Here is a 56,296-nt window from a genome sequence, read left to right on the forward strand (position 1 = left end):
ATGACGAGTGGGACTGTGCAGGCAGCGGGTTGGGATCTACAGGTTTGGATGAATGAGAAGGTTTTGGTTTGTTTGAGTTGCGTTGCACCGTTCGGAATTGCGGGTTGGCTTTGTCGCCGGTGGAGGGTGGGCTGCGCTGTGAGAAGCGACACCACTTCGATCGGGCTCGCGAGGGGTATTACAGCTTGTCCCAGCCGCAGGATCGCAAGTCCAAACAACCGGGAGACGCGGATGCAGCGGTGCTGGCACGCCATCGTTGGCTCCAGCGTGGCCATGCCAGTGGATTGATCGAGGCCTTGCGACCTTGGGTGGCGGCTCGGAGCGACTGCAGCAACTCCAGGGCGATCGACTTAGGGTGCGGCGAAGGCACCTTTGGGCCGGCTTTGTTTGGCGATTCGCCGGGCAGTTACTGCGGGATCGATTTGTCAAAGAAAGCGATCAAGCTGGCCGCTCGCGGGTGGCCGGAAGCGACTTGGGTTTGGGCCAACGCGGACCGATCGCTGCCGGTGGCAGATGGCAGCGTGTCCTGTGTGCTGTCATTGTTCGGCCGTCGTCCCGTTACCGAGATTGCTCGGGTGCTGACGGAAGATGGAATGCTGATTGTTGCCGTTCCCGGCGAAGAGGACTTGATCGAGCTTCGCGAGCACGTGCAGCAATCGGGTCAGCGTCGGAGTCGTTGGGAGAAGGTCGTCGACGAGATGGCGGTTGCCGGATTGAAGCTGGTTGAACATCGCGTGTGGCAAGAACAGGTTGACTTGGACAGCGAAGCGATCGCCGATGCGATGGCGATGACCTATCGCGGCGTGCGGTTCTCGCAGAACGCTCGCGTGCAGACCGCCACGGCGATGCCGGTGACGCTGGCTGCGGATCTGATGATGTTCCGGCGGTGAGGTGTAGCCGGCGAGAAAACCGATGCCTCCATCCTGCCACGGCATGAAAGTCATAACCCGCCGCGTCAGCAAGGCCGTCATCTCTTAACCCGCAGCGTAAGCAAGGAACGAACAGCTAGCAGACGAGACGCCAGACTTGCTCACGCAGCGGGTTGTGGCAGAGGACGCAGGACGAATGCATGGCCTTGCTAACGCCGCGGGTTGTGACTGATGGCACAGCCTGACGCAACGAGGCGGTCAAATTCCAGCGATTGAGCTCGTCATCTTCCATCGAGGTCCCGGTCTTTGCGGCCTTGGGCTACCTGCACGTAGATCACCACTCGCTCCAAGGCTTCTTCGTCCCAGACATAACGCTGACTTCCGCGATCAGCCCACCATCGCTTGCGTTCTCGGCGAGAGCCTTCGTTCAAACGCCGTGTGCACCATGCTTTCAAGTCGGCTCGAACTCGTTTGGGATCAACACCCGGTGCAGAGAGAACAACATGCAGATGATTGGACTGGCAGGAGCTAGCATGCAGTTCCCACCTGCGGACTCGACACGTCTCCGCAACTTGCCGCTCGACCAAGTCTCGCTCAGCAACCGACAAGAGACACGCGTCTTCGTTCATCCTAGCAGCCGCTTCGATTTGCCTTGAGGGATCCGGCATCTTCCAGCCATGTTGATGCAAGACCCAGCCACGGCGATCACCTGGGAGCCATGTCCCGTAGGTGGGCCATGTGAGGAAGAATGCAACTGGGTCGTCGGGCACGATCGGCCTCCTGCGATAGGTGGGCGATGGCAGAGAAGTTTGCGTCGTGGAACCGCCTCGTCGAAGATTTCATTGTGGATATTGCGTGTGGCCTTGCTAACGCGGCGGGTTGTGACGGAAACCTTGTTCCATCCACCATCACACAATCATAACCCGCCGCGTGAGCAAGGATCGACATACAACCGCATCTGTGCCGCAGCCTTGCTTACGCGGCGGGTTATGACTTTGAGCACCTCCTTGCTGACGCGGCGGGTTGCGATGAGCCGACCTACGCCGTCTACGTCAAAATCTCTTCGACGACTCGGCTTTGCTTGACTCCGGTGAGGCGTTGGTTGAGGCCTTTGAAGGGGTAGACCATCGTCTCGTGGTTGAAGCCGAGCAGGTGCAGCAGGGTGGCGTGGAAGTCTCGCAGGTGCACGGACTCGGTCGCGGCCGTGTAGCCGACCGCATCGGTCTCGCCATAGGTGAACCCAGGTTTGACGCCGCCGCCAGCCATCCACATTGTGAACGCCTCGGGGCTGTGGTCGCGGCCGTGGAATGCCATCGTTGCTCCACCTCGGTTTTCTCGCATCGGTGTGCGTCCGAACTCGCCGCCCCACACGACCAGCGTGTCTTCCAACATCCCACGCTGTTTCAAATCAGCCAGCAACGCCGCGATGGGCTTGTCCGTTTGCTTGCACTTGTCCGGCAGTCCGTGCTCGAGCGATTCGCCGCGGTTGGATCCGTGCGTGTCCCAGCCCCAATCGAACAACTGCACAAAGCGGACGCCTTCTTCGACCAAACGCCGCGCGAGCAAGCAGTTGTTGGCAAAGGATTCTTTGCCAGGCTCGGCGCCGTAGTTCTCAAGTGTTTCCGCTGTTTCTTGCGACAGATCCATTGCTTCGGGAGCAGCCACCTGCATCCGATAAGCCATCTCATACTGAGCGATCCGGGTGACCGTTTCAGGATCGCCGTATTGCTGCAACGACTCTTGATTGAGTGCCGCCAAAGCATCCAAAACCTGACGTCGTTCTTGTCGAGAAACGCCTTCGGGGTTGGCGACATTCAAAACCGGATCGCCTTTGGATCGGCACTGCACTCCTTGGTAGACCGACGGCAAAAAGCCTGATCCCCATAGAGCCTTGCCGACACGAGGCAATCGACCGCCGGACAACAAAACGATGAAGCCAGGCAGGTCTTCGTTCTCGCTGCCCAGACCATACGTGACCCAGGAACCGATCGACGGCGATCCCATCGGAGCGGCTCCGGTATGCACCATCAACTGAGCCGGCCCGTGGTTGAACTGGTCTGTCTTGACCGTTTTCAGGAAGCACAGATCGTCGACTTGCTTGGCCAAGTTGGGCATCAACTCGGACACCCATGCACCGGATTCGCCGTGTTGCTGAAAGTCATACTGTGGCCCCAGCATGCGAGGCGTGCCGTTGATGAACGCAAAACGCTTGCCTTCCAAGAACGACTGCGGGCACTCCTTGCCGTCGAGCTTTTTGAGATCCGGCTTGTAGTCGAACAGCTCCAGTTGGCTGGGTGCACCGACCATGTGCAGGTAGATCACTCGCTTGACCTTGGCCGGTTGAGGCGGCGTCAGTGGGCTGAGCGGATTGGTGGCGTCGTGTTGGGGATCAAAACCATGTTGCAGCGATGCATTCGCATGGGCACGGTTCCCGCCCGCTTGCTGAGTCGCCAAGTAAATGGCTCCGAGACCAGCGGCGGATTCGGTCAGGAATTGCCGGCGACTGGTTTGCAACAACGACTGACGAAAAAGTTCTTGAGAGATCGATTCGCGATTCATCTTATTTGCTCATAATTTCGTCGAGGTTCAACAACGCAGACGCGACGGCTTCGTAGGCGTCTTGCTCTTGTTCGGACTGTTGCTTGGCTTGCTCGTACAGAGCCACCAGGATCTTCTGTTCAGCGGAGGTTGGCGACCGCGAAGTTACCAACTGGAATCCTTTCTTCAAACGTTCTTCCAACGCCCCGTCCATTGATTCGATCTTCTCGGCCAGTGCTTGCATGCACTCCACAAACGTGACGTCGTTGAGTGTCGTCAGGGCTTGCAGTGGCGTGTTGGATCGTAGCCGCCGTGGCGTGCAGAACTCACGCGAAGGAGCGTCGAACGCGGCGAACATGGGGTACGGGATACTGCGTTTGGTGTAGGTGTAAATCGAACGGCGGTAGCGGTCTGGGTTGCCGACATCGGGCGTGCTCCACTTGTCGCCGCCTTGAAACGGTTTCCAAACGCCATCGGGAATCGGGGGATGAACCGGGGCACCGTGGACTTCCGGCGAAAGCAATCCGGACACGAACAAGGCTTGATCACGAACCATTTCGGCGGGCATGCGGAAACGAGGCCCGCGAGCCAACCATCGGTTCTGTGGATCGACCAAGTCCGAATCGGGATCGATAACAGCGTCTTGCCGGTAGGTGCTCGACAACACGATTGACCGAATCAGTTGCTTCCAACTCCAGTCGTATTCGTTCTGAAACTTGAGAGCCAAGTGATCGAGCAACTCAGGATGCGTCGGCCGCTCACCACTGGACCCAAAGTCCTCCTCGGTCGGCACCAAACCGATCCCGAACAAACGAGCCCAGATTCGGTTGACTGTCACACGAGCTGTCAGCGGGTTACTCGGATCCACCAACCACTTGGCCAGATCCATTCTGTTGAACGGGCCTTCACCATCAATCGGCGGCATCGAATTCGGCACGTCCGGTTGGACTTGTTGGTCCTTCGTCAGGAACAAACCGCGAATGAACACATGGCTGGGGCGAGCCAAATGCTCAGGGCGTTCCATCATGATTGGGATGCGGACCGAAGGGATCTTGCGTCGCTGAGCCGAAAGCTCCGACAGCTCATCACGCTGTGCCTTGAGATCCTCATCTGTCCAAGCGAGCAATGCTTTTTCGTCCGAGCAGACATCGACGCTGCCACGTCGAACGACCAAAGGGAATGCACCCAAGGCTTGTTGGCGACAACTCATGTCGAGCTTGAGCTTGGCACCTTCGGGGACTTCGACCGGTTCCTTTAGCAAGAAGACTGCCACGCGAGCGTGATGAATACGAGTGAAGGCAGCGAAACCGTCGCTGTTCTTCGAGTCCATGCTCGACCGAGCATGCTTCAGCGGTTCGGGCTCATCCGCGACGACGTGCGAGAACTCGATTTGCGTTTCTTCGTCTTCGCCACCAACCAGAACCGCATTCAAATGCGACAGCACAAATCCCCATTCAGAATCAGCCAGTGCGGTTTCAGGATTGCGAGGCAGCAGCGTCAAACGAATCGCGGTGAGCTTGTCGGCCGACGCGGGCATCTCGCATTCCAGCGAGACCGTCGTGCCGTTGGATAGCGTGTCGATTGTGTAGAACTCCGTCCGCCCGTTGCGTTTCTCGACGTCGACTTTGGTTTGCTTGGTAGCCGAGGCGGTCATGGAATCGATGTGTTTCCAATCCAACTCGTCATCGCTGACCGCTTCAAACTCTTGATGCCAAATTGATTCCTTGAGCGAACGAATTCGCCGGTCGAGCTGCGACGCACGCTCTTCGTCTTCATTGTCCAGCGGCACGGACAACAATGGTTCTTCGCCGCTTAAGTCGCAGTCGACCGAGTTGTTGAAGAACGCCATGAACTCATAGAATTCTTCGTGTTCGATGGGGTCGTACGGGTGACTGTGACATTGAACGCACCCGAACGTGATGCCTTGCCAGGTTTGCCAAACCGTGCTGACTCGGTCCATCACCGCGTTGATGCGAAACTCTTCGTCGTCCGTTCCGCCTTCTTCGTTGGTCTGCGTCAACCGACTGGCGGTGGTGGCCAAGCGATCATTGATCGAAGGATCCGGCAGCAAGTCACCGGCAATTTGTTTGATCGTGAACTCATCAAAAGGCATGTCGTTGTTGAGCGAATCGATCACCCAGTCGCGATACTTCCAGGCGTTGCGACGACCGTCGAGTCCCAGACCGCGACTATCGGCATAACGAATCTGATCCAGCCAAACCGACGCCCAGCGTTCGCCATAACCGGATGACTGCAGCAACTCATCCACCTTTTCTGCGTACGCCGCATCGCCACGTTCTTTTGCCGCCGCACTGAAGCTTTCGACTTCGGCCAACGTCGGCGGTACGCCGGTCAGATCCAACGTGACCCTTCGGAGCCATTGGTGCGGCGGGGCATCCGGGGCGGGATCGATCCCTTTCTCTTCCAGTGAGTGACGAACGAAATGATCGATGGATTGGCGGCAGGCGTCCGAGTTGGTCGCCTTCGGCACCTCGGGCGCAACAGGCGGTTCATAGCCCCAAGATTGTTTCCACTCGGCACCTTCTTCGATCCAAGTCTTCAGCAGATCGATCTTTTCTTCGGTCAGTGGAGCGCCGTGTTCCGGTGGCGGCATGACCTCGTATTCGTCATCGGACAGAATCCGATCGATCATGTAAGAATCTTCGACACTGCCAGGTTCGATCACAGCCAGAGCGCTGTCGCGATGAATGAACGACAAATCGCCGGCTTGTTTGACACCGCCGTGGCAGGCCACGCAGTGTTCGTTCAAGATCGGCTGGATGTCGTTGGCAAAATCGACGGCAAACGCGGACGAACAAGTCCCGAAACCGGTTCCAAGCCAAGCGGCAACAAAACAGAAGAGATAAAATCGTTGTGTCATGAGCAGACAAACAAAGGAAAGGCAACTTCGCTGTTAGTTAGCAAAGTCTTGCAGCAAGTCAATGAAAGATCGCATCGGTGTTTCGCGTTCGAAGTTGTCGACCGCCGATAGGCGGTACATCAGGGTTTCATTTTCCCAATGGGATCGTCGAACGCCATGACACCGGCGAAGGGTGCGGTCCCGACCACAATAAGCGGAACATTGCAACTCGGCAAATGACAATTTTGCACGGTTGAAAGGCAGCAAATTGGCGAAACATGAGAAACGCCCGACATATCAGACGATACGCCGGGCGTTGTTGTTTCAAAGAAAACGCAAAGTCGCGCCAGGACTAAGACCAAGAGTCAGAACTCTTCGTCAATCACCTCGCGTGCGGCACGAGTTCCCAAGGATCCCCACAATCCGTAGGGGCTGGCCGACCCCGGTGGGTTGCTGCTTTCCTGCGAGGCATTGCGATGCCAGACCGTTTCCGCCCGGCTGTTACCGGCCTCGATTGAGTCGGTGATGAACTTCACAGCGCCATCGGCCATCAGCACATGCACCCCGCCTTGGTGTCGACTGCTGGCGGTTGTGATGCCTTCCGTACCGTGGTTCCCCCCCAAGCAGACCTCGCTGTTCGGTGGAAGAATACAGAGGAACTGCGAATACAGAGGACGAAAGTCGGCCCATCGTCCGCCGCGTGTCGTCGCACCACCGCTGACCGTCGTGCTGCCCAACCAAAAATTCGGACGGGCGGGATCGATCAAGGCATTGTCTTCGCATGTTTTGGGATTGCCCATGATGCCGTTACCCCACTGACCACCTTGGCCACCATTGTTGAGCGAAGCGGCGGAGCGAATGTCTCGGTCGCCCAAGTCCGTCACGATCTCGCCACAAAGGATCGTGTTCGACGTCCCATCCAGGATGTCTCGGAAACGAGTGTTCCCTCGAGGAACAAAGGCACCACGAAGGTTGGCCCGGCATTGCCGGACCAACCAGTTTTCATCTTGGTAACGCCAACGGCCTTGGGCACCGTTGAAACGCGAGCCGCCGATTTGAGTTCGGCTGGTCGCGTCGCCGGTGCAAGCCGCGTAGTTCGTTCGCCCGACGGTTGGCAGCCCACGGCCCGGGTCGCTGGGGCATCGATAGGTCGGAACATCGGTTCGCCAAGGCAAGTAGCGAACCGCATAGGGTGCCGGCCCCATTGCAGGCCAAGTCCGATTGGCTTCGTCGGTCAGCGGATTCGCGATGTGCTCCCACATACCTTGCTGCTCAATGAACGGCAAAATACCCACCAGATAGCTGAGCATGTGGCGACTGAATCCAACGGGCGGAGCCGGAGCGGTACCGTGATCGTCGGCCAAGGACCACGAATCATTCGTTTCGTTCGTCGCTCCCGTGCCATGCATCGGAAACTGGTTGTAGGCCGAATGATAGTTGTGAACGCCCAAGCCAATTTGCTTGAAGTTGTTGCTGCAACTCATTCGCCGAGCGGCTTCGCGAGCTGCCTGCACGGCCGGCAGCAACAGACCGACCAAGACGCCAATGATGGCGATCACGACCAGCAACTCCACCAGCGTGAACCCGCTGTACGAGACGCTTTGTTTGCCTTTCTGATGTGGCGGAAACAGTTGCCCGCGTTTGTGAATCAACATTTCACCGAATCCAAAGAAGAGAAGAGAGAACGAAAGTCGCTGATGATGACGGAGATCAGCGATCGTTTTCGGCCAGAAATCTCGAGCCGAAAGAAGTCAGCGTGGATCAGCCCAGGACGGACGGGCTCGGCAGTCAGGGGGCCACCTCGTCGGCGTTCTCGGCAGCCTCCGCTTCCGCTCCCGCCATTGCGGCGTCGTAGGCGGCAAATTCGTCTTCATTTTCGGGGATCACCGTTGGCTCAGCTTCACAACCCGCCCAAACGCCGACCATCAGGAGTGCCAAAAGAGACTTACCCAACCAAGAAGCCAGTTTCATCGTCCCTACCAATCGAAACAGAGAGAAAAGAGACGCCCGCTGCCGACAGGCCTGAACCACCAACGGTCCTCCTGCCTTCGCTACAGATGCCCAAGGCGCCTTTCCACGACATCGAGACTGATGGTGGAGGATCGCAGGGGAGAAGTCAAACTCGAATTGGGGGGTTGCCGAGCGTCGTCAAAAAGTGGCGCAGTATTCGCTTGGGACGAAGAAAACGCGCAAATTGCCCGATGACGCTTTATCTTAGCCCTCATTCCGTGAAGATCGGTGGAAGACGGAAGATGCGCGGGCGTGAGATTCAGCCAAAGAAAAGTCACACAAAAAATTTTTCTTTTTTCGAGTTTGACCGAAACTTCGTCGTACGCGGCCAAATTGCCGATGATTGGGCATCCTTCGCCTCAACGGAGAGTGGCGGCCGGCGCATCAAAAACGCCAACGCGGCAAGGATGACTTGCTGCATTGGCGTGATGTGATTTCGATATTTCAGCCGATGCTGGCTCGATCAAAGATCAGGAGCCGACTTTGGCTTTGGTGCGAGCTTCCCGCAGACCGCGGCTGAGGATGTCTCGCAACATCGGCGAGTAGTCTTCGTACTTGCTCTCGTCCGGTGCACCGCTGCTGAACTGATAGATCGCATCGCGTGGTTTGACGCCCAACGCGATCAGCGTGCTGCTGACGGTCGCGTAGTCACCGTTGCGAATGACCATGCTTGGTCGACCTTGGCCGACCGGCGAACGTGCGAACACTTTGCTGGCGACCGCCAGGAACTTGACCGGCGAGTCCAGCGTCTGAAGGGTTAACAGGCGGCGAGCCAACTGAACGCGTCCGTCGTCTGGGTCGTTCAAGTTGCGAGCGCCGATGATATTCAGGCCTTCTTGCAACTCGACGACTTCTTGACGTTCATCGGCGTGAATTGCAAAACCAGCTTTGGCGTCGGCCAAGATGATATTGCAACCTTCGTAGCGATTTTTAGCGAACTCAGCGTGGGCTTTTTCGAGTGCACGACGTGAAGAGGTGCAACGCAATAAATCCATCGCCAGTTGGCCACGAGACCGTTGTCCGAACAAAGGCGTCGCGGTGGCACGATTGGTTAAACCAACAAACAAACCGTTTTGGTTTACCCCCAACCACGTTCCACCGGCCTTTTGGTCGATTCCACACAACACGCGTGGTTTACCGGATTGAATGGACGGCGTTTGGCTCGGGCGGTCCACATACTCTTCGCGGTTGGCCGCAACGAGGATAGGACTTTCGGGAACCAAACGGTACTGAACAGCAAGCAAGCACATCTGGGAGACATCCAACTTTCAAAGATCGGTGATTTCCAGTCTCACGCACGTGATCTCTCGCCAATTGATCGGGGACCCCCCGGCGAGCCTGGTGCGATACACGTGGGAACAATGTAGCCACGCGAAATCCGGCACCACACCCCCGCATGGGTGGTTTCGTAGATATTTCTCTGATCTGGCGCGGAAGGCGGCCGGTCAGGGGAGATCGACCGAAACCGGTGTTGTTTGCCGTTTAGGCAGTCTATTTCGGGCCCTCCGCGAATCGGGAAGGCCCGAAAATTAGCTGATTTCAGATCAGGCGTTCCGTGCGGCCAATTCCGCTTTCATGAACTCGAGGCCCTCTTTGGCGAGTGTCAGCTCGTCGGAGAACATCTTCCGCCAAATCTTGGTTGCGGCGGCGATTTCCGGCAGAGCCAGCCCGAACGCTTCGATGGTCAGGTAACCGTCGTAGCCCGATTGCACGATCGCGTCGAAGTTCTCTTTCCAGTTCACGCCGCCTTTGCCCGGTGTGCTACGGTCGTTCTCGCTGATGTGAATGTGGAACAGCTTGTCACCGCCGGCCTGGATCGCTTCGGTGATCGATTTCTCTTCGATGTTGCTGTGGAAGGTGTCGTACATGATGCCACAAGATGGATGATCCACCTCGCGAGCAAAGCGGGCCGAGTCGCCGTGGCAGTTCAGCAGGTAGCACTCAAAACGGTTCAGAGCTTCGACGCCCAATTTCACGCCAACGGTCTCGGCGTACTCGGCGGTTGCTCGCATGGATTCAACGCCCCACTTCCACTCATCTTCGGTGGGTCCAGCACCGCTGAACAATCCGATCGCCGAGTGATAAGGGCCGACCAAGATCTCAACGCCGGCGGCGGCACAGCAATCCAACGTCTTCTTGTTCAGCTCGACGCCCTTGGCTCGCACCGCTTGATCGCAAGAGATGGGGTTGTCTTCTTCGCCGCGAATCGTGACGGCGGTTCGTCCCAATCCGATCTCATCAAGACGCTTGCCGATCTTGGCGTAGTCCAGATCGAGATTGAACATTGGCAATTCGACGCTGTCGTATCCGATTCCTTTGAGCTGCTCGCAAACGGGCAACATTTCCTCGGTGACTTCGCCGGACCACAACAGCAGGTTCATGCCGTACTTCATAATGTTCTTCTCTACAGAGTTCTCGAAAGGGGAATTTCAACGGGTGTTCGTGTCTGCGGGCTTGCCTGAGGAAGCCCGAGTCAGCTCAGGATAGGCCATCGGACGACCTCCGGGGGCGAGCAGACGTGCGTGCTGAAGTCGCACCTCTTGGCGTGCTTTTGGCAACCAATCGCGAACGGCATTGGGTAACGCCACCAACCCGACTCGGGCCATGACCTGGTTCAGCCGCATCAGCAGTGTGTCGTCGGCCAAGTAATCGTACAAGAACCGGGTGGAAGCGAACCGCTGCAGCGTCGCGGGGATCTTGTCCGTCGATTTGCCGGTGATTCGCTGAACCGACGCCGCAATTTCGTCCTGAGGCACCTCATCAAACATTGCGTAGTACCGCTCGCCGATCTCGGGCTGGTCCTCGATCAAATTCGAATCCAGCAACATCTCAATCAAAATGTGCCCCACAAAACTTGGCCGAAACCCCGCGTCTCCCGGCAGCAGATCACGCAGCTGAACGGCGAACTCCAGGTTCATCCGCGCAAACGTCTCGCCCCCATGAAACCACTGGTCATCGTCGACGTGGGCCAACACGCCGCGAGCGACTTGCCGAAGCACCGGATCGGCATCCTCGATGAATGGAGCCGCCAATCGTCCGCGAGCTCGGATCTTGCGATCGATCACGGACAAGAAGTCAGGGATGCCTGTCGAGACCGCCATCACCGGATCATCCAAGTATGGAATGGCGTGGCAGAGAAAGTTCATGGGCGGATCTTGGTGATCGGCTGGGGAATTCAATCGAGGCCCGGAATCAGACCGCGATTGCAGAAGAGTCAGAGATGGTCAGCGGGTGGTGCTGTCCGCATCATCTGATGGCAACGACGCTGAGTGCCATTGTCCCAACCATTGCATCATCGACCACCGTAGGTCGGATTGATGTTTCGCGATCGCGTCGTTCAAACGATCGGCCAATCGAGTGTTCTCTTTCTTGAGCCACAACCGAATCAACGTGTCCTCCGCCAAGTTGCCCAGCTCTTCCGCCGCGTCACCGCCCAGCTTGCTGATTCGTTCGACGTTGAATCGATCCATCCGCATGTTGGCTTGCTCGACGTTCACATCCAACTGAATCGCGGGAGGCACTTCGCTGTAGTCGGCGGACATGCCCATCACAAACTGGCAGTCTAGGTTCACGTCCATCGTGCCATCGACGCTGATGCTAAAAGCCTGCACACCCAGGTTCCAACGTTCCAGCCGAATGTGAAATTTCGCGGGCGTTCGCACAACGGCATCAACGAGCCAACCTGGATTGCCAGCCGGCGTTGTTGAGGGAACAACGGAACGAATCGTAAGCGGAGATTGGGCCAGCGTCCCCGACGCGCCGAGGGGCAGGGTGGATGGCCATGCCAATGCGGAAAACCGTCCAGGGTTGGCGGGCGCGCGGAGGTCATGCTCGGCCCTCCCCTCGCTTTGCTCGACCCTCCCAGAGGGAGGGTGAAGTGTTGATTCGGCTGTTGAGATGGGGCGTTGGAGCTCGGTGAGCTCCGGCAACGTGACGTCATAGCGGACCCAACGTCCATGCCGAACCTCTTTGCGGCGTCGGTTGGTTTTCAGTTTCCAACCTTCGCGGCGGACCTTCACGCCCGCCCACAACGATTTTGTGTTGCCCCAATCATCGTCGCCGTCAAAGCCATCGGGGACATGTTTGAGAAGTTGATCCGCCAACCACTGAACTGATTGGCGAGCTTGATCGGGCGTCATTTCGACGCTGGTCGCCGGCGTGATCTGCGGCGCGGTCAGCGGTATTTGCCCACTGCACCGCGCCAGACATCCTATCGAACCCGATGGCACAACCGCCGACTCAGCCAGAGCGACGGCCATCACCATCACGGGAATCAGCGATACACGACGCAGAAGTAGACGCCATCGCGACCGCGGGCCATCGCTGCGCCTGCCACTCGCATGTTGGGGTCGCTGGTGTAACAAGCCGAAACTCCGGCGGGCGTGTGGGAACTGCTCCATCCGACGCCCTCATAGCGTCCGGGGGCAAACGATCCTGACGGATGAGTTTTCAAACCCGTCGACGCCATCAATTGAGCACGCCGTTCCGCGACCGCTTGCAATTGCGGATCATACGCAAGACCACGTAGTCCTTGTCGAGACCGTTGTGCGTTCAAAGTCGTCAAGACATTCGAAACCGCTCCGCCACCGCGATGCGAGCTTGCAACCGAATGCGAGACCGGCGCCACTGAAGGCTTGCTCGCTTGGTGAACGACTCGGCCTGAGTGAACGACTCGGCCTGAGTGAACGACTCGGCCTGAGTGAACGACTCCGCCCGAGTGGACGACTTGCCCCGAGTGAGCAAATTGGCCGCTGTGAATCACTTGGCCTTCGTGAAACACCGGGGTGCTGTGGACGACAGGCCCCTCATGAATCACCCGGCCGTGCTGCACCGGATTTCCCATTGAAACCGTTTGGCTGGCAACCGGCGAACGAGTCACCATGTTGCGGTTCTGACCGCAATTGGTGCAACCAGATCCCGTCGGGATCGTTGTCACCTGAACGCCTCTGCCATTGGCCGCGTGCGATTCGTTTGGCGTGACCAACATCGAGCCAAAGGTGATTCCACCGATCGCGATCAATGCGGGCAAGTGAGGCACAAACAGTCGAGGCACAAAGCCTTGCACGAGTTCGGCCAACAAATTCAGTTCCGGCAGACGGGACGCTTCAATCAATCGAGACATTCAACACTCCTGGAGAAAAGGAGCCGGCGGAGCCAATCCATGGTCCAAGTACGAGTCACATCCTGCGGGGCACCGGCGAAATTCCGTTGCCGCGAACCATTGCGATAACCCGCATCGCGAAAAGGCCTTTTTTCCGGGAAGGCACGCGATTCGGCAGCTTGCGCCGATGGCCAATGACGGAAGTACCCATCCGTTCACCACTTAGAAATGAAGCCGTCGACCGAAAAAGTTTCCAAGGTCTTTCGGGTGATGAGAAACCACCTGTCAAACTGGGCAAAGCTGCTGCACTGAAAGCGGGCCGGACCAAGGCTTCTAGCTTCTAGCTTCTAGCTCGTGCCCGTGCTCGTGCGATTCCGTTTCGGATCCAGGCTGGCAGCCTGGACCACGAAGTGGTCACAGACGGTAGCCGGTGGTCGAGCGAAGCGAAAACCACCGGACAACTTCGCCTCTCAAAACACGAATCCAGCCACGATCGCTTCAACACGTCTCCCAGAGCAGCCCCGAACTCAGGCCACCTTTTTGCCGCCGGGGGCTCGCAAGTCGAACAGCCCAAAGATCTCGTCCCGTGATAGGCCACCGGCTTGGGACAATGGCCCCGACTTCGCCGGTCCGTCGCCGGCCGCGTTCTTTGATGCATCGCGTTGATCAGCAAACAGCATGTCAAACATTTCACGTTTTTGATCCAGCACCGCCGCGATGCGTTGCTCGATCGTGTTGACCGCCATCATTCGCGAAACGGTCACGCTGCCGGCCGCGCCGATTCGGTGAGCTCGGTTGATTGCTTGATCCTCGATCGCGGGATTCCACCATCGATCGAACAAGAACACGTACCGACAAAACTGCAAATTCAATCCGACGCTGCCGGCACCATAGCTCATCAAGATGATGTGACTGTTGGGATCGTTCTTGAACTGTTCGATCACGCCTTCGCGTTTCTTGTGCGGGATCTTGCCGTGGTATTCCAACGGACCAAACCGTTCCAGCGTCGGTCGCATCTTGTCGATCGTCTTCGTCCACTGGCTGAACAGGATCGCCTTCTGACCGCTGGCCGCGACCTCTTCCATGTCGGCTTCGAGTCGCTGCAGTTTGGCGCTCGAATTGGTCACTGGATCGAAATTGCAAATCTGTTTGAGTCGCAACACCAATTCAAACACGTGCTGGACCGTCAACGATTCCTCCAGCTCCTCCAGGTGAATCACGCCTTCCTTCTCAGCGGTTTCGTAGCGAGCCCATTGCTCGGGCGTCAGATCCACATCCGCATCGCGATACAGCTTGGGCGGCATGTCATCGAGCACCATGTCCTTGGTGCGTCGCAAGATGTAGTCCCCCGCCATGCCAGCCATCTGTGACATGGGCATCCCGGTTTGCAGGTAACCGGGCGAGAGAAAATCGAAGATACCGACCAAATCGTCCGGCGAGTTTTCAACCGGCGTTCCGGTCAGAGCCCACGATCTGGTTCGTGGAATCGCGCGAATGATCTCGCTGGTCGTGTTGTTGCTGTTCTTGATCCGCTGGGCTTCGTCGAGTGCCACCAAGTCAAAGTGCAGGCCGCCCTCGAGCACGATGTCTTTGTCACGCATCAACAATTCATAGTTGGCGATCTTCACCGGCACGTTGGGTTCACGCCACTGGAACTCTCGTTTGGCCGCGTTGCCTTCAATCGCCACAACGGGAATCTCTGGTGCCCAAACACTGAATTCGCGAAGCCAGTTGCTCACCAACGGCTTGGGGCAGACTAGTAGAACGCTGCGAAGTTCACCGCTGCACAACAGCATCCGCATCGTGCTGATCGCTTGCATGGTTTTGCCCAGCCCCATCTCATCGGCCAGCACACATGCATAGCGAGGAAACAGGAATGCGATCCCATCGAGCTGATACGGAAACGGTTCAAACGGGAAGTTCAATTGCCCACTGCCGACCAATAAATCCAGCGGCGGTTGCAACAGGTAGTACAACCGGTCTTGCAACTTCACGATGTCGTTTGGCGGCTTGATTCGCGAACGTTTGCCGATCGACTTGCGACGCTTCTTGGTTCCTTGTTTGGACTCGGCTTCGTCTGATCCTTCGGGACCAATTGAACCGGCAACCGCGTCGGTGGGTTTCTCGGTTGGCTTGGGAATCCAAGACGCTGATTCAGGGAACAGGAATCCCGTCGTCTTCGCGACAAGCGGCGGCAGCTTGATCGGCACCCGCATCGGTTGCAGCGCCGGCAATTTCCACTCGCTCGTTTCCAATTCGAAAGCGGTCGCCGCGTCCCAACTGTTGATCTCATCGACCTCGCACATCATCGCGGGTCGTTGTGATGAAGCCGCCGGTTGTGGTTGCGTCGGCAACACCATGTTCGACTGCGCCACATCGTCCGAGAGATGACTGGGAGTCGCGGACGAAGACGTTGAACTCGATGGCGAGAGTGGATCAGCAGAAACCGGTGACGATTTTCGGAACCACACTACGCCGCCCTCGCGATTTGGGATTGAGCCTCTCGGATCGCCTCACGAATTCGTTCGAACGGTTCAATCACATCGGGGAAGTCACCCATCTGCTCAGCGACTTGTTCGGCCGCTTCCATTTGCTCCATCGCGACCAACACCGATGCGCCGCAAACCTTCAACGAACAGTGCCCATCGGGTTCACGAGCAACGTAGGCTTTCCCATCGTTTTCTGGCGTGGCAACAAAACCAATCGTGCAACTGGCGTCCGTCATTCGCAGCGACTCCGTTTGCTCGCACATCAACATCGAGATCGGCGTGCGACACTTTTTTAGCAGCGTGGGTCCGATGACGTCGCAAATCAGATGCTGACGCAGCGTGTTGCCGAACAAGATTTCGTGAGCCTTCGATGGACGCAGCGGCAACGTGCATTGGAATTCCAAGGGACGTCCGCCTCCGTTGAGAACGAGTAGTCCTCCGGTCCATCCGGTGCGTTCTTGTTGAACGATCGTGAAATAACCAAGCGTCGCAGGTGCCAATTTCGACTCCATCGTGGATTCGGTCAGATGAATGGTTGAATCAGTCGGAAAGGTTTCGCGGGCGAACGGACGCAATTGACATGCGGGTGTCAACTGCGTCCGCCCACTCGGCGAATGGACGATCGATCACGTCCCGGCTGGGTCGACGAACGAGCCCGATGCATCTGCGGGAGATGCATCCGACTCGTTCGTCCCAGGACGAATCGATCGGTGAATCTGAAAACCTATGAGTGACTTGGGTGACGAAGGCACATTTTCGTGGGTTTGAAAACGTCGACGATTGCCAGAGAACTCCTTGGCGAGTGCCGTGGTTCCCATAGGCAACTAGAACCGACAACCAAACGGCGTCGTCGTGTTGCCAATCGTTCCTTCTCACCTACTAGCGTCGCGTCAGTTGGTTTCCTTGAGAAGCTAATTGAAGATGGCCATATAGAGTCTGATCCTTCCGAACGAGGTAGAACTTGGCCTTGGAACCGCGTCGAATGTTGGGTTGGTCGAGGATCTCGGCCAAGTCTTCCAGTCCAGCGGTTTGCCAAACGTGGATGCCCAGCAGAACATCGCCAGCCGTGATGCCTTGTTCGCTGGCAGCGGAACCGGCTCGAACATCGGTGACAATCAAACCACCGCGATAGTTAGTTCGCAGTCGCGAATTCATGCGACGAACAAACGACTCGCCCGCCGGTCGAACCGACACTCCCACGACTTGCCAGGCGAGTGCCGCAGCTGGGTCGCCGAACTCTTGCGATGACACCGCGGTCGCCAATTGCGTTTGGAAGAACTCGCCGTCGCGTTCAAATTCCACTTGCATTGGATCGCCTGGGCCGAGTTCCAACACGGACAATTCGTAGTTCAGTGGATCGGCAATGTTTTGTTGATTGATTCGCACCAAGCGATCGCCCGCCTGCAAACCGGCTTGATGAGCCGAACCGCCTTCGGACAACCGGGTGACTTGCACGCCACCACGCGATACCGCGGCTCCGTCCATTCCAATCACCATGCGGCGATTGTTGTGGCGGTTGATCATCTCGGTGACGGTTTCGAGAACTTGATCGATTGGAATCGCAAACGCGATCTGTTGGGCACCAACACGAACGGCAACGTTGACGCCGATCATTTCGCCGTCGATGTTCAACAACGGACCGCCGGAGTTTCCGGGATTGATACCGGCACTGGTTTGAATCAGATCGCGATACTGTTGAGTCTCATTGACCGGCACATCACGGTGCAGAGCACTGACGATGCCTTCGGTGCTGGTGTGGACATAACCAAACGCGTTGCCGATGGCGATGACCGTTTCACCGATCATCAAATCGTCACTGTGTCCACGAGGAATAGTCGGGAACGGGCCTTGGCCACGCAATTTCACCAACGCCAAATCGCTCTGTGGATCCGATGCGATCAAGTCCGCTCGGGTGGCTTCGCCGTTGTGCAACGTCACGTTCAGTTCGTTGACGTCTTCGACCACGTGATAGTTCGTGATCACATAACCGCGTGGATCAATGACGACCCCCGTTCCCATGCCGTTGACTTGACGGAACGAATCCGGTGCTCCACCGGCCATGCTGGCCGCGGTGGTTCGGATGGTCTTTTGACCGTGCAAGTTCACCACCGATGGTGACGCACGACGAATCGCGGTCACCGTGGGCGTTTCACGCAACGAACGCGATGACCGACCGGTCGATCGAGTGTCACGCATACTGGCTTCGCTGCTGCGGAAGCTGGTCGCCGTTACGCTTTGCAAATCATCGGCTCGCACCGATTCATCGCCGCCGGTACCAACGGTCAATCCCGCCAGCAACCCCATCGACAGCAACACACCCATGGATGGGGAACGATGCGCCGACACGCCGTGACGTGTAGGCGAATGTTTTAGAAACCAACGCATGCAATCCCCGCACTCACGCAATCAAGCGGAAGTCATTGAAACAACCGGAACAACACGCCGTCAAAAACAGAGCGTCGCCCCTATGATGCCACTCACCTGATCCGACAAAACGGAAGCAAGCGGAGTGACCGGTACGAGGGTTACCATCGGACATCGCCGCAAGGTCGCTTGATCAGTGAGAGACCGCGCCGCAAGGTTTGCCAAACTTCACATTCGGCCGAAAATCGAAGATTTGGTTGAAGACAAATTCTCAAAAAACACACGCCAATGCGGCCAGAAAACCTCATCAACGCTGCATGACCGGTTGCCACGCGAGAGAGTTCAGCGCCGGCCAATCGAATCACCGGATCGTGTTCGTCAACGAATCACTTGGTCGCGAGCGGATTCACTCGACCGCGACAGAGATTCGCGACGGAGAAGCGGACAGACTTGAGCCAACGTCGCTCAATTGTCCAAAAAACTCAGCGGTCCATCGGGAGGCATCACACCGAGTCGGCGTTGCCGGTCGGTCAGCTCCTGAGGCGACGCTTTTGTGATCGGAAGTTCGACCTCGGGAAGCTCCTTCAGCGTCATGCCCGGGTTCGCATCCAACCACGCATTCTCGAACATCTTCAACTGACGCCGAAGCGGAGGAGAGTTCGGAGTCAACTCGACCGCCTTTCGCTGAGTCACAATCGCGGCAGGCAGATTCCCCACCGCGTAATAGCAACGACCGCAGGTATCCAACAACGCGTCGCTGCCGGGACTCATCTCCAACGACTCGATACTGCGTTTGAGAGCTTTATCGAAGTCGCCTTCGGTGTTGCTCACCAACCAAGCGTATTGGTTGTAGAAATTCGCCAACAGCATTTCGCGAATCGCGGTTTGGCGTCCCGGACGACCGTTGCCGGTTTCACGAAACGTTTGTCGCGTCTCTTCGATGTCTTCGTCGATTTCAGCCAACACCGATTCAATCTGGCCAACCACATCGGCTTTCCATTCCTCATTCCAATCCAAGCGATACATCGCGATCAAAATATCGATGTTCTCTGGGTTCATTGAGAATGCGTTTTGCATTCGTTCGCTGGCGGCGGCTTGATCATCTTTGTTCGCCAAATCCAGTCCGGCCTGAAAATCCAAGTGACTGCGAAGCGATTGATACTGAAAATCGTGAGCCGTCAACTTGTGGCGGAAGTCGTCATCTTTCTCCATCCGATCCACGAGCGGTTGCAACAAAGCAACCACCTCAGCGGGCTGCTGCAACTCCGCGAGGTGCTCAGCCAACTCCCGACGAGCTATCGCGGACTCCACGTTGTGCAAAGGCAATTCATCGATCAGTTTGCGGTACTCAGCCTCAGCCCAATCTGACAAACCACGATCAATCAAATCCGCCGCGATGCGCAAATGAGCCTCGGCGTGACTTTCGAGCAAGACGGGATGCAACTGTGGTTCTTCCGGGTCTTCTGAATTGACCACCGGATTCAACGCCAACGCCTGTTCGGTTCGTTCGGCAGCCAATTCCGGTTGCCCCGATTCCAGCAAAGCCTCGGCGGATGCGTACATCAACGAGGGTGACTTCTCAAACAACGATTGATGCTTTGCATGAGCCGCTGTGATGACATCGAACAATCGGTGATCGATCGCCCACAACGCCGCATCGGTCAACTCTCGCGTGCGTGGCGGAATGACATCGATGTGCCGCGTGAAAAATCGTGAGGCGTCGTCAGTCTGCCCCAGCACGCGAGCTCTTTCCGCATTCAACCAAGTCAGTCGAAACATCTCGTCGCCACTGATGGTCGCTCCGGGGGCAATCCCACCTCGAGCGACGTCTTGTTCCGACGCACCGTCATCGATGTCCCAACTGGATTCCATCGCTTCGATCAGTTCGGTCCAGCCTTCGGGTTCAAAGCGTCCTGATTCCAACTCGCTTGCGTACTGGAGCATCCACTGCCCACTGAACTCAGTGTCTTTGGCAAAGACTTGTTGCAAGTGCATCACCATCAACGATCGATCGTGGGTACTCAGCCCCAACCAATCGTCGCGTGAGCCAGAAGCGCCGGCGTCTGCATCCGCGGTGCTCCATTCGGAACGCAACTCTTTCGTTGCCCGAACGGGTTGTGCCAACAAAGCCATCGCAGCAAAACGACTGAGCGCGGGTTCGGCTTCATAACGAGTCAAACGCACTAGCGCCGGGAAAGCCTCCATCGTTGGAAGCGCCGCCAATCGTCCGATGCGTTGTCGGCGGGCCAAGACGGAACGGGAACCATATTCGTTGAGAATCTCTTGAACGATTGGCGAGTCCGTACTCACCGCCCAAGGCACCTCGACACCGCTGGTCAACTTGCGAGCCACAATCGCAATTTCGTTGTCAGGATGGTCGCGGGCCTCTCGCAACGCGTCAAAAGCGGCCAAACCGATTCTCGACAATCGTTGACGGCAACGCACACGAGTCGCGTAACTTTGCGATCCCAATCCCTCGATCAGTTCAGCGATTTCGTCCTCATCAACAACAGGGACCGTGCGAAGCCATTCGCTATCGGCCATCGCCGTGTTGCTAACCAACGATCCCCCGCCGGGCCCAACAACACCCGCCAGCGGGACGACCAGCACGCTCCCCACCAGGGAGCAAAACAACATTCTCAAAGGTCGACAGGTGGGATTTTGGATTCGCATCGTTAGGACTTCGTGTGAACGAGAGAACCGGTCCAAAAAAATTCGCATTCCGAATTGTAGCAACCTGGGACGACCGCACGGGGCTCTTACCCGTGACAATTGGCGGCGACATCTCCACTTTGAGTCAGACGCGCCAACGTTTTGTTTGATTCCCCCGGGCCAGACAATTAAGCTGCAACGGACTGTTGTTGATCTATCCGCCTTTCGTACAGGGTCCCCGTCGCGATGAAGATTCGCTTTGCCTCGCCACTTCTCCTTTTCGCTTTGGCGATTGGCTTTTTGACCGCCACTCAGACCAATACCGCCACCGCTCAATCTGCTGTTCTGGCAGAAATCTACGGTCGCGGTGTTCACGCCTACAACGCTGGAAACTACAGCCAGGCTTACGAATTGCTTTCGATGGCGATCGATAACAACATCCGTGACCCGCGGGCGTATTACTTCCGTGGTCTGGCCGCCAACGCCAGCGGAATGGGTTACGCCGAAGGCGACTGGCAAACCGGTGCCGAGCTGGAAGCCCGCGGTGGAGATTCACGATCGATCGGTCGCGCACTCTCTCGCATCCAAGGCTCGCAGCGTCTGAAACTCGAACTCATTCGCGAAAAGGCTCGTTTGCAAGCACTTGCGACCGGCGCCGCCCGCTCACAAATCCGTTCGAATGAGCTTTCCGCCCAAGGCCAGCCCGCCGCTCAGGGCCAACCTTCCGCTCCTTCGCGAGCTCCGGCAATGCAACGTGGAGCCACTCCTCCACCCGCTCCCGCTTCGGATGACAACCCATTCGCGGACGATTTGGCCGCTGAAGACGCTGTGGTCGAATCCAACGATGCTTTCGAAGGTGCAATGGACAATCCGTTGGCCACCGAAGCTGCCCCCGCCGACGCGTCCGCTGCTCCCGCCGATGGTGGTGCCAGCCCGTTTGACGCTGGCGACACACCAGCTGACCCATTCGCGCCCGCTGGAGACTCCGACCCGTTTGCTCCTGCGGGCGATGACGATCCATTCAGCGGATTCTGATTCGGGACAATTTCTGAATTGAGAGGCACGTCGGTTCCAAACGCGTGCCCTCTCAAGCCCGGATTCGTTGTTCCCACAATGATTCGTCGTCCGTAAAGTGTGTTCCCCCGAGCACCTTTCCTCCAAACGGTCGCGAATCCTGTGTCTCCCACCATCGAATCCATTTGCCAATCTCTTTCCGCCATCGCTCCGTTGAAGCTGGCGGAAGAATGGGACAACGTTGGTCTGCTGTTGGGGGACCGCTCGGCGGAAGCCCACCGGATCCTGACCTGTTTGACAATCACTCCGGCAGTTGTCGAAGAAGCGACCGAGTTGGCTGCGAATTTGATCGTCGCCCATCACCCGTTGCCCTTCAAACCGATGGCTCGGATCACGACCGATTCGGCCGCCTCCGCGATGGTTTGGAATCTGTGTCGAGCCGGAATCGCGGTTTACAGTGCCCACACCGCCTACGATTCAGCTCGTTTGGGCATCAATGAACAGTGGGCAAACCGTCTTGATCTGACCTCGATCAAGCCCCTGACTCCGTCGCTGGAGGACTCAACGGTCGGTTCGGGCCGCTACGGCGAGCTTCCTGAGCCGATGACGGCGCGAGAGTTTTTGAGCTTTGCTGCAAAATCATGCGGCTCCACGCGGCCCCGCTTGGTGGGCGATTTTGACCGCTCAATCCGGCGAGTTGCCATCGGCTGCGGCAGTGGAGGCTCGTTCGTTGGTGCCGCCCGCCGAAAGGGATGTGACGTTCTGTTGACCGGCGAAGCCACGCTGCACACATGTTTGGAAGCGGAAAACACGGGATTAACGATGGCTTTGGTCGGACACCACGCCAGCGAACGCTTCGCCATGGAAACGCTGGCCGAACAGCTGCTCCGAGAGATCCAGCCTTTGCACGAAAACTTTGCCGGCGACCAGGATTCTTCGCCACCGGACCCGTCGGGCAATTGGGTCCGTAGTAGCCAACGCGAACGAGATCCGATCGCAGTTGACCCAATTTCCCTGAACCCGTAACGTTGGAAGTTGGCATGGTTTACGCAAGCCGCACGCTTTCACACCCCCAATCGCACTGATTTGATCTTTTATGTCCATCCTGGAACGTCTTTGGGACCTCCTTGGCCTCGTCTTCGGTAGCACGTTCGAACGTGTTGGCAGCCTGGCCACCAGCGTGTTTGGCTCCGCCAATGCCCGACAAGTTGCGAAACTGCAGGAATCCGCCGACCGAATCACGGCGATGGAACCGAAGTTCGCGGCGATGTCCGACGAAGAACTTCGCGATCAAACTGTTTTGTTCCGCAAGCGACTTCGTGAAGGCGAAACGCTTGACGACATCATGGAAGAGGCATTCGCCGTCTGTCGCGAAGGCGGCAAGCGATTTCTTGGAATGCGGCACTACGACGTTCAGTTGATCGGGGGCATGGTACTGCACTCGGGCGCCATCGGCGAAATGGTCACCGGGGAAGGTAAAACCCTGGTCGCGACCTTGCCCGCCTACCTGAACGCTCTGGAAGCAAAAGGCGTTCACGTCATCACGGTCAACGATTACTTGGCCCGTCGTGACATGGAATGGATGGCGCCGCTGTACATGAACCTCGGCCTGACCGTCGACGCGATCCAGTCCGGCATGTCGACCAGCGAGAAACAAGCCGCTTACCAGTGCGACATCACTTACGGAACCAACAACGAATTCGGTTTCGATTACCTGCGCGACAACATGCGTCCCGCGGCCAAGGGCGACGACCGCTTCCCCAGCGAAGTGCAACAATGCCAGGGCCCGCTGAACTACGCCATCATTGACGAAGTTGACAATATTCTGATCGATGAAGCTCGGACACCTCTGATCATCAGCGGCCCCGCCGACTTGGATTTGGGACGCTACGGCGAAGCCGACCGTGTCGCTCGACAACTGAAGAAGGAAGAGCACTTCACCGTCGACGAAAAACAACACAACGTCACGTTGACTGATGAAGGCGTCCGTGCTGCGGAAGAATTGGCCGGTGTCGAAAGCTTCTACACCGCGGGCAACATGGAATGGCCGCACCTGATCGACAACGCGTTGAAGGCTCACTACCTGTACAAGTTGGACGTCAACTACGTCGTCAAAGACAAACAGGTTGTCATCGTCGATGAGTTCACCGGTCGTCTGATGGACGGACGCCAGTGGAGCGATGGTTTGCACCAAGCCGTCGAAGCCAAAGAAGGCGTGCCGATCAAGCAAGAAACGCAAACGTTCGCCACCGCTTCGCTGCAGAACATCTTCAAGATGTACAAGAAGCTGTCCGGGATGACCGGTACGGCAATGACCGAAGCCGACGAATTCTGGAAGATCTACAAACTCGACGTGGTCGCCATTCCAACGCACCGCGGATTGCAACGGATTGAGCATCCCGATTTGATTTACTTGACCGAAAAGGACAAGTTCAAAGCGATCGCCGACGACGTCGAACGAACCCACAAATGGGACGTGCTGGTTCTGAAAGATGGCACGGAGATTTGGGGTAACATCAAATCCGAAACCGATTCAGTCGTTGAACTGCTTCCCAAAGGCGAGAAGCAAACCGAATCCTTCTCTCGCGAAAAGATCGTTGCGATTGAGCGTGCTGGTCGTCCGGTTCTGGTCGGTACGGTCAGCATCGAAAAGAGCGAACGCCTCTCGGCACTGCTGGAACGCCGTGGCATCAAGCACGACGTTTTGAACGCGAAGCAACACGGCCGAGAAGCGGACATCGTTTCGCAAGCCGGTCGCATCGGCGCGGTCACAATCGCAACGAACATGGCCGGTCGTGGTACCGACATTATCTTGGGCGGTAACCCCGAAACACTCGCCTGGGCACAACTGCAACACAAATACCCAACGCGTTTGGAAGTGCCGGACGCCGAGTGGAAAGCTCTCGTCGACGAAATCGACGAACGCGAAAACATGAGTGCCGAAGGCAAGATCGTTCGCGAAATCGGCGGTCTGTATGTGCTCGGCACCGAGCGACACGAATCACGCCGAATTGACTTGCAGCTTCGCGGTCGTTGCGGTCGTCAAGGCGACCCCGGTGGCAGCCGATTCTTCTTGTCACTCGAAGACGACTTGATGCGGATCTTTGCTGGCGACTTTGTCAAAAGCATGATGGAACGCATGGGCATGAAAGAAGGCGAAGCCATCGAATCATCCCTCGTCACTCGCCGAATCGCCGCGGCTCAGAAGAAAGTCGAAGAACGCAACTTCGAAATTCGAAAGAGCCTGCTCGAGTACGACGAAGTGATGGACGAACAACGCAAACGCGTTTACCGCTATCGCCAAAACCTGCTCGACGGACACAGCTCTCGCGAGATGCTGCTGACGTTGATCCACAACGAAATTCAATCGCAAGTCGAAACGTTCCTCGAACCGAACTATGGCGTCGACACGTTCTCAACCTTCGCCGGCGGAAAACTGGGCTGCCAATTGGACGCACGCGATTTCCAGAACATGGATTTCGAAATGGCGGACACGTATGCCAAGGACCAAGCCGAACGTGCCTCCGAAGTCACCGTCGCAGAAGCGGTCGAAGAGAACCTTCCCGAAACGATGGAAGACGAGTGGAACTGGAAGGCCATGGCGACTTGGGCCAACACTCACTTGGGCACGAACTACCAAGACCACCAGCTGAAGAACAAAGATCGCGAAGAGATGATCGACGAGTTGATCGCTCACGCGCACAAGCAAATCGAAGAGACGGATCTAAGCGAAGGCGAACCATTGCTGGAGGCCGACTATGGTCTTCGAGTTCTTTGCGCCTGGATGCGTCACAAATTCGGAATCGAGACCACTCCGGAAGAATTCCGCGATGTCGAAGATCGTCGCAAGGTCACCGAAGAACTCAACCGACGCGCCGAAGCGGCTTACACCGAGAAAGAAGCCGAGTACCCGGTCCTGACCGGCATCTCGCGATTCACCGACAAGCAAGGTGCCCAAGTCTCGCTGGACCGTGAAGGTTTGGTCGATTGGGTCCACGGTCGTTTCAACCATGAACTCAGCGTCGATGAGGTCAAACTGAACCGCGACGACCTGAAGGTTCAATTGATCCAGTACAGCAAGCAAACCGCCAGTGCCTCCGGTGGAATGCACGCTCAAGCGGCCGAAAAAGTCGAAGATTTATTCGGCAAAGCGGACGCTGATGTAACGGCTTCACTCGCCAGCGGACAATCCGGCAAACTGGAAGCCTTGGCGACTTGGTTGCAAGAAGAACTCGGCAACCGAAACACCGCCGAAGACCTCTCGCGAATGAACCGCGCCGAGCTGACTTTGGCCGTCAACGGTGCCGTCGACGACAAATTCCACCCCGAGATGCGTCGGATGGAACGGCAGATCCTGCTGAACATCGTCGACGACTCGTGGAAGAACCACTTGCTGACGATGGACCATTTGCGAAGCAGCGTCGGCCTGAAGGGCTACGCTCAAATGGACCCCAAGGTCGAATACAAACGCGAAGGCATGCGACTGTTTGAATCCATGTGGGATTCGATCGGCGAACGAGTGACCGATCTGATTTTCCGCATGGAGTCTTTTAACGATGACTTCATTCGCAGCACGTGGGTCGACGCGAGAACTCGCCATGACGATGCCCACGAAGCAGGCCGATCGGCTCAACAAGCTGCGCAAATGGAGTCCAACACCGCTGCTCAACGTGCCGCCGCGGGAAGCGAAGGACGAGCCGAAGGCAGCGTTGACACCGTCCGAGTCGAAGAGCCTCGAATTGGTCGCAACGCACCGTGCCCCTGCGGCAGCGGCAAGAAGTACAAGAGTTGCTGCATGCGTCGCGACGGCTGATCAAGAATGTGGCATAGGCGTCCAGCCTTTGTTTCAAATCCTAGCGGCAGGGCGCAAGCCCTCCGGTTTCGAACCACCGGACGGCTCGCGTCGTTCCGCTTAAACACCCGGTCCCAACGTTCCACGCCCTGCCAAGGAAGGCAACCATGTGGCTCAACATCGCCTACGCCGCAGCACTGACCGCGGTCTCGCCGTTGGTGCTGCACCGGATGATTCGCCATGGTCGCTATCGCCGTGGTATCGGTCAAAAGCTGTTGGGCCTGTCATCCGAACAAGCGGCCCAAATCCGGGGCGATGCTGAGCGAACGATTTGGTTGCACGCCGTCAGCGTCGGCGAAGTCAATCTGCTTCCCGAATTGGTTCGCCGACTGGAGAAACATCACCCAGAAATCGCTCTCGCGGTCAGTTCCTCGACCGACACTGGCTATGACCTAGCATGCAAACACTTCGGTGATGAACGCGTTTTCTTTTGCCCGCTCGATTTCTCCTGGGCCGTTCGCCGCACGCTGAAGAATCTGCGATGCGAGCAATTGGTTCTGGCCGAGCTCGAACTGTGGCCCAACTTAATTCGCTGTGCCCAGGATGCGAACTGTTCCGTTCGAGTTATCAACGGTCGGCTCAGCCAAACCAGCGCTGCACGCTATCAACAATTTGCCAAAGTCCTGCGTCCCACGTTTGAGCGATTGGATGCGGTTGGCTGCCAAGACGCACTCGCAGCGGAACGTTTTGTTGATTGCGGAGTCGCACCGGAAAACGTCACGGTCACCGGTTCGTTGAAGTTCGACAACGCACCTCGCTCGCGAGACACGACAGAAGTCAACGAACGAATCAACTGGTCGGGTATCGATCCGTGGCACCGAGTTTGGTGCTTTGGCAGCACGCAGGCTGGTGAAGAAGCGATGGCACTGCGTGTCTATCAAAGCCTTCGATCCAAACATCCGGAACTTCGTTTGATCTTGGTTCCCCGCCACGTCGAACGCTTCGAAGAAGTTGCCTCACTGATTCAGTCGCAAGGTTTGTCAGCCGTTCGCCGCAGCAGCAATGACAGCCAATACGCTGACCAATGGGAATCAAAAGAAGTCATCTTGATCGACACCATTGGCGAACTTCGTCATTGGTGGGGCGTCGGCCAGATTGCCACGGTCGGTGGCAGCTTCGGTGATCGAGGCGGCCAAAACATGTTGGAACCCGCCGGCTATGGCTGTGCCGTTTCGTTCGGCCCTAACACCAAGAATTTCGACACGATCGCCAAGCAATTGATCGCTGCTGATGCGGCCGTGCGAGTTGCAGACGAAGCGGAACTGAAACAATTCGTTTCGCGATGCCTGACTGACATCCCCGCCGCTGACTCCCTCGGCCAATCCGCACGTGACTTGGTCAACCAACACCGAGGTGCGTATCAGAAAACGCTCGAGATGTTGATCCCGGCGCAAGTTGAATCACGCCAACAAGCCGCCTAACGAACCCGCAGCACGTTCCCTACCTGCCACACTTCAAAAGCCTGTAGCACGTTGGTCCTCAACATGAACAAGCCAAACAAACGCCCAATCAACTCAACGATACTGAGGAGCCCAAGGCGCTGAAGCCGAGTCCCATCGGTTCTGCTCAGCAGTTTGTGGTTGTCCGTTGTAACCCTGCGGCTGATACGCGTTCGGGCTGTAACCACCTTGATCGCCGTAACCCGCGTTCGGCTGTGCGGCAGGGTAATTGTTGTACGCCGGCGGTTGGTTGTAATTAGGCGTGCCGTAATTCGGAGTGCTGTACCCGGCCCCTTGAACCGGTTGACCGCCCTGTGGTGGCCAAGCGTTCGGATTGGCTGGAGCAGCACCCGGATAGTAGCCACCTTGGCCTTGAGCAGGATAACCACCCTGTTGCTGGGCAGCCTGCTGAGCGGCTTGTTCACGTTGACGCTCATCGAGAATGTCTCGACCACGATCAATCGCGGAACGTGCGTCGCTTCGAATTTCCGTCTTGTTGATTTCGATCCGTGTCTTGTCGCCGTCACGCTCGATGGTGAACCATCCAGCCATGAAAGCCCCACCGATGGCCAGGCCGAGTAAAAGTATTGTCCGCATGACACATCCTTGAAAACAGAAAAGACGAAACGGTCCTCCGAACGATCGATCATCTCGAAGATCGAGTTTCGGCGGAAGATCAATTCATCAACTTAGATCGGCGTTCGAAATCCAGAAAATTCAGTCGATTCCGATCTTTTTTCGAAATCCTCACAATGGGACCAATCAGCAAATCCCTATTGAATTGACACCTGATTCACTACGATGTGACGTTCACGCCGCGTTGCACGAAACAAAACCATGAAACACATCCGCAATTTTTGCATCATCGCCCACATCGATCACGGAAAGTCCACCCTGGCGGACCGGCTGATTCAGTCGTGTGGCGGTGTGACTCAACGTGAGTTTCACGACCAAATGCTCGATTCGATGGACATCGAGCGAGAACGAGGCATCACGATCAAAAGCAACACGGTCACGCTGAACTACACGGCGAAAGACGGTGAGGCGTACCAACTCAACTTGATCGACACCCCCGGCCACGTCGATTTTTCCCACGAAGTCCGCCGATCACTGATGGCCTGCGAAGGTGCTCTGATGGTCGTCGATGCCTCCCAGGGCGTCGAAGCTCAAACGGTCGCCAACCTGTATCTGGCTCTTGAATACGACCTGGAACTGCTTCCGGTCATCAACAAAATCGACTTGCCCGCCGCCGATGTCGATCGCGTCCGCGGAGAAATCGATGAGGACCTGGGCCTCGATCCCTTTGTCGCCATTCCGGTTTCTGCCAAAACCGGCCAAGGCATCGAAGACGTGCTCGAAGGGATCGTCACGAACCTGCCCGCTCCGCAAGGCGATCCGAAGGCACCGCTGAAGGCCTTGGTGTTTGATGCATTCTTTGACAAGTACCGCGGCGTGATCCTGCAATGCCGTGTTATGGAAGGAACGCTCAAGCCTAAAGACGACATCCACTTCATGCACGCCGATCGCGACTTCACCGTCGATGAACTCGGCTACAACCAATTCAAACTGGTCCCAAAGAAAGAATTGACCGCCGGAGAAGTCGGCTACATCGTCGCCGGCGTCAAAACGGTTCAAGACATCGAGATCGGGGACACGATCACGCTAGCAGATCGACCAGCGAACGAACCGATCCCTGGCTATCAACCGGCACGCCAAGTCGTGTTCTCGTCGGTCTATCCGATGAGCACCGACGAATACCAAGACCTCACCAAAGCACTCGAGAAACTGTCGATCAACGACGCCGCACTGACCTTCGAAAAAGACAGCTCCGCTGCTCTTGGATTTGGTTATCGCTGCGGGTTCCTCGGCTTGCTGCACCTGGACGTGGTTCAAGAACGATTGCAGCGTGAGTTTGACATTGGGTTGGTCATTTCCGCCCCATCGGTGCAGTACAAAATCAAACTCAAGGATGGCACGACACAGGACGTCGACAACCCAACCTACTGGCCCGATCCCTCGACGATTGACTCCGTCAGCGAGCCCTACATCAAGGCTCAGATTCTGATTCCGGAAGAGTACGTCGGCCCGGTGATGGAACTCTGCCGCGAGCATCGCAGCGAGAGCCAAACGATGAACTACTTGTCGGCGGGCCGCTTGGAAGTCACCAGCGAGATGCCTCTCGGGGAAGTCTTGTTCGACTTCTATGGCAAACTCAAGATGATCACCCGCGGTTATGGCTCGTTCGACTACGTGCCGATCGAGTATCGCAAAACCGACATCGTTAAAGTCGACATCTTGGTCAACAAAGAACCTGTCGACGCGTTGGCCTACCTCGTGCACCGCGACAAATCACGAGCTCGGGCAATGCACTACTGCGAGCAACTTGCCGAAGCGATTCCACGTCACCAGTTCAAGATCCCAATCCAAGGTGCGATTGGCGGCACTGTGATCGCGCGAACCACAATCGCTCCCTACCGCAAGGACGTGACCGCGAAACTTTACGGTGGCGACGTGAGCCGGAAGAAGAAACTGCTGGAGAAGCAGAAGAAGGGCAAAGCCAAGATGAAACAATTTGGCAGCGTCAACATCCCGCAAAAAGCCTTCATCTCCGTGCTCCGCACCGACAAAGACTGATCAGGCAGGAACGATTGGTTTTCACCCTGTGAGCCGTTTGGGCGTTAGCCCCGGTTGTGCGTGAATACCATGGCGAACGCTGGGCTGCGAAATGAGTTTTCCGGGGGTGCGCTGCTACGCAGCAACCCCCGGCTACCATCTGAAATCCCTACCGGGATGAAGAAAGACAGAAGTGACGCGATGGATCCGATCCTGAACACTCACCTCGTGTGCCGTTGGGGCAGTATGTGACTTGGAGCGGCTCCAGCTATTTCGGCCGCATGATTCACGACGGCCCCATCCGGGGCGGCTTTGTGATGTCCACCAATGGTCTCGGGGCTTCCGCCCCGAGCTATCAACGTGGACTCCTCCGGAGCCATTCATGCGAATTCACACCGAGTGGTGCTGTTGGTGATCAATGATCCGCCCGCGGGCCCTGCGTTGTCTGCTACTTCGCATCCGCCTCGTAGCCATACCACATCCACGCCAGCGTATCGGCCAAAGTCGCTTCAAAGACTTTGCGATCGCAATGCCGCGTCGCCTTTGAGAACACGTAACGATACTCATAGCCTTTGGCTTCCAGAGCATCCGCGGTTCGCTCGTTCGCCATCACCCAGTTGTGATAAGTCGACTCGGGATCGTTGGCTCGATTGTCGTTCTCCGCCACGTGAGTGAAGATGCGAAGGGGCTTCTTCTCGCTGTTTTCGATCAGCTTCATGCTCGAGTGATACTCCCAAGCACCCAGCGGGTACTCCGCTTCTTCGGGTGCATCATCATCTTGCTGATCAACGAACGTGCCCGAGTACGTGATCAAACGACGAAACCATTCCGGGCGGAACCAACCCATCGTCAGTGCCGCGGCACCGCCACTGCTGCACCCCATCACGCCACGTCCCCACGGGTCATCCGTCAGTTTAAAATTCGGGTAGGCCGCACGAATTTCAGGATGGCTTTCCACAGCAGGCAACACTTCCAATTGAATGAACCGAGCCAATCGGTCGGACATCGTGTCGTATTCCAAACCGCGCTGGCTGCCTTTGCTATCGTTGCCACCGTTTTGAACCGCGATCGCAATGAAAGCCGGAAGCCGACGATTTGGATCCTTGGAGTTTGTCATGTTGTCCAGTGCGTTGCGAACCAAGTTCAGACGACTCGGCCCATCATGCATCACAAGGAACGGCGCTGCGGTCCCGTCTTGGTAAGCCGCAGGAACATAGACCACGATTTTACGTTCCTTGCGAACGTCCTTGCGTGGGTCCAACGTCGAATCGGTTCCATCAAAAATCTTGCTCTCCGAGAGCGGCATCGCGAATTCAAACTGCTTGCCCTTGGGGGCTCCCTGATCCTTCAACTCGGGAGCCACCTCATACTCGGGCCCGATGACGATGCGTCCGTTCTTCAGAGGCGAAGCCGCTTGGTCGTCAGCCAATGCGGCCCCGCTGGCGAATCCAAGAAAAGCGACTGGGGCCAGCATCCACGCCAAGGATGACAACGAAAAGCGGTAAACGTTCTGCATGAGGTGGGCCGTGGAGAATTGTGGGGAAGGGGAGGGAATCCGAAGAAGCGACCATTCTAACCAACGCGTTGTTCAATGTGCCCATCACTCAGGCGTGAACCGCAAGTGTTTCATCCGACTACGAAGCGTCGGACGACTGATCCCCAGTCGCAAACTCGCTTCACTGAGATTGTTCCCCGTCGCTTTCATCACTTCGCGAATCAAGATTCGGTCGACCGCGCTGTGAATGTCTTCCGAAACCGTGAAGCTGCCCAGAGCGAGCCGCCGGTTGGTTTCTTCAGCCAATTCGGTTTCCCATCCGTTGGAAATCTCCACCTCGTTTCCTAGATTGGCGGAATCCCCAAACCCGCTTGGCAAAAATGCGGGAACGATGACTGGACCACTCGCTTTGAGAAGCGTTTGCTTCACGATGCCCTGCAATTCTCGAACGTTGCCCGGCCATGAATGAGCCTCCAACCGCTGCATCGTTTCAGGTGCAATGGAAAACAAGTCCTTGCCAAGTTGTTCAGCGAACAGCGAAAAGAAGTGCTTCGCCATCCGAGCGACATCCTCCCCACGATCACGTAGCGGTGGCAACTCAATTGTGAATTCGTTCAAACGATAAAACAGATCGCTACGGAACGATCCATCTGCCATCGCCGACTCCAAATCGCGATTTGTCGCGGCCAGAATTCGAACATCGGTCTTGATTGGCTTGCTTCCGCCGACCCTTTCAAACTCCTTCTCCTGCAACACACGCAGCAGTTTGGTTTGCATCACCGGCGTCATGTCTCCGATCTCATCGAGAAACAACGTGCCTCCGTTACAGATTTCGAATTTACCAATCCTTCGTTGATCGGCTCCCGTGAACGAACCTCGTTCATGACCGAACAACTCACTCTCGAGCAATGCTTCCGGAATTGCAGCGCAGTTGATCGCGTGAAAGACTTGATCGTGTCGTTGGCTGTGTTGGTAAATCGCCCGAGCCACCACTTCCTTGCCCGTTCCGGTTTCCCCCAAGATCAGCACCGCAGCATCGCGAGATGCCACCCGGCCGATGCTTCGAAACACATCGACCATTGCTGGGCAACTGCCGAGAATTAGATCAGCCGCAGTTTTCTCGGAACGATTTGGCGGTTGTCCGGAATCGGTTGGCAATTCCGCGGGACGTCGAGCCATCCGGCTGGTCTCAAGTGCCGAATCAATCAGCGGAAGAATCGCATCGGGTTCAAACGGCTTCGTGACGTACTCGAAAGCGCCGCCACTGATCGCCGTGATCGCGGTCTCGGCAGTTCCATGCCCCGTCATCAAGATCACCGGTACCCGACGATCCATTTCGCGAAATTCATGAATCAGCGCGAGACCAGATTGATCCGGTAATTGGATGTCCAGCAACACCGCATCGGGGTCCATCTCACGAAACAACTCCAGCCCCTTAGCAGCGGTCACCGCCGTCACCACACGATAGTCCGGTTCGGGCAAACACAACTGCATGCACTGCAAAATAAGAGGGTCGTCGTCGACAACCAACAGAGTTCTGCAATCGTTCATGAAGTCGCAATCGGTAGGATGACATGGATTGTGGTGCCTTCCCCAAGAACCGAGTCCACTTCGATGGCTCCACCGTGGCTTTTGATGATACCAATGGTGGTGCTCAGCCCCAGTCCCGTCCCTTGGCCACGTTGCTTCGTCGAAAAGAAAGGCTCAAAGATGCGGTCTCGAATTGCATCCTCAATGCCACGACCGGTGTCCGTCACACTAACCATCGCGTAACTCCCCGGTGGCAAAACAGTGTAAGAAAACGATTGCTCGTGGGTGAGCTCCCATGGTTTTACTCGGATAGTCAGCTGCCCGTCACCGTCCATCGCATCACGACCGTTGATGGCCAAATTCATCACGACCTGGCTGAGTTCCGTTTCATCACCAATCACCTCTGGCAAATCAGGCTGCACGTCCAGCACCACCTTGATCTCGTCTCCCACCGTACGTTCCAGAATGCGTGAGATTTCCGGCAGCAACTCACTCAATTGAATTCGCGACGGAACGCCATCGCCACCTCTCGCGAATGTAAGCAACTGAGCGATCAAATCCGCCCCGCGACTGGCACCGCTGACAATCGTATCCACCAATGCTGCACGATCCACGTTCGGCGTGTCGCGTTGCAGCATCTTGCCGCTCATCAAAATAGGAGTCAGTAAATTGTTCAGATCATGAGCAATTCCACTGGCAAGCGTTCCAAGCGATTCAAGTCGTTGACGCCGTCGCTCGATCTGTGAGAGCACCAACGTTTCGGGCGGAGGAATCGGCTTCGATGGCCGAGTTTCGTAACAACGACTCCACCCCAGGGCGATGAGCAACACCAACATCAAAAGATAGCCGACCCAAGACGAACCATGGGCGAACGCCACCCCAAGCAGAACCAGGTTGGTTGCTAGAGCAATGACAAACGAGATCAGAAACAGGCGGTTGCGAATGACAGCTACTGGGAGTGGACGGAACACGACGCGGGAACGCCGTTTGCAATCAACGGCTCCGCGTTGCCAATTGTATGTTGGCGATCGTCCGATGGTATCAAGCGAGTCTCGTCTTTCCCCAAGCTTTTAGAATGTCGGAATCATTGCGACAAACCATCGATTCAGCACAAACGAGCTGGGTCGGCTGTTGCTGGGAAACCGCATTCGGCTCGCGAAAGCTAAATCTTTGCGGTCTTAGCAGCCGACAAGCCTTGCTGGCCGCACGAGCCCTGCGAGGCGAGGAGGCCGCGTGCTGGCGAGACGCAGCCGAATGGCTGCGGCGAGTCGAAGACGACGCTGCTCACGCCAAAGAACTGGCAGAACAATCCTGGACGCAAGCCACATCCAACCACTTCGTGAAAGCCTATGAATTGCTTTCAGAATCAGCGATCCTCGAGTCAAAGTACCCGGTCGCGACTCGCTATCGCGAATGTCTGATCACCCTCGAAGGCTTGATCCCAAAGAAGTCTATTCTCGAGGGACGTTTGCCTTAAGAAAGCTGAAGACGGATCGCTGGACATTCCCTCCAACTTGCCCTTTCTTAGGCTTCTTCCGCCATTGGCTCCGGCAACCAGAAAGACAGCACCGATCCGGCCAAATAGACAAACAATGCCACGCAAGCTGCCGCAATCGCGGTGCTACCGGAAGGCAACATCGTCGTCAGCCAAGCGGTGACGGCGGCGAACGAAGTCCCGATCATCCGGCCTCCAATGTTCGCAGCAAAACTCTCGCCTGTCCCGCGAAGATGCAACGGAAAAGCTCGCGGCAGATAGTTGCCCCAAAAACTGAACTGGGCCACCGTGAAGAAACCACACAAAAGAATTCCCCACTTCAGCAACTCCAAGTTGTCGCGTGCGGGAAAGAAGAACACCAATGGAACGATCACCAAACCAGGCCACTGGAACAGTCGCAGCAACCAACGCCGACTCACAATTGCAACTGCTAGCGCCGCCAGCACAAAGCGTCCCAGCAAGCCGCCGATCTCTTGGTAGCCGTTGACCGTTGCCGCGGTTTCTTGCTCAATCTTCTTCGCCGCAGGCACCGGCAAATCATCGGTCTGAGAACGCACCTGAGGTAGCCCCGGCACGATCGACGGAACTTGTTGCAACGCTCCAAACGCCGCACCATAACTGCACGCGAACATCAACGTCGTGATGATCGTTGTCCGACGCAGATTCGGTGCGAACAGAGCCGCGATGCTGGGACGCTGCAACGTGCCCGCCGCCTTCTTGGCCGCCCACTGAGGTGACTCAGGAAGAAACGGACGAATCAAGATCAACGGGATTGCGGGAATGACACCGGAGACAACCGTGTAACGCCACGCCTCGTGGCCGCCCGCGATTTCAGGCAACGAACTAGCATACTGAATCGCCAAATAATTCGCGGCCGTGACCAGCAAACCACCGACAGACGAGAACGCTTGCGTGTACCCCAACGCCGCTTCGCGATACTTGATATTGGGAAACAACTCTGCCACCCAGGCGACCGCCGCAACGAACTCCACGCAAACGCCCACGAACACCAAACATCGCAAAAACATCAGCATCCCGATGGAAGTCACAAAGCCGCTGGCCAGAGCCGCGAAAGCGTACAACAAAATGCTGTAGGTCAACACACGTCGCCGTCCCCACAGATCAGTGAGGTATCCACCAAACAAACCAAAGATCCCGCCCACCATTGCGGGAACAAAGAACAGCATGCCACGCCAATACTCGAACTCAGGTGTGCCGGGCGAAATCCCACCGAGTTCCTGCAGAGCAGGCCGCAGGATCAGCGGCAACATCAACAGTTCATAAATATCAAAAGCAAACCCAATCGCTGCGATGAAGCAAACAATGGCGATGGTGGCTTTCGATGGCGACGAGGCAATAGACGAATGAGACAACGGATCGATGAATCGCGAAAGAGAAACGGAACAGGCAAAAGACGTGACAAACCTGAATGCGGACAAGATCCTCAGTTCTCTCGCACGGTCACGTTGTCGATGAAGTACTCGGCATTGGTGGCGTTGCCAAACAATCCTGGGCTGCCATTGCGGTTGGGAGCTTCGTCGATCGCCGTCAACGTCCAGGCGTCAGGTTCCGCTTCTTCGCGAGGCCAAACCTTGCCCTTCAGAATTGCTTTGCCATCCTCCGAACTCGCTTGCAATTTCAGCGTGTACCAAACTCCCGCTTCCCACTTCACCGGAACACTCTGAGCCATTCGCAATTGAGCCGCCCAGGTTCGGATCTGAAGCTTTTGAGATTCGCCCATCAGATCCAACACATAACGCTGAGCAATGACTCCCATATCAGGCAACTTGTTCGTCCCCGATTGAGCTTTCACATCCGCGGTGATGGTGTAGTCGTGCAGGTCCGTTGGACCGAACCATGCTTGGCTGCGAGTTCCCTTGGGGATTGTTGAAACCTTTCCGATCACTGGTTCGCCATCCACGTAACGAACCTCATGTCGGTAACGTGCACCTACCCAAGTGATCGGGACTTCGCCATTTGAGAAATCGAAGGACCACGGTAACGACGGCACCACGCGAACCCGTGAGGTAGCCAGCAATTCGCCCACGCGGGCATTCACGGTGACTGCGCTGTGTTGCGTTTGGGCATCCGTCTGGAACACCCCGTCACGACCGACGTCCCCAGGTCCTTCCGCTTCGAACGTCACGGAATCAAGTGGCAATCCCAATTGCTGCCCTCGCGAATTGAACGCGACCACTTCGTACGAAATCATGTCTCCGGGACGAACCATTGCTTCGGCGGGAATGAGTTGCAATTGGGCGATCTCAGGATCGTCGCTGACCGGCAACTCGGACTCTTCCCCTGGAATTGACACGATCACCGCTGCAACCGAATTCGGTTCTGCATCGTTTTCATTCTCCAAGCAGAACAGTCCACCAGTCGTCGGCAGATAAATTCGGCCGTGCGATGCAATGGGCGATCCCCCCACTTCATGACCGCGAGGCAAGCGAACTTTAAAAACCGATTCAATCCCTTCCTCGGTTGGCTTCAGCACATGAAAGACACCTTGCGACGTGCAACCATAGATTTTTTCATCGGCGTGCAACAAACTGCCACGCATCGCCGTTCCCAATTTCACGGGTGGGCAAATCTCATCTCCCGTTTCGAGACTTAACACCCGCAAACGAGAAGAATCTTCGACAACGTACAATCGATCGCCGACCAACAAAGGCGAACTCTTGCCGCACATGATCTCTTCGGTTCGCCAAACTTCTGCGGAAGCAGATTCCAATGAGGCGTGGGTCGCATCAATTCGAACAACCGCTCCCATCGCGGTACCTTCGGGGTTCTCTTCCCCATGCGTCGCATAGACGTTGCCTTCCGTGTCCACTGCAACGGACGTGTTGATCCCTCGCCGCGAGACGGCTTCGCGCCACAGAATCCTTCCTGTGCGAGGTTGAATACCATACACGTTTCCGTCACCGCTTCCGGCGACCATAACAGGCTGTCCACCAATGACTGCAATGATGGGTGTGCTGAAGGTGGTGTCTTCTGGCAACGGACGAGTGCTCACTCTCCAAACCAGAGTGCCGGCTTGCTGGTCAAATGCAAAGAAGCAATGAGCGGGGCGAGCGGTTGCATCCCATCCGGTGGTCACTCCACTGATGATGACCAGGTTCTCAAAAATCACTGGCGTATTTGTTCGGCCACCATAGGTGCTGAGCATGCCGAACTCTTCACTAAGCGATCGAGACCAAACGGTCTCGCCCGTTGTCGCGTCGATCGACTGCAGCAGACAACATGCTCCGAGCGCATACACTCGATTTAGTTCTGGATCGGCGCAAACGTTTGACCAACCAACGCGTTCCGCTGGCAGATCCGACAGAAAGACGTTGTACACATTCTCCCACAGCAACTCACCCGAATCAGCATCCAAGGCGATCACCTTCTCGGCGTCCTTGGACGTTCCCGGCTGGTCGCGCACGATCGTGAACACACGTCCGTCCATGACGATTGGGGTGGATATCCCCGAAGCAATCTCGCTCTTCCAACGCACGTTGCTTCCCGAACCGCCTTTGGGATCGAAGCGATCAATCAATCCAGTTTCGTGTGAGGTCCCATTTTGAAACGGACCACGCCAATTAGCCCAATCCAACTCGTCAGCTATCGTCACCGCCGATTCACCAACAACAAGCAAGCACAGCCACACCGACAACAGGCCGATTCGCAACGACAACGTTTTCACTCGCACATTTCCAACACAGAAACCAATGTTCCCGCCGAGTCGCTCCAGAAAGACTGAGCCGACATCACTCGCGAGAAATTGCATGACGCTCAGATCGCACTTCCCAGACCAAAGCAGGACGGCTAATTCAAAACCGCTCAGCAAACGCGGATCCCGAGCCGTCTTTCACTCATATGGACCACGCAATCCAAACTTTTTCTAGGGTGCAATGGAAAGGAGGCCGTTGATTTGGCCTCCCTATCGGAAAGATCCTTGCCACACGCTGGAAAGTTTGTTTCCACTCGGTCCGACGCTCAATTGACATGCTTCGTTCTCAAGTCGTTTTCCGATTAAAATGTTGAGATGGAATGATGTGAATTCGCACCTCTGACCGGCGCACCCGATCTCGGTGGACTGAGATGGCTGGTCTCAGTGGTTGTGATGTTTGGCTCGGTACATCGCTTGCGACGCAACCCGCCACGGATTCGCACAGACCAACTCCCACCTCAGGACAAATCGGCGAAACGCTCGATTCACTCCTACAACCGAGCTCGCTCGGCCCACCTTCGGTGCCCTCCACCTCATTGCTGAGTCTCCCGTGCGTCTAACAACCTTCTTTCTTTGCGCCGCGTGTCTGCTCATCGGCCGTTCTCCGCTTTTGTATGCGGATCCGGCACCAGAACCTTCGCCTGCGGTGAGGTTCCAATCGCAGGACAAAGTCGTCAGCTTCGAAACGGATTTCGCGGGCGGCAAGATTGACCAATTGGTGGAACTCGGTGGCGATGACTTTGAGATTTTGATTCGCCCTGAAAAAGAACCGATCAACGACAGCGCGTGGTACGCCTTCCGGGTTCACTCAACCAACCCACGACATATCAACGTGCGGCTTCGCTACGAAGGCGGCTCACATCGCTATGAACCCAAGATCAGTCACAATCGCATCGAGTGGCAATCGGCCGAACACCTGATCGTCGCTCGTCATCCCGGTGGCCAAGAAGTCAGGTTGCGTTTGCCGGTCAACAACCAAGTCCTGTGGGTCGCCGGACAAGAACTGGTTGGCAACAAAGACATCGCGGGTTGGGTCGACACGCTGGCTCAATTTCCATTCGTCGAGTCGTCGCTCGCGGGTCGATCCGTGCAAGACCGTCCGATTCATCGGCTCGCGATCGGCAACCCCGACAGCAAAGAGGTCATCTACGCACTTTCGCGACAGCATCCGCCGGAAGTCACTGGCACCATTGGAATGATGCACTTCATCGAGGCGTTGTGCAGTGACACCGAACTGGCCAAACGCTATCGAGCGGAGTTCCTGACCGTCGGCATTCCGATTGCCAATCCCGATGGCGTGGCCAGGGGTTACTGGCGATCCAATGCCAACGGGGTCGACCTCAACCGAGACTGGCTGACATTCCAAGAACCTGAAACACGATCCATCCGCGACGACTTGGTTCGCCTTCGCGGGGAACAAGAAAAACGGTTGTGGTTGTTTCTAGATTTTCATAGCACCTACAACGAAGTCTTCTACACCGTTCCGAAACAGACCAAACTGTTCCCCGAGGGCTTCACCGCAGAATGGCTGAAATCGCTGAATGGGCGGATGGGTGACTCGACCATGTTGCGAGACGACGGGCACAACGCTCATCGCAGCACCAGCAAAGCTTGGGTGGCGAGAGAGCTTGGCATTCACGCGGTGACTTATGAATTCGGAGACGAAACCGACCGAGAACGCATTCGAAGAATCGCCATCGGATCCGCGGAGGAAATGATGAAAATCCTTCTCGCTCGCAAAGCCAACCTTTCACCAACCGTTTCTCGCTAGACGGCGATAGCAGAACCTCTGAAGTCGTCATCTCACTGGATGCGTTCTGCCCAAGGCCAAGACAGTTTTAATGAATGAAAAGCCTCGATCATTCCAAGCTTCAAGAAATCAATGCATGTCAGAACAACTGTGTTTCTTGGATCGTTCCGTGGCCTCGATTAGTGTGCAATTAGCGAAGAATAGTGTTCCCCAAAAACAGGCTGCGCCAAACACTAATCTCCTCTCATACGACACTAATCCGATCAGCGGTGCTCGAGGATCTCTCCGCTAATCCGACGCTGCGACGGCGAAGCCATTCACGACAAAGATCGACCGAACGTTCCTCAGCAGGGCAACCTCTTCTTTCATGAAATCTTGTCGAAGAATGTTTGCATGCCGCGCCATCAAAGGCTTACCTTTGGCCCTCCGTTCAACACAGCCATGTTTCTCGACAGACGCTTCCACCATGCCTTGCAATCAATTGAATCACCAATCCAGATTCTTCGCCAGCTTGCTCGTTCTGTCGAGCCTCATCCTTGCGAGCTCACTGGTCGCACAAGACGCGGATTCCTCAGGCAACCAATCCGCTTTCACTGCGGAACCATTTCAAGTGACATGCGAAGGAACCTACCCTCACCATCTGCAAGGCGTTTGCAGCGACGAAGCGTCGATCTACTGGTCGTTCACAACCACGCTGGTCAAAACGGACCTCGACGGAAAAGTACTCAAGAAGATCCCCGTCGCGAACCATCACGGCGATCTGTGCTTCCGCGACGGCAAGATCTATGTCGCAGTCAATCTCGGTAAATTCAACGATCCCGCAGGCAACGCAGACTCATGGGTCTATGTCTACGATGCAGAATCACTCAAAGAGATTGCTCGGCACGAAACGCAAGAAGTCTTTCACGGGGCAGGGGGCATCGGACACCGAGACGGCCACTTCTACGTCGTCGGTGGATTGCCCGATTCAGTCGAGGAAAACTATGTGTACGAATACGATAACGAGTTCCAATTCGTAAAAAAGCACGTCGTGGCGAGCGGACACACTCACCTGGGAATCCAATCCGCAACCTTTGCCCACAATCGCTGGTGGTTTGGATGCTATGGATCGCCGGCCGTCACTCTTGTGACCGACGCCGACTTTCAGATGAAAGGACGACACGAGCTCAACTGTTCGCTCGGCATTGAGGGACTCGCGGACGGACGATTGCTCGTCGCCAGCGGCCGCTGCGACAAAGAAAACGGTTGCAGCGGCAAGATCCTTTCGGCACAACCGAGTGCAACAGAAGGCTTTCAGGTCCAAGAGTGACCCAAGAAAAGGATTCTTCAAAAGCGGGTTCAATCAGCGGAGCACTTGCCCCTTGCCATTGCTCGCTGCATTAGGATCGTTGCTTTCCGCTCGTCACTCACTGAATGCCCAGGTGAACGATGTCCAACAAGCAACTTCCGAATCGACGTGACATTTTGGTAGGCGGCACCGCGTTGGCTGCGGCCGGCCTCGGCAACGTATCACCTGCTCAAGGTCCGGCCCGATCTTCCGCCAACGATCGCCTGAAGATCGCCGCCATCGGCGTTGGCGGACGAGGCGGTGCCAACCTGCGAACGATGGAGCAAACGGGATTGGTCGATGTTGTTGCCGTCTGCGACGTTGACACGCGATTCACCGATCAAGCCATCCTGCGACATCCGAAGGCCAGGGCTTTTCGAGATTTCCGCAAATTATACGACGTTGTAGGCAATGACATTGACGGTGTCGTTGTCAGCACCACCGAACACACGCACGCGTTTGCGACGATGCCAGCGTTGCAACTTGGCAAGCACGTCTACTGCGAAAAGCCTTTGGCGTACAACATCGACGAAACGCGAAAGATTGCCGAAGCGGCGGAGCGAGCCGGCGTCGTCACCCAAATGGGAACTCAGATACACGCTGGCAACAATTACCATCGCGTCGTGGAATTGATCCAAAGCGGCGCGATCGGCGAAGTCAGCGAAGCTCACGTGTGGGTGAACCGAGCCTGGGGCTTGCAGTCCGAAGCCGCCGCCAAGAAACAACGCGATCTCCTTCACGTGGATTCGCGTCCAACTGACGCCATGACACCACCAGATCATGTCGACTGGGATTTGTGGTTAGGGCCCGCCCCGGTCCGTCCTTACCATTCTGTCTACTTCCCCGGACCACGCTGGTATCGCTGGTGGGATTTCGCAGGCGGAACAATGTCGGATCTCGGCAGCCACTGGAACGACCTTCCGTTCTGGGCGCTGGAACTCGACGCACCGACCACGGTGGAGGCGTTCGGCCTTCCGGTTCACCCCGAGATCGCACCGGCATCCATGTCGGCAAAGTACGAGTACCCTCAACGCGGAGATCGCGGTCCGGTGACGGTCTCCTGGTACCAAGGAACGCACAAACCTGAAATCTGGCAGCGTGGTGAGATTCCACGCTGGGACAGCGGCGTCTTGTTCATTGGCAACAAAGGTATGTTGCTATCCGACTATGGAAAACACGTGCTTCTGCCCGAGGATTCCTTTGTCGACTTTGAACCACCGGCCCCCTTCGTGCCCGAATCACCCGGACACCACGAACAATGGGTTCGAGCGTGTTTGGGCGAAGCAGAAACAGCCAGCCCGTTCAGCTATGCCGGACCGTCGACCGAAGCCAACCATCTCGGCAATGTTGCCTACCGAGTCGGCAAGAAGATCACCTGGGATCGGGACAAGATGGAATGCGTGGGATGCCCCGAAGCAGCCCCCTTCATCGCTCGGGAACCACGCGAAGGCTGGTCGCTAAGCTAAAACAGAAAGTGTGGCATAGGCTTCCAGCCTGTGATTGCGCGGAACACAGGCTGGAAGCCTATACCATTAATCGTGAGCCTATTCACGCGGGTCGTTCAAAACCCCAGGACTCAGCCAGAGCATCCGCGGCTTGTTCAATATCAGTGATTTCGCCCCAGCCGCCATTTCGCAGAAACGCATGGGCAAACTCGTGAGCGATCACGTAGTGCGCGAACGCTTCGCTCGCGTCAGCCAATTTGCTCCGCAGAATCACACAGCGACTGCCGTTTCCATCGATTCCGGGGGCGGGCATCAAAAACGACCAGCCCACACCGGGAACGTAATTGTCAATTTCAACTCGAAAACGTTCATCGCTCAAAAAGTCCGCCTGCACGTCCTCCGGCAACTGCTTCAAGACAGTCAACACCCTTTGCTGCAAGACAGGGAACTCCGCAAACGGTGCGGTGTATTCGGTGAACGACATGGCGAACGATTGGATGATAAACGGGGATGACGCGAAGGGGCGGAAGATGTTCCGGTGACGACCAGTCCACTCTTCGGCTCCTCATCGAGAGTCAAAATCAGCGTGGTTCGAGTTTAAAGCACGCGAATCAATGACGCCTCCCCGATTCGACCGTGCACCGCGAATCTTGCAGCCTTGCTCCGGTTTCGCCCGAAAGCGTATTTGTCAACAAAGGTCTCTCTCATTCCGCCGAAGCAAGGACGCTCGCGATGACTGAATTCTATCGACGATTGCTGCTGTGTCTGTGCGTCGCCTCTTTCGCTGGAATCCTACCGCCCGAAGCAAATGCGGCACCAACCGAGCAGAACCTATCCGCGACACAACAACTTGTTCCCGCGTCAAATGTCCCCAACTTGCGAGACGTCGGGCAACCCGAAGCGGTCTTTTCGCCAAATGCAGCTTCGCGTCCTGATGCATCAAATCCCGTCGCTCTCGTCTCCACAGAAGACGATTTGGCCGCCGAAACGTCTTCTGCGGTGCTTGAGAACAAACAAGAAGAAGTTGCCGCCGAGCTTCGCGTCGCGATGCTGCAAGAGAAGCAAGAGGCGGAGTCGGCTGGAAACGACAACGACCAACCCAGCGCTGATTCCAGTCGGGTCGACCTACTCAAGCAGATCGATGTCGTCATCGCACAACAACAGTCGGCAACCTCGTCGAACGAAGATCACGATGCACAAGTCGCCTCGCTCAAGCAACTTCTGACTCGGCTCGCAGACGGAAAAATCGAGGACAAGACACCGCCGTACTCGATCGTGTTCCAAGACGGACTCAAAGAATCCGTCCGCAATGCGAACAACGGTCGAGAAGAACGAATTGCCCTGGACAAACACGGTCAACTCGATCGCCCCCACTACTGACATCAGGATACCGAGCGTCCCAGCGTTCTGTCGCTGACGAGCACCGTTCCAATGCCGCACAAAGCCAACATACCTTCCAAAACCAACTGTGCGACCGGCCCACGATTCCTGAGAACCTCGATTGCGGGATACCATTACGGCGGAGAAATCATCTCATCGTTGGTTCAATCCGGTGACTGCACCGGGGACAGATTCGAGTTGTGGGCCCCAACTCACGCTCACAAGCGGGGCAGCGTATCGCGGCAGTCCTCGCCCCAAAGCTTTCCCACGTCTCCTTTGTCCTCCTAGTCCGACATCATGGCTTTTCTTTCCGAACCAGCATCCCCATGAACTTTTCGAACCGCCTTTGCCTGGTTTCGGCTTTCTTTGCACTCATCAATCCATGTGCGATGACATAGCGACTGGATTGATTGAGCGTCTCGAAGAACCGCTTCGCTTCCGAGTTGCTTTCTAACGCATCGAGGAAGTCCACTGGCACTTTCATCTCACTCGCTTTGTAAGCGTTCTCCCATCGACCGTCCTCTTTGGCGGAGTGCACATGCTTAAGCCCTGATTCCTGCATCCGGCCATCAAGAATCAACCGCTCAGCGTGCTCTCTGTTTCTCTTTGACCAGCTGCTTCGCGGCTTTCTCGGCGTCACTCGCTGGAGATACGCCTGGTCATCGATCGACTTTTTGATCCCGTCGATCCAGCCCCAGCACAGTACTTCCACGACGATCTCGTCCCATGTCACACTGGGGACCCCTGTCTGCTTCTTAAACACCTTCACCCACACTTCGCTTTCGCAGGCATGATTGACTGCGAGCCATTCTCCGAGTTCGGTCGGCGTCGAGAACGACATGATTCGTGCGGGATCTGGCTCAGGCATGAAACAAGTTTCGCTGCAACACAACAGCTATCAATGGGTTACCGGCACTTAAAAAAACAACCTGGCAATGGCATCCGATAAAGCCGTTATCGTCACCCAGTCGGCGGAGCAGTCAAACTTACAGAAACTTCGAAGTCTGATGGCTCATCGGATCGAATGGAATCTCGATCCGCAGAATACAATGGTTCATCAACCGCCACTCTTGGCTGCGGAAGATGATTCGGCCGCAGAAACGTCGGCGGAAGCGCTCGAGCACAAGCGGGAGAAGTCGGGTATTACTACGAGAAAAACAGAAGGCGGCGTCAGCGTTAGACCGCACCGCCCTCCCTGCATGAACTCTATGGCGGGTTGTCAGTTTGATGTTGTCATCGCTCAGCAACACCCAGCCATCTCATCGACTGACGATTACGACAAGCAGGCCCCCATTGACTCTGCCTACTCGGGGCTAACCGACCGAACAGCAGGGCCTTCGACTTCATTGTCGTTGCTGCTCGAACGAGTCTTCTATCATGGGTTGTCCGCGGCCGGAGCGGCGTTGTTGCTATGAAACAATCGCCTCGTCGATTCAAAAGCACACCCATGTGGCTTCAGTCGCCCCCAGGGCCGACCCGACCAAACTGATTGGGGAACTGCGTTGCACAACCGGTGGTCAAACAATTGCACTGGACTCCCTCGCGCCAACGACGAGTCTAGATTCATCCCACTATCACACCAACGTCAGCTTCCAAAGGTCATCCGATTCGACCGTTCCTGGATCCCAATCCACCAATTGATTTCGCCCGTTTGCATCGAGGTAATCACGGTAGGCAACATTGTAGAGATAGAACTCTCCATTTCCACTCTCGATAAATTGCCAATCAGTTCCGTAGGAAGATCCAAAATAGGATGTGTCGATGTCGTTGAAATCACCATCCAAATAACGGCTTGTCGCAATATTCCGAAGCTTGAACGTCCCGCTACCCGAATCAATCAACCGCCATTGGGCTGCTGTATTGTTGGATGTTGATGTCAATGCGTTGCTGCCAGAGGACGCCAAGTATGCATCAAACTCAACATTGCGCAGTTGAACGACGTTCCCGCCAACGAGAAGATCAACAGGCTCCACCGTGATACTGACAGTCGCCGATGCCAAGCCCCCGTTTCCATCTGAAACCGTATACTCGAACGAATCAAGACCACTAAAGTCGTTCAACGGGGTGTAGGCAAAACTGCCATTGGTCTGGACGACAACGCTGCCTCCAACGGGGTCGGTATTAGAAACCACAGTCAGCGCATCGAGATCTTCATCCGTATCGTTCAACAACACATTGCCGGTAATCGTTGTTCCAGAAGTCGTTGCGAAACTGTCGTCTCCGGCGATTGGTGCCGTGTTGATTGGTGGCGAGGCATACTGGAAGTAACCGTTGATGTGAAGAACCTCTCCTTGTCGATAGCCCGGCACGATCCCATCTTCTTCGAGCCATGTCCCCGTTGAATAGACATCGGGTCCCTCGGTTTCATAGGCGACTCCATCGATCTCAATTCGGTCAATTAAAAGGTTGGCATCGATCCCATTGTCCGGATCATACACATCATTGATGAAGTTGATTCGAACGTCGCTCGGGTCAATCGCCTCATCGGACACATAAGTCAAAGCCTTCAGATTCCGAGCGGAAAGATCACCGGACTCGGCTCCGTAGGCCGCCAAACTAAAAATGGCAACTTGCTCGCCGGCGATTTCGAGCGTCAGCGATTCAGCCCCCGTGGATCCAGCAGCAAAAATCTGAAGAGTTGAAAGTGTTGTCACCGCATCGTTGGCAAGTCCAGGGGTCCCATTGATTTGGTTGCTGGCAACCCAACTAGACGCCAAACCATTGTCCAGATTTGGATCAATCAGAGACAGCGTCAAACCCGAACCATCCGGTTCACTAGGCCACGGGTCGGAATCCAAGTAGTCCACTTGATCCATCACATTTCCGTCCGCGTCGGCCAAAGTGATCAGCTCCCCGCTTCCTTTCAAACCACCTGAATACTGACCACCAATCAAAATGTCGCCAGGTGCCTGTTGCCGGAACTGAGTGAGATCATCGGTGAAGACAATTCGTTCACCAGGCAAAAGAACGGTACCAAAACCGATTGTCAGATCGATCCCATCAATCGTCCAACCGGAAAGATCGACAGACTCAGTACCCGAATTGTTAAGCAGTTCGATGAACTCCGCATCGCCATCCTGTGGATTGTAATGCAGTTCATTGATCACAATGTCATACTCACCGCTCGCTGAACCGGGCATGCGTCCCTCTCCTTCGAATGCAGCGGCACGTTGATCCAAGGCAACCACAAATTCGTTCCGCCAATAAGAATTCGAGTAAATGTCGTTGCGATTCCACTTTTCGAATTCGAGCGAAGAGTTGGTCTCCCCGATTTCTTGAATCAATTCATCAAACCTCGCAACCATCGCCACACGATTTTCTTCATTCAGATATCGGTCAGCGAGCGTTTGCACTCGTCTCCAATACATGTCTTGGAACTCGGGAACTTCCCAAATCGAATTCATCAATTCCTGATCAACCGGTTCTGGAGTCGTAAAGGCCCCTTCGGTTTCATCCCCGGACTCGACCCACAACCGATCCAAATCCCATTCGACGATTGACCAGAGCCCCGTCTCCGAATCGCGGAGCATGTAAAAGTTTTGCACCTCTTGGTCGTCGTGGCGAGTCAAGACTGACAACGCCATGTGGTTGATAACATTCGGGATGTCAACGTTTTTATACAAGTAAGATGTCTTGGCAGCAGAAGACGGGGAGATCAAGACCGAATTCAGATCTGTGAGAGATTGGTAATCGCCGTCATCAGGTGACTTCTTGTCAAAACTCGGAAAGTCTCCAAACCCACCGCCACCGGCTTTGTAGAATTCATCGTCATCGCCGATTCCGTTCGCGTCACGCCAAGCCCCATCATACAGTTCCTGGAATCGAAACACGCCGTGGAAATCGCCGTTCATCTCGGCTCTCACGAAGAACGAGCTGGCGAAGGAGTCTGTTTCCGCGTTGAAAACATCCCAAGTGATATCGGGAGTCACTACCGACCAATCACCGAAATCTGCGTTGATACCGAATTCGTCGATTGGGTAGGAACCCTCGCTACCAACGTCGATCGCGTATCCCTTGGGTAACTCAAACTTGAGACTCTTCTTTGAAAAGAACTCACGCGAGTAGTCTCCACCCCGAACACGCACAGTTGCGTTATCGATGACTTGGCCATCGTAGTAAACGACCGCCTCAATCTTCGTATTGGTTAGTGCCAATTCGGTTGTCGTCAATTCATTGAATTCAGTATCGTCGACAAAGAACTGGAACAGTGGCAGATCGTTACCGGAGATGTCCGTCGGGGAGACGACCAGTCCGAAATAGTTGATGGTGTCTTCAAATGGGGCGACCGCGACATCGGATTCGATTCGGTATCGAATCAGCGTTCCGGCTTCTGCGCCGGGGAGCGTTGCCTCCCAGTTGCTACCCTGCGTGTTGGCCATTTCGACCGATTGTTCTTCGCCAAACATCACCTTGTATACCAACGTCGCGGATGTCGCGTTTTCAATGTTGGCAGCGATGGAGAAAGCTTGGTTCGGCAAAACTTCGCCTGGAGTCACAACAATGTTTGTCACAGGATCAGGAGCATCTTCGCCGAAAACCGAATTTTCCGCCGCTGGAGTTGGATCACCTTGAGATGCCCCCCAGTTCTCAGCAACCGAGTTGTCGAGCGCCCAGTCGCGTAGCTCAAGCGAAGGACCGTTCCCATCGGGCAATGGCGTCCAAGGCGATTCGTCTAAGTAATCGACTTCGTCGAGGACAGTCACACCATCGGCAGCAATCAGCTGAATCAGCTCGCCACTGCCCGAGATCCCTCCACCGGCAAATTCAGCGATCGGAGTCACACCCCACGTCGATTCCGCGAGCGCGATCGAAGGTGCCACGATCGCGTACTCTCCAGCACCGATGACGGTGCCACTGGAGAAAGTCAAATCAAATCCCTGAAAAGAGATCCCGCCTAAATCGACCGCTTCGTCACCGGAGTTATAGAGTTCAATGAATTCAGCGTCACCATCGACAACGCCATCAGGACCGGGGTTGTAATGAATCTCATTGATCACCAATCCACTTGGATCACCCGGATCGACCGTGGTTCCGGCAAACTGGAAGTAGCCATTGGTATGCAAGAACTCTGATTCTCGAAAACCGGGAACGATTCCATCCTCTTCCTTCCACGTCCCGGTCGAATACACCTCAGGTGCTTCAGCTTCATAGATAACGCCATCAACCGTGATGTTGTCCACGATCAAGTTCCTGTCGATCCCATTGGTCTCGTCATAGAGATCGTTCGTGAATGCAACTCGAATCTGACTCGCGTTCACTCCATCCAATTCGATTGTGTAGTCCTGCGAAGTGGTGGCAACGTTCTCAAATGTCGCGACGGTCGCACCATCTACTTGAACCATCATTTGCTCTTCACCTCGAGCACCAGATGCTCGGACCGTGATCGGCATGACGGACGCATAGTGTTGCCTCGTCATTTCATTGAAGACAACACTCGTCTCAATACTACCGACATTCCTTTCCAGATCCCAATCCGAGTTCAATGAATCCGCACCCGTCAAATCCGTCGACGCGGCAACGTCCGCCCCAGTAAGTTCGGCGACCCTTCGAACGAATTGTTCACCAAGTTCTCCAGCACCCGTCTTGCAACCATAGATCAGAATGTCCGCGTCGGTCGTCAAGGCATTCGCCCACCCCTGAATCATCGATTGCGAACGATTGATCGTTTCCAAATCAATTATCTGATTTCCCAGCTTGATTTTTCCAGCCTCTCCATGCGCCACGATATGGACGCTGGAAACGTTCGAACGTGTTTGCAACACCGCATCCATTTGGCTCAAGCCAGATTGGTCTGACGCGATCAAGAAGAACTCACTGCCTTGAGCAAGCCCTTTCACCAGTTGTTCAACGTCTTCTAAGCTTTCATCAATGAAAACAACCTGGCCAGAATTGACTTCCGTGCAAGACACGTCGGTCGCGACTGTTGACGAGGACGGTGCCTGAGAAGACGCGTTACTCGCCGCTGCAACTTCGGCGATCGCTTCACCGCAATCACCAGCCAACAACAATCTTTTCTCCAGAGTCGAAAGACTCCAAGATTCGACTTGGGCGGACCGACGTGCACTGTCTTTTCGCCGAGAAGATCGGAACGAACCGCGAACAAGCTGTTTGAAACGAAACATCGTTGATCTCATCTCTCGAATGTATGATTTGTGCAAATAACCGGTACGCGCACTGATTCATCAGACCACCTGTCCAAGCAGGGATTCGCGACGGTGTCTTACCCTTGACCAAACCCAGCAGTGAACACCACGCCGGCATCCTCAAACTGGGGGTCTGGTATTTCCGACAATCCTAGTCACAACGACCGTTACGAAAAAGGCGACAAATGCGCTGACAGGGAGTTTTAGGGAAGGCGAATTCCAATTGCCTTGCGAGACTGGGATGCAGCGCATTTTCGAAGCTTTCTTTCTCGATTACACGTTGCTTTTGCGGCATGAGTGCAGCTCACCTCCATCGCAAATCGCCGATGGTAATACTTGCCCTGAACTCTCGAATCGAACTTCTCGCGAGATAGGCAATCGGCAGGCAACTGGTTTCCGTCAAACAAGCCTCTCCCAGACGAAGATAGACACGCAGCGCTCGAACTTGACAACGCATCAACCGTTCTCTTCAAGCAGAAAACCGATGCAACTCAATGACAAGATGAACGCGCCAGCGAGTTCGATGGAGTTCACCGAGCGGTCATACGCTTGAATTCGCGGCACAGAGTTTGCGTCCACAATTTGGCGATGGCAGTCGCGATGATGCACCTGACGTTATCCGGCACCTCAACAATTCACAGCGTCTAAGAACTCGGTGGGGTTCAATTTCCATCGGGATCAACCATCAATTCTCTGTCGCTGCATTCAATCACCCTGAGAGTTTAAAACATGAAAAACTGCCTTCTTCTTTCTTTGTTCGCATGCATCACAACCATCGGCTGCCAAAGCGAACCGACCACGATGCGAGAGCAGGCCGAGCAAGCCCAAGAGAACCTGGAGGCAGCACGAGACAAAGCAGCAGAAATTGTTGCTGAGTCCGAAGAGGAGGCTGTGGAGCGAGTTGCCGAAGCGAGGGATGAAGCTCGTGACGACATCATAGAAGCCAAGCGTGAAGCAAGCGAACTCATCGAGGATGCGAAACAGAATCTCGAATACCGTTTGGATGAACTGGCCGACGAAAAAGAAATTCTTGTTTCGCCTGATACCACCGAGCCTGCAACTAATCGGCCAGAATAAGCTGGATCACTGATTCTAAATGGAGCAGCCCTTCCAACCCGGCAAGGGACGAAGCAGCGTCGCAGCGATTAATAGCTTCCGCATGCTGAATTGCATCTTCCGTCGCGTTCCATCAGAGTCACACTTGCGATAGAAGAGAAAGCAAAGTCTGGTTGCAGTTCAGATGGCAAAGACCCAGCGGCCATCAACTCAACACGGCCAAGCATCGTGGTTGACTTCGCAACGGGCGGCGAGCAATCCGATTGAAAAGCAAGCGAGGCTTTAGCTACGAACCGTCTTCTTCGTGTCTCGCAGTTTGGCCAAAATGCCGAATCCGCGCCAACCAAGCAGGGCAAACAAGAACACGTTCTCAAGCAAGTTTCCGGGATCAATCGCGGCAAGCATTGCCCCAGCAACCGCAGAGAAGGCGGAACCCGAGACGCGACGCCAGTTTCCTTGATGCGTCAGTCTCGCGACCAGCAACACCCTGCCTCTCAATAACTGAAGAAACGACCGGAACTCTTATCACCGAGCGTTTGTCCACGGACTAGTTGTGTCTGCGAAACTGCAGTGCTATGACACAGTTTCAAGCGGTTCGGTCGTCCGAATCCAATCGCGGTTTCTTCACAATTCAGGTGGATTGATCTCATGATGATCAAACGTGGAAAGTCACTCGCCATCAAGAACATGCTGCACGGCATCTTCCTGGTTGCCCTCGTAGTCCAAGCAAATGTGATCGCTGCGCAAGAGACAGACCGAGAAGTGCCGGTCAACCGGCGAGTACTGCCCATCGCGGCTCCTTGGCAACCGCCGATCAAGACGTTGGACGCCCGCGATGCCAAAGCTCCACCGGTGTTCAAAGTCGAAGCGCCCAAGGAAGCACCCAACGTGGTGATCATCATGATCGATGACCTCGGCTTTGGTGGCACCAGTGCTTTCGGAGGCGTCACTCCCACGCCCACCTTCGATCGACTCGCAAAAAATGGTTTGCGGTACAACCAATTTCATTCCACGGCATTGTGTTCCCCTACGCGTCAAGCGTTACTGACCGGCCGGAATCACCATAGCGTGAACATGGGTTCGATCACCGAAATCGCGACTTCGTTCCCGGGCCAAACGGGCAAGCTGCCCGCAAGCTGTGCCAAACTGCCTGAAATCCTACGGCTCAATGGCTACAGCACAGCCCACTTCGGAAAGTGCCACGAGGTCGCCGTTTGGGAAATCAGCCCAAGCGGACCACTGACGCGTTGGCCGACGCTTTCGGGATTCGACAAATTCTACGGCTTCTTGGGTGGAGAGACCAACCAGTGGGCACCGGCGATCTACGATGGCATCACCCCGGTCGACAATCCGGCGAAGGGAGATCCCGATTACCACTTCATGAACGACATGACGACGCAGGCGATCAACTGGATTCGAACTCAGCAGTCCCTGACGCCGGACAAACCATTCTTCACCTACTTTGTGCCAGGGGCCACGCACGCGCCACACCATGTGCCGAAGTCGTTCATCAAAAAACATGAAGGCAAGTTCGACGCTGGCTGGGATGTCATTCGAAAACAGATTTTCGACAACCAAAAACGCCTCGGAGTGATCCCAGAGAATGCGGTCTTGGCGGACAAGCCTGACGACATCAAAGACTGGGACGATCTCTCCCCGAAGGAGCAAAAGCTGTTCTCGCGTCAAGCAGAGGTCTTTGCGGGCTTTTTGGACATGACGGATACGGAGATCGGTAGGCTCGTCGATGCGATCGAGGACCTGGGTGAACTCGACAACACCATGATTTTCTTTATTGCCGGAGACAACGGAACCAGTGCCGAAGGCGGCATGAGCGGCATGTACAACGAAATGACCTATTTCAACGGAGTGGAAGAAACGGTCGATGACATGCTCAAGCACTATGACGACTGGGGCAGCGCCAGCACGTACCCGCACATGGCAGCCGGCTGGGCCGTTTGTTTTGATTCACCTTTCTCCTGGACCAAACAAGTCGCTTCCAACTACGGCGGAACACGGCAAGGGACGGTCGTTCACTGGCCAGCGGGAATCAAAGCAAAGAACGGTTTGCGTCAGCAGTGGCACCACGTGATCGATATCGCACCGACGGTTTTGGAAGCAGCCGGTCTGCCGCAACCCCGGATCGTCAATGGCGTTGGGCAGCGTCCGATGGAAGGCGTCAGCATGCTGTATTCATTCGATGATGCCAAAGCGGCTGACCGGCATTTGGTGCAGTACTTCGAAATCATGGGCAATCGTGGCGTGTATTGCGACGGCTGGTTCGCCGGCACCGTTCACATGTACCCATGGGCTCCACCACGGAACACGCTGCAGGACGATGAATGGGAGCTGTATCACGTGGCGAAAGACTTCAGCATGTCGAACAACTTGGCTGCGAAGCATCCTGACAAACTCAAAGAACTGCAAGAAGTGTTCTTGTCCGAAGCGGTCAAGTACAAGGTGCTGCCAATCGACGATCGGCGACAACTGCGGATCAACGCCAAGCTGGCAGGGCGACCGACATTGATGGGGGACCGCACCTCGTTGACCGTCTATGAAGGCCTGGGTTTCTTGCCCGAAAACGATTTCATTGACACCAAGAACCGTTCCTTCGAGATCGTTGCGGAGATCGAATCACAAGGAAAGGAAACGAGTGGTGTGATCGTCAGCCAAGGCGGTCGTTTTGGTGGATGGAGTTTGTACCTCAAAGAAGGCAAGCCCATTTACACTTACAACTACCTTGGTTTGGAAAGCTATTCAGTGACATCGGATGATGTTTTGCCAGCCGGTAAATCGACAATCAAACTCGACTTCGCCTATGACGGCAAATCAACCGACGGCAAACCCGAACTTGGGGCAGGCGGCACGGCCACGCTGACGGTCAATGGCCAACCCGCCGGTTCGGCAAAAATCGACAAGACGCAATTCGCGATCTGGTCGGCGGATGAAACCGCCAACGTCGGCCTCGATCGCGAAACCTCCGTCTCCCCCGACTACACCGAGGAGTCAAGCAAGTTCACGGGGAAGATCGACAAGATCACCTTGACCGTGAAATAGCTCACTGCGAACAACACTCATTCGCTGGCCAACACGGCCAGCGATTGCTAAGCAAGAATTAGCTGCCTTCACGAATAAACCGATCGACCGAGGCCCTGCTCATCGTCTCGATTCAGCACTGACTCGATTTGGCACTGATATTGTGAGTGAATCTCATCAGGCGTGGGGAGCCTCGTCCCCCAAAGTGCAAACCCGGTCCCGAATCCGGTCCATTCAAGAAGGTTCCGAAAGGGTCACAGCGGGTCCGCCGCGTCAGAAAACCCCATAAAACACGTGGTTCGCCGTGTTTCATGGGGTATGCCATGCCCCCGCTAGGGCTCGAACCTAGGACCCACGGATTAAGAGTCCGTTGCTCTACCAACTGAGCTACAAGGGCGATGGTGAGATGGCCTATCGCCTGATCTCACTCATTTGGTTGATGATCCTAGCTCTGTTTCGGCCCATTGAAAATGGGTCGCGTCCCAAAAGCATCTGGCATTCATCAGAGGCGACGGTGGGATTCGAACCCACGAATAAAGGATTTGCAATCCTTCGCCTTAGCCACTTGGCCACGTCGCCTTCACGTGCCTCGAGCCGGTCAAAGACTGACTGTTGCACAAGCTGAGCAAGTTAGGAAACCCGTGCTTTTTCGTCAAGCCCGACCATCCTCGAAGACTCTTCGTTGCTCAAAGCGAATTCAATCGCTGATACCGTTCTATTCGGCTGAGTCGCGGCCGAGCTTGAGTGCCAAAACAAAAAACGCCCGACAGCTTGTGGGCTGCCGGGCGTTTCATGTTTTCAGGCGAGAATCCTCATGCTCGAGCACGCTCGAACAGAAAGTTTTTCAACTCAGTCGACCGAGGCCATTGCGAACAAAAGCTCGCTGACCTGGGCACGAATCGAATCGACGTAGGCACGGTCCGCTTCGCTCAGTCGTTCCATCGGAACGGTGCAGGTGCGGCCATTCGTTTTCAGGATCTGAATCTCGTTTTCGCGGACCTCGACCAAACGGCCGTCGGTGCCCCAGTTGCCGGTGTTGTCGATCCAAGTGCGAGTCTTGGTGCTGTCCAAGACATCAACCGACTTGGCAACTTTCTTTTCGGTCACAACTTGAGTGACTTCCGAATCA

The 56,296-nt window shown here is 55.7% G+C and carries 39 protein-coding genes and 2 tRNA genes; 14 read left to right on the forward strand and 27 right to left on the reverse strand.

Annotated elements, in window-relative coordinates; all coding sequences use genetic code 11:
• The first annotated feature begins 68 nt into the window (after positions 1-68).
• Positions 69-890, forward strand: a complete 822-nt coding sequence (locus RE6C_RS02955; RefSeq protein ID WP_008653719.1) for a methyltransferase domain-containing protein — start codon at positions 69-71, stop codon at positions 888-890.
• 260 nt (positions 891-1,150) lie between these two features.
• Here RE6C_RS02955 and RE6C_RS32695 read toward each other — a convergent pair whose 3' ends face one another.
• The 14 genes from RE6C_RS32695 to RE6C_RS03045 all read right to left on the reverse strand — a co-directional run bounded on the left by RE6C_RS32695 (position 1,151) and on the right by RE6C_RS03045 (position 20,868).
• A complete protein-coding gene (locus tag RE6C_RS32695; protein ID WP_236617903.1) occupies positions 1,151-1,639 on the reverse strand; it encodes a hypothetical protein in 489 nt (162 codons plus the stop codon).
• 277 nt (positions 1,640-1,916) lie between these two features.
• Positions 1,917-3,428 (reverse strand): DUF1501 domain-containing protein, encoded by a 1,512-nt coding sequence (locus tag RE6C_RS02965; RefSeq protein WP_008653722.1) that lies wholly within the window; start codon positions 3,426-3,428, stop codon positions 1,917-1,919.
• A 1-nt stretch (position 3,429) separates the two neighbouring features.
• On the reverse strand, positions 3,430-6,288 hold the full coding sequence (locus RE6C_RS02970) for a PSD1 and planctomycete cytochrome C domain-containing protein (RefSeq protein ID WP_039961039.1): 2,859 nt from the start codon (positions 6,286-6,288) through the stop codon (positions 3,430-3,432).
• 344 nt (positions 6,289-6,632) lie between these two features.
• The gene (locus RE6C_RS02980) at positions 6,633-7,922 is read right to left on the reverse strand and encodes a DUF1559 family PulG-like putative transporter (RefSeq protein WP_008653726.1); all 1,290 of its coding nucleotides are present in this window, start codon (positions 7,920-7,922) and stop codon (positions 6,633-6,635) included.
• 133 nt (positions 7,923-8,055) lie between these two features.
• Positions 8,056-8,238: a hypothetical protein gene (locus RE6C_RS02985; RefSeq protein ID WP_039961040.1), complete on the reverse strand. Its 183-nt coding sequence runs from the start codon at positions 8,236-8,238 to the stop codon at positions 8,056-8,058.
• A 509-nt stretch (positions 8,239-8,747) separates the two neighbouring features.
• The gene (locus RE6C_RS02995; RefSeq protein ID WP_007328055.1) at positions 8,748-9,527 is read right to left on the reverse strand and encodes an NRDE family protein; all 780 of its coding nucleotides are present in this window, start codon (positions 9,525-9,527) and stop codon (positions 8,748-8,750) included.
• 294 nt (positions 9,528-9,821) lie between these two features.
• On the reverse strand, positions 9,822-10,670 hold the full coding sequence (locus tag RE6C_RS03000) for a sugar phosphate isomerase/epimerase family protein (RefSeq protein WP_008653734.1): 849 nt from the start codon (positions 10,668-10,670) through the stop codon (positions 9,822-9,824).
• Between the two features lie 36 nt (positions 10,671-10,706).
• Positions 10,707-11,423 (reverse strand): hypothetical protein, encoded by a 717-nt coding sequence (locus RE6C_RS03005; RefSeq protein ID WP_008653735.1) that lies wholly within the window; start codon positions 11,421-11,423, stop codon positions 10,707-10,709.
• A 78-nt stretch (positions 11,424-11,501) separates the two neighbouring features.
• Positions 11,502-12,542, reverse strand: coding sequence for a hypothetical protein (locus RE6C_RS03010; protein WP_008653736.1), 1,041 nt, complete (start codon positions 12,540-12,542; stop codon positions 11,502-11,504).
• Between the two features lie 8 nt (positions 12,543-12,550).
• Positions 12,551-13,399, reverse strand: a complete 849-nt coding sequence (locus RE6C_RS03015) for a CAP domain-containing protein (protein WP_008653737.1) — start codon at positions 13,397-13,399, stop codon at positions 12,551-12,553.
• A gap of 506 nt (positions 13,400-13,905) precedes the next feature.
• The gene (locus RE6C_RS03020) at positions 13,906-15,849 is read right to left on the reverse strand and encodes a DEAD/DEAH box helicase (protein WP_008653738.1); all 1,944 of its coding nucleotides are present in this window, start codon (positions 15,847-15,849) and stop codon (positions 13,906-13,908) included.
• Positions 15,849-16,442 carry a hypothetical protein gene (locus RE6C_RS03025; RefSeq protein WP_008653740.1) on the reverse strand — a complete coding sequence of 198 codons (594 nt, stop codon included), beginning with the start codon at positions 16,440-16,442 and terminating at the stop codon, positions 15,849-15,851. The genes RE6C_RS03020 and RE6C_RS03025 overlap by 1 nt, the downstream gene beginning before the upstream one ends.
• 304 nt (positions 16,443-16,746) lie before the next feature.
• Positions 16,747-18,189 (reverse strand): trypsin-like peptidase domain-containing protein, encoded by a 1,443-nt coding sequence (locus tag RE6C_RS03035; RefSeq protein ID WP_008653742.1) that lies wholly within the window; start codon positions 18,187-18,189, stop codon positions 16,747-16,749.
• Positions 18,190-18,696: 507 nt separating this feature from the next.
• Entirely contained in the window at positions 18,697-20,868 is a 2,172-nt protein-coding gene (locus tag RE6C_RS03045) for a tetratricopeptide repeat protein (RefSeq protein WP_236617906.1), read from the reverse strand.
• A 261-nt stretch (positions 20,869-21,129) separates the two neighbouring features.
• On the opposite strand from RE6C_RS03045, the gene RE6C_RS03050 reads away from it, so the two are divergent.
• From RE6C_RS03050 to RE6C_RS03065, 4 genes are all read left to right on the forward strand, one after another.
• A complete protein-coding gene (locus RE6C_RS03050; RefSeq protein WP_008653747.1) occupies positions 21,130-21,918 on the forward strand; it encodes a hypothetical protein in 789 nt (262 codons plus the stop codon).
• A gap of 141 nt (positions 21,919-22,059) precedes the next feature.
• Positions 22,060-22,923: a Nif3-like dinuclear metal center hexameric protein gene (locus tag RE6C_RS03055; protein WP_008653749.1), complete on the forward strand. Its 864-nt coding sequence runs from the start codon at positions 22,060-22,062 to the stop codon at positions 22,921-22,923.
• A gap of 70 nt (positions 22,924-22,993) precedes the next feature.
• Entirely contained in the window at positions 22,994-26,710 is a 3,717-nt protein-coding gene (gene secA / locus RE6C_RS33330; protein WP_008653751.1) for a preprotein translocase subunit SecA, read from the forward strand.
• 146 nt (positions 26,711-26,856) lie between these two features.
• Positions 26,857-28,170 (forward strand): 3-deoxy-D-manno-octulosonic acid transferase, encoded by a 1,314-nt coding sequence (locus tag RE6C_RS03065; RefSeq protein WP_008653752.1) that lies wholly within the window; start codon positions 26,857-26,859, stop codon positions 28,168-28,170.
• Positions 28,171-28,263: 93 nt separating this feature from the next.
• On the opposite strand, the gene RE6C_RS03070 is transcribed toward RE6C_RS03065, so the two are convergent.
• Complete coding sequence (locus RE6C_RS03070) at positions 28,264-28,740, reverse strand: hypothetical protein (RefSeq protein ID WP_008653754.1); 477 nt, start codon at positions 28,738-28,740, stop codon at positions 28,264-28,266.
• A 285-nt stretch (positions 28,741-29,025) separates the two neighbouring features.
• On the opposite strand from RE6C_RS03070, the gene lepA reads away from it, so the two are divergent.
• The gene (lepA, locus tag RE6C_RS03075) at positions 29,026-30,822 is read left to right on the forward strand and encodes a translation elongation factor 4 (protein ID WP_008653755.1); all 1,797 of its coding nucleotides are present in this window, start codon (positions 29,026-29,028) and stop codon (positions 30,820-30,822) included.
• A 427-nt stretch (positions 30,823-31,249) separates the two neighbouring features.
• On the opposite strand, the gene RE6C_RS03080 is transcribed toward lepA, so the two are convergent.
• The 3 genes from RE6C_RS03080 to RE6C_RS03090 form a co-directional block, all read right to left on the reverse strand.
• Entirely contained in the window at positions 31,250-32,317 is a 1,068-nt protein-coding gene (locus RE6C_RS03080) for an alpha/beta hydrolase (RefSeq protein ID WP_008653757.1), read from the reverse strand.
• 84 nt (positions 32,318-32,401) lie between these two features.
• Positions 32,402-33,847: a sigma-54-dependent transcriptional regulator gene (locus tag RE6C_RS03085; RefSeq protein ID WP_008653759.1), complete on the reverse strand. Its 1,446-nt coding sequence runs from the start codon at positions 33,845-33,847 to the stop codon at positions 32,402-32,404.
• Positions 33,844-34,797, reverse strand: coding sequence for a two-component system sensor histidine kinase NtrB (locus RE6C_RS03090; RefSeq protein ID WP_008653760.1), 954 nt, complete (start codon positions 34,795-34,797; stop codon positions 33,844-33,846). The genes RE6C_RS03085 and RE6C_RS03090 overlap by 4 nt, the downstream gene beginning before the upstream one ends.
• Before the next feature lie 104 nt (positions 34,798-34,901).
• Between RE6C_RS03090 and RE6C_RS03095 the strand changes: the two genes are divergently transcribed.
• A complete protein-coding gene (locus tag RE6C_RS03095; protein WP_008653762.1) occupies positions 34,902-35,303 on the forward strand; it encodes a hypothetical protein in 402 nt (133 codons plus the stop codon).
• Positions 35,304-35,350: 47 nt separating this feature from the next.
• Here RE6C_RS03095 and RE6C_RS03100 read toward each other — a convergent pair whose 3' ends face one another.
• Together RE6C_RS03100 and RE6C_RS03105 are read right to left on the reverse strand one after the other, a co-directional pair.
• Positions 35,351-36,694: an MFS transporter gene (locus RE6C_RS03100; RefSeq protein ID WP_173401761.1), complete on the reverse strand. Its 1,344-nt coding sequence runs from the start codon at positions 36,692-36,694 to the stop codon at positions 35,351-35,353.
• 71 nt (positions 36,695-36,765) lie between these two features.
• Positions 36,766-39,012, reverse strand: coding sequence for a PQQ-binding-like beta-propeller repeat protein (locus tag RE6C_RS03105; protein ID WP_039961055.1), 2,247 nt, complete (start codon positions 39,010-39,012; stop codon positions 36,766-36,768).
• A 571-nt stretch (positions 39,013-39,583) separates the two neighbouring features.
• Here RE6C_RS03105 and RE6C_RS03110 point away from each other — a divergent pair.
• The 3 genes from RE6C_RS03110 to RE6C_RS03125 all read left to right on the forward strand — a co-directional run bounded on the left by RE6C_RS03110 (position 39,584) and on the right by RE6C_RS03125 (position 43,576).
• Positions 39,584-40,804: a M14 family metallopeptidase gene (locus RE6C_RS03110; protein WP_173401762.1), complete on the forward strand. Its 1,221-nt coding sequence runs from the start codon at positions 39,584-39,586 to the stop codon at positions 40,802-40,804.
• A 445-nt stretch (positions 40,805-41,249) separates the two neighbouring features.
• Entirely contained in the window at positions 41,250-42,092 is an 843-nt protein-coding gene (locus RE6C_RS03120) for a Kelch repeat-containing protein (RefSeq protein ID WP_008653771.1), read from the forward strand.
• A gap of 119 nt (positions 42,093-42,211) precedes the next feature.
• Complete coding sequence (locus RE6C_RS03125) at positions 42,212-43,576, forward strand: Gfo/Idh/MocA family protein (RefSeq protein ID WP_008653772.1); 1,365 nt, start codon at positions 42,212-42,214, stop codon at positions 43,574-43,576.
• Between the two features lie 82 nt (positions 43,577-43,658).
• Here the strand turns inward: RE6C_RS03125 and RE6C_RS03130 are convergent, their stop codons facing one another.
• Positions 43,659-44,039 carry a hypothetical protein gene (locus tag RE6C_RS03130; protein ID WP_008653773.1) on the reverse strand — a complete coding sequence of 127 codons (381 nt, stop codon included), beginning with the start codon at positions 44,037-44,039 and terminating at the stop codon, positions 43,659-43,661.
• Between the two features lie 248 nt (positions 44,040-44,287).
• Between RE6C_RS03130 and RE6C_RS03135 the strand changes: the two genes are divergently transcribed.
• Complete coding sequence (locus tag RE6C_RS03135; protein WP_236617909.1) at positions 44,288-44,935, forward strand: hypothetical protein; 648 nt, start codon at positions 44,288-44,290, stop codon at positions 44,933-44,935.
• A gap of 295 nt (positions 44,936-45,230) precedes the next feature.
• Here RE6C_RS03135 and RE6C_RS03140 read toward each other — a convergent pair whose 3' ends face one another.
• On the reverse strand, positions 45,231-45,803 hold the full coding sequence (locus RE6C_RS03140; RefSeq protein WP_039961049.1) for a YdeI/OmpD-associated family protein: 573 nt from the start codon (positions 45,801-45,803) through the stop codon (positions 45,231-45,233).
• Positions 45,804-45,870: 67 nt separating this feature from the next.
• Here RE6C_RS03140 and RE6C_RS03145 point away from each other — a divergent pair, with 67 nt between their 5' ends.
• Positions 45,871-46,350, forward strand: a complete 480-nt coding sequence (locus RE6C_RS03145; protein WP_039961050.1) for a hypothetical protein — start codon at positions 45,871-45,873, stop codon at positions 46,348-46,350.
• Between the two features lie 159 nt (positions 46,351-46,509).
• Here the strand turns inward: RE6C_RS03145 and RE6C_RS03150 are convergent, their stop codons facing one another.
• Complete coding sequence (locus tag RE6C_RS03150) at positions 46,510-51,057, reverse strand: DUF4347 domain-containing protein (RefSeq protein ID WP_008653781.1); 4,548 nt, start codon at positions 51,055-51,057, stop codon at positions 46,510-46,512.
• Positions 51,058-51,807: 750 nt separating this feature from the next.
• On the opposite strand from RE6C_RS03150, the gene RE6C_RS03155 reads away from it, so the two are divergent.
• A complete protein-coding gene (locus tag RE6C_RS03155; RefSeq protein WP_008653782.1) occupies positions 51,808-52,155 on the forward strand; it encodes a hypothetical protein in 348 nt (115 codons plus the stop codon).
• A gap of 261 nt (positions 52,156-52,416) precedes the next feature.
• Here RE6C_RS03155 and RE6C_RS03160 read toward each other — a convergent pair whose 3' ends face one another.
• Positions 52,417-52,620 (reverse strand): hypothetical protein, encoded by a 204-nt coding sequence (locus tag RE6C_RS03160; RefSeq protein ID WP_008653784.1) that lies wholly within the window; start codon positions 52,618-52,620, stop codon positions 52,417-52,419.
• 162 nt (positions 52,621-52,782) lie between these two features.
• On the opposite strand from RE6C_RS03160, the gene RE6C_RS03165 reads away from it, so the two are divergent.
• The gene (locus RE6C_RS03165) at positions 52,783-55,188 is read left to right on the forward strand and encodes an arylsulfatase (RefSeq protein ID WP_008653785.1); all 2,406 of its coding nucleotides are present in this window, start codon (positions 52,783-52,785) and stop codon (positions 55,186-55,188) included.
• Positions 55,189-55,491: 303 nt separating this feature from the next.
• On the opposite strand, the gene RE6C_RS03170 is transcribed toward RE6C_RS03165, so the two are convergent.
• The 3 genes from RE6C_RS03170 to RE6C_RS03180 all read right to left on the reverse strand — a co-directional run.
• A tRNA-Lys gene (locus RE6C_RS03170) sits at positions 55,492-55,564 on the reverse strand.
• A gap of 109 nt (positions 55,565-55,673) precedes the next feature.
• Positions 55,674-55,746 (reverse strand) — tRNA-Cys (locus tag RE6C_RS03175).
• Positions 55,747-56,016: 270 nt separating this feature from the next.
• Positions 56,017-56,296, reverse strand: a 280-nt coding sequence (locus tag RE6C_RS03180; protein ID WP_039961051.1) for an SHD1 domain-containing protein, incomplete at its 5' end; no start/stop codon positions are given.

This window comes from Rhodopirellula europaea 6C (assembly GCF_000338295.1).
Classification (GTDB): Bacteria; Planctomycetota; Planctomycetia; order Pirellulales; family Pirellulaceae; genus Rhodopirellula; species Rhodopirellula europaea.

Bases quoted from the DNA above. Each gene is read 5' to 3' on its own strand.
- RE6C_RS02965 (WP_008653722.1), bottom strand. From the start codon at position 3,428: ATGAATCGCGAATCGATCTCTCAAGAACTTTTTCGTCAGTCGTTGTTG.
- RE6C_RS02970 (WP_039961039.1), bottom strand. From the start codon at position 6,288: ATGACACAACGATTTTATCTCTTCTGTTTTGTTGCCGCTTGGCTTGGA.
- RE6C_RS02980 (WP_008653726.1), bottom strand. From the start codon at position 7,922: ATGTTGATTCACAAACGCGGGCAACTGTTTCCGCCACATCAGAAAGGC.
- RE6C_RS02985 (WP_039961040.1), bottom strand. From the start codon at position 8,238: ATGAAACTGGCTTCTTGGTTGGGTAAGTCTCTTTTGGCACTCCTGATG.
- RE6C_RS02995 (WP_007328055.1), bottom strand. From the start codon at position 9,527: ATGTGCTTGCTTGCTGTTCAGTACCGTTTGGTTCCCGAAAGTCCTATC.
- RE6C_RS03000 (WP_008653734.1), bottom strand. From the start codon at position 10,670: ATGAAGTACGGCATGAACCTGCTGTTGTGGTCCGGCGAAGTCACCGAG.
- RE6C_RS03005 (WP_008653735.1), bottom strand. From the start codon at position 11,423: ATGAACTTTCTCTGCCACGCCATTCCATACTTGGATGATCCGGTGATG.
- RE6C_RS03010 (WP_008653736.1), bottom strand. From the start codon at position 12,542: ATGGTGATGGCCGTCGCTCTGGCTGAGTCGGCGGTTGTGCCATCGGGT.
- RE6C_RS03015 (WP_008653737.1), bottom strand. From the start codon at position 13,399: ATGTCTCGATTGATTGAAGCGTCCCGTCTGCCGGAACTGAATTTGTTG.
- RE6C_RS03035 (WP_008653742.1), bottom strand. From the start codon at position 18,189: ATGGGTGTGTTGCTGTCGATGGGGTTGCTGGCGGGATTGACCGTTGGT.
- RE6C_RS03045 (WP_236617906.1), bottom strand. From the start codon at position 20,868: ATGTTGTTTTGCTCCCTGGTGGGGAGCGTGCTGGTCGTCCCGCTGGCG.
- RE6C_RS03050 (WP_008653747.1), top strand. From the start codon at position 21,130: ATGAAGATTCGCTTTGCCTCGCCACTTCTCCTTTTCGCTTTGGCGATT.
- secA (WP_008653751.1), top strand. From the start codon at position 22,994: ATGTCCATCCTGGAACGTCTTTGGGACCTCCTTGGCCTCGTCTTCGGT.
- RE6C_RS03065 (WP_008653752.1), top strand. From the start codon at position 26,857: ATGTGGCTCAACATCGCCTACGCCGCAGCACTGACCGCGGTCTCGCCG.
- RE6C_RS03070 (WP_008653754.1), bottom strand. From the start codon at position 28,740: ATGGCTGGATGGTTCACCATCGAGCGTGACGGCGACAAGACACGGATC.
- lepA (WP_008653755.1), top strand. From the start codon at position 29,026: ATGAAACACATCCGCAATTTTTGCATCATCGCCCACATCGATCACGGA.
- RE6C_RS03080 (WP_008653757.1), bottom strand. From the start codon at position 32,317: ATGCAGAACGTTTACCGCTTTTCGTTGTCATCCTTGGCGTGGATGCTG.
- RE6C_RS03085 (WP_008653759.1), bottom strand. From the start codon at position 33,847: ATGAACGATTGCAGAACTCTGTTGGTTGTCGACGACGACCCTCTTATT.
- RE6C_RS03095 (WP_008653762.1), top strand. From the start codon at position 34,902: ATGTCGGAATCATTGCGACAAACCATCGATTCAGCACAAACGAGCTGG.
- RE6C_RS03120 (WP_008653771.1), top strand. From the start codon at position 41,250: ATGCCTTGCAATCAATTGAATCACCAATCCAGATTCTTCGCCAGCTTG.
- RE6C_RS03125 (WP_008653772.1), top strand. From the start codon at position 42,212: ATGTCCAACAAGCAACTTCCGAATCGACGTGACATTTTGGTAGGCGGC.
- RE6C_RS03130 (WP_008653773.1), bottom strand. From the start codon at position 44,039: ATGTCGTTCACCGAATACACCGCACCGTTTGCGGAGTTCCCTGTCTTG.
- RE6C_RS03135 (WP_236617909.1), top strand. From the start codon at position 44,288: ATGACTGAATTCTATCGACGATTGCTGCTGTGTCTGTGCGTCGCCTCT.
- RE6C_RS03140 (WP_039961049.1), bottom strand. From the start codon at position 45,803: ATGCCTGAGCCAGATCCCGCACGAATCATGTCGTTCTCGACGCCGACC.
- RE6C_RS03145 (WP_039961050.1), top strand. From the start codon at position 45,871: ATGGCATCCGATAAAGCCGTTATCGTCACCCAGTCGGCGGAGCAGTCA.
- RE6C_RS03150 (WP_008653781.1), bottom strand. From the start codon at position 51,057: ATGTTTCGTTTCAAACAGCTTGTTCGCGGTTCGTTCCGATCTTCTCGG.
- RE6C_RS03155 (WP_008653782.1), top strand. From the start codon at position 51,808: ATGAAAAACTGCCTTCTTCTTTCTTTGTTCGCATGCATCACAACCATC.
- RE6C_RS03165 (WP_008653785.1), top strand. From the start codon at position 52,783: ATGATGATCAAACGTGGAAAGTCACTCGCCATCAAGAACATGCTGCAC.